A 55556-nucleotide genomic window follows, 5' to 3' on the forward strand; every position below is an offset into this window, starting at 1 on the left:
GCCGAGATCGGCGGGGCCTTCGGCGGCGAAAAGGAGACCGGCGGCGGGCGGGAATCCGGATCGGACTCGTGGAAGGCATACATGCGCCAGGCCACTAATACCGTCAACTACTCCGGACAGCTGCCGCTGGCCCAGGGCGTGGAGTTCCTCTAAAAGCTGTTGGTCTTACACCTACTACCCAGGCGGGTTACGCAGAAGGAGCAGCGCAAAAGTGGTCGATGATGTTTTCAATTTGATGGACGAGTGGGGACCGGAAAAGATCGTCGCGGTCAGCGACACCAAGACCGGAATGAAGGGCGTCCTGGTCATCGACAACACAGCCCGTGGGATAGGCAAGGGCGGCACCCGCATGCTGCCGACCGTATCCGTCCGGGAAATCGCCCGGCTCGCGCGGGTGATGACCTGGAAGTGGGCAGGTGTGGACCTGTTCTACGGCGGCGCAAAGGCAGGTATTCAGGCCGATCCGCAGTCCCCGTACAAAGAGGAAATCCTCCGCGCCTTCGTCCGCCGGCTGAGCAACGAGGTGCCCGCAGAGTACGTCTTCGGGCTGGATATGGGCCTAACGGAAGACGACGCGGCAATCATCAACGATGAGCTGGGAGACCGGGGCGCTGCGGTGGGAACCCCTTACGAGCTGGGCGGAATACCGTACGACAAGCTGGGCATCACCGGTTACGGGGTAGCCGAGGTAGTGGACCAGGCCGCCGTCCGGATCGGCTTGGAAGGGCGGCGCGTGGCGCTCCAGGGGTTCGGAGCGGTGGGCCACGCCGCCGCGGCCCGCCTGCATGCCTTGGGCTACAGTGTGGTCTCGATTTCCACGGCCGCGGGGGCGCTGCATGACCCCGCTGGACTGGATGTGCCGCTGCTGCTGCAGCTCCGGGAGGACCGGGGAGACACGCTGGTCGATGCTCTGCCGCAGCTTCGGATCGAACCCGGTTCAGAGCTGCTGGTGGACGCCGACATTGCGGTTCCGGCCGCGCTGCAGGACGTGATCACCGTCAACAACGCGGCGGACATCAAGGCACGCCTTCTAGTAGAGGGGGCCAACCTGCCGACTTCTCCTGACGCGCAGGCGCTGCTGCACCGGCGTGGAGTGACCGTCATCCCAGACTTTGTAGCCAACGCCGGAGGAGTGGTGAGTGCTGCCTTCGCCATGGATGCAAGGTACTCGGCGTTCAGACCGGAAACCGAGCAGATCTTCACCACAGTGTCGGCGAAACTGCGGACGAACGCCGACCAGGTCCTGGATGAGACGCTCCGGCGCGGCGGGACGAGTCACGAGGCGGCCCGGGCAATGGCACAGGAACGGGTCCTTGTGGCGATGGAGCTGCGGGGCAAACCGCGGCGAAACAGGACGGCTTTCCCCGCTCTTTCGGCCAGCCGCTAGCCGTGGTGACCGTGAGTGCAGAAACTGACCTGACTGCCCTGCTGGCCGAACTCCGCCAATCGTTGAAAGGCGAGGTGGACGGCGGCCCTGCGCGCCGTGCGCAGTACTCATCTGATGCGTCCAACTATCGGATCGCACCACTGGCGGTCGTTCTTCCCCGCGATGAGGACGATGTCCTTGCTGCTTTGAAGATTGCCGGCCGCCACCAGGTGCCTGTTACTGTCCGAGGCGGAGGGACCTCCTGCGCAGGCAACGCAGTAGGCCCGGGGCTGGTGCTGGACATGAGCAGGTCTATGAACAGGATCATTTCCATCGACCCGGAGACCCGGACGGCGGTGGTACAGCCGGGCGTCGTACTCTCAGATTTGCAGGCAGCAGCTGCCGCCTTTGGACTGCGTTTTGGGCCAGACCCGTCCACGGCCACGCGCTGCACGCTGGGCGGGATGATTGGGAACAACGCCTGCGGGCCGCACGGCCTGGCTTACGGCCGCACGGCAGACAGTGTGCTGGGCCTGCGGCTTCTGACCGGTGACGGCCGGGTGCTGGAACTTGGTGCAGGGCGGGAAAGCTTCGACCAGGTGCCGGGTTTGGAGCAGTTTGTGCTGGCTCGTCTGGAGACCATACGCACCGAATTTGGTCGGTTCAGCCGTCAGATTTCCGGCTACAGCCTGGAACACCTCCTGCCGGAGAATGGCAGGAACCTGGTCGCAGCCCTGACGGGAACGGAGGGGACCTGCGGCATCATTCTCGAGGCCCGACTGCAGCTGGTCCAGCGTTCGCCGGCGCCGGCACTTGCCGTGCTGGGGTACCCGGACATGGCTGCAGCAGCAGATGCTGTTCCGGGCCTGCTCCCGCACGGACCGCTGGCGCTCGAAGGGCTGGACAGTGCGCTGGTGGAAAGTGTCCGCCGATCCGGCGCCGATTTGCCGGATCTCCCGGCAGGCGGCGGCTGGCTGATGGCGGAAGTCGGCGGCGCCACCGAATCCGAAGCAGTTGCCTCAGCCCAGGCGATGGTTCGTGATGGCGGGGCGCTGGACGCTGTGGTCCTGCCATCAGGGCCAGAGGCGCGGAAACTGTGGCAGGTCCGGGCTGATGGTGCCGGACTCGCCGGAAGGACGGCCGGGGGCCTGCAGGCATGGCCGGGTTGGGAAGACTCTGCAGTTCCTCCGGAACATCTGGGCGATTATCTGCGCTCACTGACGGCGCTGATGGAAAAGCACCGGCTTTCCGGGCTCGCCTACGGCCACTTCGGTGACGGCTGTGTTCACCTGCGTATCGACTTTCCACTCGACGCGGATGGAAAAGCCATGCGGGCCTTCCTTTTCGCTGCGGCGGAGCTCGCGGCCTCCTACGGCGGTTCCCTCTCCGGCGAACATGGTGACGGACGGGCGCGCAGTGAACTCCTGGGCGCGATGTATTCCGCAGAAGCTATTGCCGCATTCGCCGCGTTCAAGGCGCTGTTCGATCCGCAGGGGATTCTTAATCCGGGGGTGGTAGTGGATCCGGACCCACTGGATGCCGCACTGAGACGGCCTCAGGCCGTTGAGGTGCGGGCGGGAGACGGATTCGCCTTCGCCCACGACGCCGGCAGCGTCACCGATGCGCTGCACCGCTGCGTGGGCGTAGGCAAATGCAGGGCGGATCTTCGCGCTGAAGGAGGGTTTATGTGTCCTTCCTACCAAGCCACGCGCGACGAGGCAGAATCGACCCGAGGCAGGGCGAGGGTACTGCAGGAGATGCTCAACGGCGGAATCATCGAGATCGGCTGGTCAGCACCGGAAGTCCATGAGGTCCTCGACCTGTGCCTAAGCTGCAAAGCCTGCGCCAACGATTGCCCCACCGGCATAGACATGGCGATGTACAAGTCCGAGGCCCTGCATCAGACCTTCAAGGGCCGGGTCCGGCCCTTGACTCACTACACCTTCGGAAGGCTCCCGGCCTGGCTGCGGCTGGCCGGACCCGTGGCACCACTGATCAACCTAGCTGGAAGAATCCCCGGCTTTGGGCGGCTTGCCATGCGTCTGGCTGGCGCTGACCCGCGCCGTGCCCTTCCCAAACTCCCTAACCGTCCGTTCCGAGCCCTGCACCAAGCCCGTAACCGGCCAACGGAGAACGGGCCCGAATCGGGGCACCCGGTGCTGCTCTGGGTAGACTCCTTCTCCGACACACTCAGCCCCGACGTCGCCAAAGCGGCTTTGAAACTCCTCACCGCGGCCGGCTGCGACGTCCAGCTGGCCGGGCCGGGAGCGTGCTGCGGCCTGACTCTCATCACCACCGGCCAGCTGACAGCGGCAAAAGCGAAACTCAGCCGGACCCTTGATCTGCTGTACCCCCATGTCCAGGCTGGTCGAGTCATCGTCGGGCTGGAACCATCCTGCACCGCGGTGCTCCGCTCGGACATTCTGGAGCTGTTGCCGCAGGACCCGCGTGCCCAGGCGGTGTCACGGGCGACCAAGACCGTAGCGGAACTCCTCGACTCCATGGGGTGGACACCGCCGCAGGTTGGGGAGGCACTGCTGGTGCAGCCGCACTGCCATCATCACGCCGTCATGGGCTACAGCGCGGACCTCGCCTTGCTGGAGAAGGCCGGATGCGACGTCGAAGTATCTTCCGGCTGCTGCGGTCTGGCAGGCAACTTCGGTATGGAAAAGGGACACTACGAAATCTCCGCGAAGATCGCCGGCGACGGGATCCTTAGCCTGGCTGCCGCAGACCCGGAACGGGCCGTGCTGGCTGACGGGTTCAGCTGCCGAACCCAGGTTGCTGACCTGGCGGGGCTCCCGGCACGCCACCTGGTGCAGGTCTTGGCTGACGCTTTGGATAAACCGGAGGACTCCCGCCTCTGAGCGGCCCGGGCACTGACACGGCACAGGCCCCGGTCCTAGACTGGCGCAGGGGACCACACCGCTACGAGCAGGGGCCAACGCAATGGACGCCGCACCGGTCATAACTATCCTCCCGGAAGCACCAGCGCATCTGGCTGATGCCGTGCGCGACGGCGGCGGGGTCACCGCACCGCTGTCCGACCAAACCACGGGGCTGATAGTGCTGGCCGGAGAATCCCTGGCTGACCTGACGGACATCCTGAAGAGCCACCCGGCCATCCGCTGGATCCAGGTCTACCTTGCCGGAGCGGACGCCTGGGTTCCGCTGATTCAGCAGTACCCGGAGATTCGGTGGACCAGTGCCAAGGGTGCGTACGGTCAGCCCGTAGGGGAGTATGCGCTGACCCTGACGCTGGCCATGCTCCGTGCGGTCCCCACCTTCGCGCGGGCCAGGAGCTGGGGCCCGCCGCAGGGGACGTCCCTGTATGGAAAACGGGTGGTGATCGTCGGGGCAGGCGGCGTGGGCCGGGAGATCCTGCGCCTCGTGGGCATCTTCACCCCGCACATCACGGTGGTCCGCCGCCATGACGAGCCGGTGCCGGGAGCCGAACGCACCGTCACCGACGCCGGGCTGGATGACGCGCTCGGAGGCAGCGACGTCGTAATCCTGGCCGCAGCGATGACAACCGCAACCCGGCACCTGATCGATGCGAGGCGGCTGGGGCAGATGTCACCGCATGCCGTGCTCATCAACATTGCCCGCGGCCCCCTGGTGGACACCGACGCCCTGGTCGCAGCACTTGCCGAGGGCCGCCTCGCCGGAGCGGCGCTGGACGTCACGGACCCGCAGCCGTTGCCGGACGGCCATCCGCTGTGGAGTGAGCCGCACGCCCTGATCAGTCCGCACACAGCCGAAACCGAGGCAATGATCCGCCCGCACCTGGCCGCGAGGGTCCGCGAGAATGTCCGGAGCTTCCGGAACGGCGATCCGCTGGCCGGCCTGGTGGACCCGGCGAAGGGCTATTAGGGCTGCCGCTCCACGAACGCCAGGACGCGGGCGGGGCTGGCTGTGCCTCCCACGATCTTGAGCGGGGACACCACCACCATGGCGCCGGTGGCGGGCAGCTGCGCAAGGTTCTGCAGCAGCGTGACGCCGTACTTGTTGTTGCCCAGCAGGTAGTAGTGCGCCGGGAAGGGCGGGTCGAAGGCACCCGCGTTGCCGGCGTCGATTCCCACCGTCTCCACGCCCAGGCCAGCGATTGGAGTCTCCTCCGCCAGCCACTTGGCGCAGGCGGCGGAGATGCCGGGGGTGTGCGAACCGGTCTCGTCGAAGTTCAGGAAGGCGTCGGCGTCGTCAACGAATTTGTCCCAGCCGGTGCGCAGCAGCAGCCAGGCACCCTTGGGCAGGGCACCTTGCTCGGCTTCCCAGGCCTGGATGTGTTCCGGTTCCACCAGGAAATCGGGGTCCGCGGCGGCTTCGGCACTGAAATCCAGCACGACGGCGGGGCCCACCAGCCGCTTCACGGGGATCTGGGAGACATCGTCACCGTCGCGCCCGGTGATCCAGTGCGACGGCGCGTCCACGTGGGTGCCAATGTGCTCGCCGGTGTGGATGTTGTTGTGCTTCCAGAACGGTCCCGGCTCATCGAAGGCACTGACCTGCTCCAGGCTGAAGTCGATCAGGTTCACGAAGGGATCGGGCAGCTTGAGGGTGGGGATGGTGCTGCTCAACGGTGCGGTGAGGTCAACAACTTCGAGCGCACCGCCGTCGAGCGCAGCGATGAGGTGTTGGAGCAACCCGGGTTCCGTGCGGGGGAGAGACATGGTTCGTATTCCTGTCCGAGGCCGAAAACGTTTGCCTGAGAATACCCGGCACAGGGACGGGACGGCGTTCATGGGTCGATACATGACGCGGCCCAAGTTGGGCGGGCCCCGCTGCCGGGCCATAGAGTTCTAGGAACTAAGCCGCACAGAGTTACAGGAGCTTCCCCTCGATGGACAACGTTGCCGAAGCCATTGGCCGCACCCTCGCCCAGCTCGGAGCCAGCCACGCCTTTGGTGTGGTCGGCAGCGGCAACTTCCACCTGACCAATGCCCTGCGAGCGAACGGCGTTCCGTTCACCGCCGCCCGGCATGAGGGCGGTGCCGCCACCATGGCTGATGCCTACTCCCGAATGTCCGGTCTGGTCTCCGTGCTGACCACCCACCAGGGCTGCGGGCTAACCAACGCCGCCACCGGCATCGGCGAAGCCGCGAAGTCGCGCACGCCCATGATCGTCCTGACCGCCGACGCCGCCGCGCCGGCAGTGCGTTCAAACTTCCGGATCGACCAGGACGGACTGGCACGCAGCCTGGGTGCTGTTCCGGAGCGGGTCCATTCGGCCGCCACTGCAGTAGCGGACACCATCCGGGCGTTCCGCACGGCCCAGAACGAACGCCGGACAGTGGTGCTGAGCGTGCCGCTGGATATCCAGTCCCAGCCGGTTCCCGCAGGCCTCCCGGACCGTGCGGCCGCGGTGCCGCCCACCGGGTTCGTTCGGCCCAATGCCACTCTTGTGCGGGGGCTGGCGGACATCCTCGGCACTGCTAAGCGTCCGGTCTTCGTTGCCGGCCGCGGTGCCCGGGACGCGGGTCCGGAGCTGAGGGCCCTCGCCGTCCAGTCGGGTGCGCTCCTTGCCACCAGCGCCGTCGCGAACGGACTCTTCAACGGCGAGGAATTCAACCTCGGCATCGCCGGAGGCTTCTCCGCGCCGGAGACTGCAGCGCTTATCAGCGAGGCGGACCTGATTATTGGCTGGGGCTGCACCCTGAATATGTGGACCATGCGGCACGGTTCGCTGATCAACCCCGACGCCGTTGTGGTCCAGGTGGACCTGGAGGACTCCGCACTCGGCGCCAACCGGGAGATCCACCTCGGCATTATCGGCGACTGCGCTGCAACCGCCGCCGATGTCCTGGCAGAGCTGCAGGCAACGGTTTCCGAACCGGCCGAAAAGTACCGGACCCCGGAGACGGCGGCGCGGATCGCCGCTGGTTCACGCTGGCAGGACGTTCCGGTAGAGGACCTCTCCACCGCAGACCGGATCGACCCGCGGGTCCTCACCCTTGAACTCGACAGCCTGCTGCCCGCCGAACGGCTGGTGTCCGTGGATTCCGGCAACTTCATGGGCTATCCCTCCACCCACCTCGCAGTGCCGGACGAGTTCGGTTTCTGCTTCACCCAGGCGTTCCAGTCCATTGGCCTGGGCCTGGGCACCGCGATCGGGGCGGCGCTGGCCCGCCCGGACCGGCTTCCGGTGCTTGGCACCGGCGACGGAGGCTTCCTGATGGCCATCTCCGAGCTCGAAACAGCTGTACGCCTGAACCTGCCGCTGGTGGCCATCGTCTACAACGACGCCGCCTACGGTGCCGAGGTCCACCACTTTGGGACAGGCGGCGCCGAAGCGGACATGGAGACGGTGACCTTCCCGGACACGGACATTGCCGCAATCGCCCGCGGCTACGGCGCTGAGGGCATCACCGTCCGCACGCGCGGTGACCTTGCCGCAGTCCGCCAGTGGCTGGAGGGTCCGCGGACCGTGCCGCTGGTTATCGATGCGAAGATCGCGTCCGACGGCGGCGCCTGGTGGCTGGCCGAGGCGTTCAAGGGGCACTAGTCCCGGCTTTCCTCCCGGGCCGGACGCAGCCTGGCCGGGGTACCGCCGGGCGCGAGCGGCGGAAACTCACAGGTGAACTCGCCGCGGTAGCCGAACAGGAAGCCGAAAACAGGGTTCCGCACCTGGAGCTGGATGGTGAAAACCTGGCGCTCGTCGTCGAAGGCCTCATACAGATCCGCGGTGCCGGTCAGGAACCGCGGCACCGTGAAACGCACCAGACCCTCATAGAAGCGGAGGTCCGTCGACCGCAGGTGCAGGGAGCCGTCCGAGCGCACTGAAAGATCCAGGTCGGTGGCCAGGTGCTGGTGTGTGCCGAGGTAATCCACCACGGTGCCCCTGCTGCCCAGGATCATGGTCGCATCAAAGCGGCGGGGTCTTCCCGCCCGTGTTTCAAGGGTCCGCGTGAATGTCACCGTCGTCCGGCCCAGACCGTCCACGTACGGGTAGTTCTCAATAGTGAAGGGAACGTTGTTCCCATGCTCGGGGAAAAGGATGTTCCGGAAGGCTCCGAGCTTCAGGAACGGCACGGTCCACCATGCTCCGCGGCGCAGCTCGGAGAACACGCCGCGGCCCACGCAGGCATAGCCGGCACCGGGATCTACTCCGAAACGAAGCTGCAGCATGGGGTGCAGCCGCTCAAAGTCCGCTCCCAGCGCGCGGGCAAAAATGGAGGGTCCGGTATTCATGCCGGTTCCTTCAAGGACGCGAGAGACGACGGCGCCACGCCGGTCTTGCCGTCCCGTGCCCGGCGCAGGCACCGGGCGGCCCGGGGGACTTCCCGGCGGGCGGGAGCCAGACATGCAGCGGCGACGGCGGACCCTGCCGCCAGACCAGCCGCCGGCCCGGGCCGGACGGCACAGAGGGTGACTGCCGCCGCAACCGCGGCGGCGCGTGCCCCGGCGTCGAGCAGCCAGGCGTTCCGGGTGCGCTCCGGCGCCAGGCCTTCTTCAGCCCACAGCCGCAGGCGGTCAAAGCTCCATGCCGTGGCCCAGCCAAGCGCTGGCCGGATCAGGGGCGCGTCCAGCCAGCGCCCCAGGCGGCCCCACCCGGGGGAGTAGTCGTATCCGGTGATGAACCGGGTCCTCTTTCCGTCAGGGACGTAGCGCCAGTAACCTGCGCCGGGGCCGATGGGTGAGAGCGGATCCGCGGTGGTGAACTTTAAGACCGAGGTGGCGTGGCCCTGGACTCCTGTCCGCGTGCCAAGGGACGTACCGGTTCCATGGATTGTGTGGAAGGGAAGGCGGAATTCGTACCGGAACGTCAGCGGTTCGGCGGCGTTCGTGGGAATGATGCGGCTGAACCGAAGGTCCCACCGGGAATGGCAGGACAAATCCTGCGTGAGATGCCACAGCCGGTCCATCGGCGCGCTCACGGGTATTTCAACGTAGATCCGTTTCCCCATCCCCGGAGACTACCGCCATGAGCGGACCCGACCGCGGGACGGCCGGTTACATTCCAGGCGTGTCCTGGGTGTCCGGGCCGTCCTTCCAGCCCAGGTTGGCGGCCATCCGCTGCATTACGGAAACCAGCGCCGTGTACTCTTCCTCCGAAACATCAACGGTCAGCTGCTCCCGGATGCGCTCGACGGCGCCGCGGAGGTTCTCCAGGCTGCGCGTCCCCAGGTCTGTCAGTGCGTACTCCTGCTCACGCAGTTCCACCCAGCCGCTTTCGGCGAGTTCTTCGATCATCTCAGCGGAGGTCCCGGCTTCCACCGTGGGAAAGAAGGGTTTGAGCTGATCGGAGAGCTCCTTCTCGCTGGCGGGCCCGTTGGTGAGCAGATTCATCATCTGCCACTGCCTGCGGGTGACGCCGTGTTCCTCAAAACTTGCGCCGAACTGCTCATCGACCAGCTGGTCCAGCAGTTTGAGCCAAAAGCCTATGGGACGTTCCTGGGTAGCCATCCACCCACTGTACAAACCGGGACCGGTGCTGGGAATGGCTCCCTAGAGGCGGGCCTGCATTCCGCAGGAAGGGCAGGGGCCGGAACGGGCCAGCTCCACGCACACCACGCAGACCGGCAGGTGGGCGTTGTCGCTGCGCAGCGGCCGGTTGGGCATGGTTTTGCCGCAGTACGGCTTGGGGCGCCTGGCATGCTGCATAGCCCGGCGCTTGCAGGGGGTGCAGAAGACGTGCACCAGCTCGTCGCTGTCTTCAGGGGGCGTTTCGGCGGGACGGACGTCCGCGTTCGGACGGATGGCTTCTTTGAGACTCAAGTCTGTCTTTTCCTTGCTGGTCTTCGGGTGCCGGCCCGGGTCCGGCAACATTCCCAAAATACCCATTTCTACAAGGGGTAGAAATTCTGGCGGAAGCCGCACAAGCGCGGAAATCCGCGGATGCCGGGTGAAACGCTGTGCAGGAATTCACTGCTGAATGTGGCGTGGGCGGAGTTCGGGCTGATCCGGCGGTTACTGCAGGAGTTCCCGGATGTCCTCAGCCGTCAGGGCGGAACTGAACACTGCGTCGTCGTCCAGTACGGATGAGAACAGTGCGGCCTTCTGCTCCTTGAGTGCCATGACTTTTTCCTCGATGGTTCCGCGGGCCACCATCCGGTAGACCATCACCGAACGGGTCTGTCCGATGCGGTGCGTGCGGTCCACGGCCTGCGCTTCCGTGGCCGGGTTCCACCAGGGGTCCAGGAGGAAGACGTAGTCGGCTTCAGTTAGGTTCAGCCCGAAACCGCCCGCTTTCAGGCTGATCAAAAAGACCGGGGCCTGGCCGTCCTTGAAGGCGGCGATGACCTCAGCGCGGTTCCGGGTGGAGCCGTCCAGGTAGGTGTAGGTGATTCCGGCGTCGTCCAGCCGCTGGGCAGCCAGTTTCAGGAAGGACGTGAATTGGCTGAACACCAGCGCCCGGTGCCCTTCAGCGGTGACGTCCTGGAGCTGTTCGAGCAGGGCATCGAGCTTGGCGGAGGGGACCCCTGCGTTTTCCGGGTCCACCAGCGAGGCGTCCAAGCTGAGCATCCGCAGCAGGGTCAGCGACCGGAACACGATCATCCGGTTCCGGTCCATGTCCTCAATCAGGCCCATCAGCTTCTGCCGCTCGCGCTGCAGATGCGTCTCATAGATCTTGCGGTGCTTCGGGGTGAGGTCCACCTCCAGCACCTGCTCCTGCTTGGCAGGCAGATCCGAAGCGACTGCTTCCTTGGTGCGGCGCAGCATCAGCGGCTTGATCCGGCGGCGCAGCTTTCCCAACTGGGCCATGTCCTGGGACTTCTCGATCCGGCGCTGGTACTCCTCGGCGAACCGCCGGGCGGACGGGAAGAGTCCCGGCGCCACGATTGCGAACATGGACCAGAGCTCCATCAGGTTGTTCTCCATTGGAGTTCCCGTAATGGCAAGTTTGAAGGGAGCCGGCAGGTCCCTGGCGCACTGGTTGGCCCGGGTGGTGCGGTTCTTCACGAACTGGGCTTCATCCAGGATCAGCCCATCCCACTCCTGGGTCCGGTAGGCAGCGAAGTCGAGCCGGAACACCGCATAGGACGTCACCACAATGTCCGCACCGTCGATCAGGTCGCCCAGCTTGCGGCGGGACTTGTTGCTTGTGTCCGGGATCGAGACGGCACGCAGGCCCGGGGTAAACCTGGCAGCTTCGGAAATCCAGTTCGGTACCACTGAGGTGGGGGCAACCACCAGGAACGGCCGGCGGGGCCCGTTCCCTGCTGGTCCGGCCAGCTGCACTTCCCGGGCGCGGGCAATGAGCGCCAGCGTCTGCAGGGTCTTGCCCAGTCCCATGTCATCAGCCAGGACACCCCCGAGCCCGTGCTCCCAGAGGAAGGACAGCCAGTTATAGCCCTGAACCTGATAGGGTCTCAGCTCTGCCCGCAGTCCCGCCGGCAGTGGGGCAGGTTCCACGGATTCGAGTTCCAGCAGCCCGCTGACCGCGGTGCGCCACGCTGCTGCCTGCTCGGTTTCCTCCGCCAGTTCCTCCAGCTCAGCCCAGAGTCCGGCCTGGTACCTGCTGATACCCAGCTCTCCGGTGTCCCACTCCTGCAGGGCCTGGGCTTCTTCGATCAGGGCATGCAGCCGTTCAAATTCGGGCCGGTCCAGGGACAGGTAGGTGTTGTCCACAAGTTTGATCTTGGTCTTGCCCTTGGCGATGGCCTTGAATACGTCGGCAAAGGCGACCTGCCGGCCTTCGACCGTGATCATCACCGCCAGGTCGAACCAGTCCCGGCGTTCGGTTTCAACGGTGGTGATCTTCAGCTGCGGAGCGGACGTCAGCTCCCGGTAGTCCGGCCGTTCACCCAGGATGTCCACGCGGATGCCGTCCGCTTTCTGCAGCTTCGGCAGGGTGTACTCACTGAACTCGGCGGTTTCGATCTCGTGCAGCACGGTGTTGCGCGGCGCAGACCCCAGCACCTGCCGTGCCGTTTCCAGAAGCTCGGTCTCCGCTCCCACGTCCCGCGCGGCCGGGTCTGACGGGGAGGGGCGCGTATCCAGGGCAATCCGGATGGAGGTGGTTCCCTGCCGGTATTCGTATTCCCAGCCCAGGGCCAGCTCGTCCTCCGGCTGGAAGGCGGCAGTCAGGACCAGGACCGGCGGCTCAACCTCCGGGAACTGGACCGATTCGTCGCTGCTGGTCACCGGGAGCACCTGGCGCAGCTTCGGATAGAACTTCTCCAGGAACAGGCCGGTGTCTGATTCCGGGATGGTCACCGGGGCGTTGCCGGCCAGCAGTGTCCGGTCCTGTTCCGTCAGGGTCCGCGGGCTCGGTGCCAGCAGGATCATGCCGCTGGCGGCCCGGACATACAGGCCGTGGCTTCCGATGATGCCGGCAGTATCCAGCGGGTAGGACTGTCCGTCGATTTCCAGGCTGGGCAGCAGCTGCAGCGGGCCGTGCTCCTGCGCCGCAGAGCGGACATCGAGGGCAAGTATGGCTTCGGAGCCGACGTGCACCGTGACGTCCTTTTTGGTGCCGACGAACTCCACGCCCAGCCGCCGGGCTTCGCTAAGCAGCTGCCACAACAGGGGGTTGGCGAAGTCGTCCAGGTAGAGCCATGAGTCGTTCTGGCCGAAATAGCTCACGCCGTTGGACCGGTGCAGGGCAGGGAACTGGGAAAACCAGCGGTGCTGCTCCGGATCCAGCTTCAGTCCGTAGGTCTGATAGGCCAGGTTCGTCCACGCCAGGTTGTTCTTGACCCAGGCGCCGCGGGCATTGCGGACCACCGGCCGGACTCCCAGCCGCCAAGCCGGTGCCCGGACAGTCCGTCGGGATGCTGGCGGCCCCCACACTCCGGAGGAACCGCCGTCTCGCCGCCGCAGTTCAAACTGCAGGCCCAGGGGAGTGATTCGGCTGGGTTCGCTGCTGGTGCTGCCCTCCAGCAGGCTTTGCAGGGACGCCTGCCAGGCGGGCACGGCAGGCTGGGCGGAGGCGCTGCGCAGTTCCTGCCGGCCGATGAGGTGCTCGGTGTTGCTCTGCAGGGCCGCGGCAGCCACATGCTTGCAGTCGTACCCCACCGGGCAACTGCAGTGGTTGTCCACCAACCGGTAATCGCCCTGGCGTTTGGCTTCGAGGACCAGCATGGTGCTGTAAGGGGTGCTGGCATGGCCGCGGACCCGGGCACGCAGGACATGGCCGGCGCCGTCCCAGTCCAGGGATTCGACGGACCCTCCCTTGGCATAACCCTGGCCCCGCTGGAACGCGGAACCACCCACCACTCGGATGATGTCGGTGACATCGATCAGGGGCATGGTGTCGGGCATGGTTTTATCGTCTCACGCAGTCCTGACACGCTAGGCCGTTCGTCATAACTGCAGGTCAGGGGAGGTGGTGACGTCGGTTTGGCCTTTTGGTTCCCTAAACAGGTAGCATCACCTGTAACGCAGATCACAAAGGCGTGATCTGCGTGCAACGCTTGGATCACCGCCGGAAAACCCCGGGATCACCCTCCGCCGGCACAGGCCGAGCGAACAAAACCGTACACCGCAGCCGTGAACTCTGCCGGCGGTTCAAGCCGCAGCTGCCCGTTCCGTGTGGCCGCGATTCCCACCTCCAGCGGAAACCTCGTTCCGGCCTTGTCCTCCGCCAGTCCATGCGCGTCGCAGCGGGCCGGTACCGTCTGCAGCTGAATCACCGATGGCTCATCGGCAGCGTCCACTTCGATTTCCCGGGGCCACGGCTGCCCCGGCGCCTCGCTGAGCAGTGTCGTCGAGCCGATCCTCACATTGACCATGCCCGAGCCGCCGCTGGGAGTTACCAGAATGCGGACGACGGCGGTGCGGCCGTCCGCTGCAACCTCCAGTTCCGGTGCCAGGGCAAAGGAGGCGACGGCGTCGACCTCCTGCTGCAGACAGTCCTGCCCGTGTGCCTGGGCGACGGTTCGGTAGGGGTCGGCTGCGGGAATAATGAGTTCCCCCGCAGCCCCCTCCACTTCGGTCTCCAAGTCCAGGCGGACGGCGGCGTCGAAGCCTGGTCCGTTATTGCTGCATGCCGCCTCCGGCAGTTCAACCGGCAGTGCCACACGGCCGCCGGGACGGAGCGTGGTGGCATCGCCGTCGGCGGGAGTCCATGGCGCGGGGCTGGAGTAGGCGGCGGTTTCCAGCTGGGCTGCGGTGATCACCATATCCGTCCCCGTGTTGTTCTCCACCAGCACATTCAGGCTCCGTTCCCCGAAGCTCAGCCTGCTCGCGGCGAGGCTGGCGCTGGCTGCAGGTGGGTCTTCCGGTGCCTCGGGAGCCTGTGCGGGCAGCAGCGCCGGTACGGTCTGGACGAGGACACCGAGGGCAACGGTGAAGATCACGGCCGCGAAAATACGGCTGACCACCGTCTGGTTGAGCCGGTGCGCCAGCCGCGCCGCCGCGAGTGAGGCGGCCATCGCCATGGCGGCGAAGCTCAGGGCCAGGGACCAGTCGATGGCCAGGCCATCCAGGTGCGCCGCGAATCCCGACGCTGAATTGACGGCGATGATCACCAGCGAGGTGCCGACGGCGCGGGCCATGGGCACGCCCAGCAGCAGGGTCAGCGCCGGAATGATCAGGAAACCGCCGCCTACCCCGAGCATCCCCGTGAGGAACCCGACCATCAGTCCCACCGGAATGCCGCGCAGCGCCAGTCCACCCCAGCTGCCGTTCTCCGCGGGCCGCACTGGGGAAGCAGGGTTCCGGGCGCTCGCCAGCATCCGTATCCCGGCGATGATCATGATCAGGGCAAAGCACAGCATCAGCCAGTCAGGGTTCAGCAGTTCTCCCACTGCAGCCCCGGCCCAGGATGCCGGGACGCCCGGCACAGCGATCATCAGCACCAGTGGCCAGCTCACCTCCCGGCGCAGCCGCGGCACTGCGCCGGCCAGCGATGCCAGTCCGACGACGATCAGCGAGGTGGGTACGGCATCTTCCGGGTCCAGTCCCACCACATAAACCAGGGCGGGCACGGCAATGATGGCGCCGCCCGCGCCGACCAGGCCCACGACGGCGCCAACCACCAGTCCCACTGCCAGGCCGAGCAGCACCGTCTCCATGGAGCAACATTCCCAGATTGCGGCGGCGGGGCATAGAGGTGGCCCCATATACCCCCGGGGGTGTTTTGCATACCCCCATGGGTATATGGGATTGTTGAAGTTCCCCCACCTCCTCCGAAAGGACCCCCATGACTGCGAACACCCCCGCGGCCGTAACCTCCGTTGATGCGCAGACCCTCCGCACCTGGATGAAGGACCCGGACGACCTGATCGTCATCGACGTCCGTTTCGCCGCAGAGTTCGAAGCCATGCACATCCGCGGTTCCTACAACGTGCCGCTTCCGCTGCTGTCCGAGCACACCGATGAACTCGCCGAGCGCCTGGGCAAGCGCGTTGTGCTCGTCTGCCAGTCCGGCACCCGTGCCGAGCAGGCCCGCACCCGCCTTGGCAGTGCCGGCATCGGTTCGGCGCACGTCCTGACCGGCGGCGTCCCCGCCTTCGCAGCGGCCGGCGGCGACGTCGTCCGCGGCCAGAAGCGCTGGGACCTCGAACGCCAGGTGCGCATGGTGGCCGGCTCCGCCGTCGTTCTGGGCCTGGCCGGCGGACGTTTTGTCTCGCCGAAACTCCGCGTGCTCGCCGGCGGCATCGGCGCCGGCCTGACCTTCTCCGCTGCAACCAACTCCTGCGCCATGGGCGCGGCGCTGGCCAGGATGCCGTGGAACAAGACTGCTTCCGAGCCGACGCGTGAGTCGGCCATCCAGTCGCTGCCCAAGCAGGGCGGACCCGCAGCCTCATGACCCCCACCCTGGTGCTGGTGCTCAGCCTGTCCCTGCTGATCGGACTGTCGCTTGGCCTGCTGGGCGGCGGCGGTTCGATCCTGACTGTGCCGATCCTGGTTTACGTCGCCGGGTTCGGCGCCAAGGAAGCAATCGCATCCTCATTGTTCGTGGTGGGCGTGACCTCTGCGGTCAGCGTGATCGGCCATGCCCGCAACGGCCGTGTGCGCTGGCGGACCGGACTGATCTTCGGTGCCGCCGGCATGGCCGGAGCGTTCGTGGGGGGCCTGCTGGGCAGCCGCATTCCTTCCGTGGTGCTGATGATCGCGTTCTCGCTCATGATGATCGCGACGTCGATCGCCATGCTCCGCGGCCGGCGCAAGGCCGACCCGGACAAGGCTTACTCCGACTTGCCGATCCTTCGCATCCTTGCCGACGGTGCCGTTGTTGGCCTGGTGACCGGCCTGGTTGGCGCCGGCGGCGGGTTCCTGGTGGTGCCCGCCCTGGCCCTGCTCGGCGGCATGCCGATGGCGATCGCTGTGGGTACCTCGCTGGTGGTGATTGCCATGAAATCCTTCGCTGGCCTGGCCGGATACCTGACCACCGTGCAGATCGACTGGAGCGTGACCCTGGCTGTCACGGCCATGGCGATTGTCGGCTCCCTCATCGGTGCCAAACTGGTCGGCCGGATTCCCGAGGCCGCCCTGCGGAAGGCCTTCGGCTGGTTTGTGCTGGCGATGGGTGGGTTCGTCCTGGCCCAGGAAATCCTGGGCATGTAACAACGCGGCGTCGAGGACAAAAACACCCGGCTGGGTTTACCAGCCGGGTGTTTTTGTGTGCTTGCTTCCGGTGCCGGTGCCGGTGCCGGTGCCGGGGCGTGGGTGCGGTACATGGAGAACCCCGGCCCGCGAGAAGCGGACCGGGGTTCTTTCGCTGGTGCTACGAAGCGTGCGCGGCAGCCCAGGCGGGGTAGGCACCTTCGAGCTCGACGACGTCGTACCCGGCGTTGCGCAGGGCGTGGCCGACGATCGAGCTGCGCATGCCGCTGGCGCAGTACGCCACGATCTTGCCTTCGGAAGGCAGTTCGTCCAGGTTCCACAGGGCGCGTCCGCCGTGCAGCTGGTGCGAGCCCGGGATGTTGCCGGCCGCGTGCTCGGTGCGGGCGCGGACGTCGAGCACCATCGCTGCGTCGAACGAATCAAGGTCCGTGGCGGAGATGGTGGCCGGTGCGGCCTGCGGGAGTCCCTCCAGGCTGGTGACGAACCCGGCGACGTCGTCAATGCCGACGCGTGCCAGCGAATCGCGGACGGCGTGGGCCTGGTCCTGGTCTGCGGTGAGCAGGATCAGCGGACGCGTGCGTTCGGACTCGGGGTCCACGGCCCAGGCGCCGAAGCTGGCGGTCTTGCCGCCGGCGGGGATGTGCAGGGCGCCGGGGACCGTGCCCTCGTGCAGTTCGGGAACGCTGCGGGTGTCCACAAAGGTGGCTACGCGGGTCTCGAGCCTGGTCACGACGTCGGCGGCCGGGATTTCAGCCAGCGGTTCGCGCGGGCCCATCACTGCCGGACCCTGCTTGTTCTGCTTCTTCATCCGGGCGAAGTAGGCGTGGGCCTCGGGCTGGCCGTCGAGGAGTTCGTTGATGAAGCCCTGCTCATCATTGGCCGCGAGGTAGGGGCCCCACCAGGCGTAGAGGCGCTCGTAGCCCACGGTGGAGGAGGGGATGGCGCCCAGCGCCTTGCCGCAGGCGCTGCCCGCGCCGTGGCCGGGGTGGACCTGAACGTAGTCGGGCAGGGTGAGGAACTTGTCCCGCAGACTGGCGAACATCTGCCGGGCGCCTTCGAAACGGGTATCGACGCCGCCGGCTGCTTCATCGAGCAGGTCGGGACGGCCGAGGTCACCGGCGAACACGAAGTCGCCGGAAAGCAGGTAGCCGGCCTGATCGGTGAACGCACCGTCGGTGACCAGGTAGGAGAGATGCTCGGGGGTGTGGCCCGGGGTGTGGAGGGCCTTGATGGTGAGGTTGCCGATCGTGATGGCATCGCCGTCGTACATCCGGGTGCCGTCGAAACCGTACTGCCAGTCAGCTCCGCCTTCGCCGGAGATGTAGATCTGTGCGCCGGTGGCGGCGGCCAGTTCGCGCGTGCCGGAGAGGTAGTCGGCGTGGATGTGGGTCTCGGTCACCGCGGTGATCTTCATGCCGTTCGCAGCAGCGAGTTCAAGGTAGGGGGCGACGTCGCGGCGGGCGTCGACGACGATCGCCTCGCCCAGGCGCTGGCAGCCGATGAAGTAGCTGGCCTGTGCCAGGTCCTCGTCGTAGATGCGTTCGATAAGCATGGGTACTCCTTTGGGGGATCGGGGTACCTCCACGGTAATACCCCCTAGGGTATAAATCCAAATACCCAAGGGGGTATATCCGCTGACGTGATCGGGTGCGCCTAGCGCAGGGGATCGAACGGCCGGATTTCCTCCGGAACTGCGCCGGTGGTGATTTGCTCGGCGAGGAGCTTTCCGGTGGCTGGGCCCAGGACGATTCCCCACATTCCGTGGCCGCCGGCTACATAGACTCCCGGAGCCCTGGTGGCGCCCACCAGTGGAAGGCCGTCCGGCGTGACCGGCCGCGGGCCAACCCAGATGTCCTCCAGGTCATCCAGGTCCATGTTGGTGAACAGCGGACGCACCGAGGCGAGGATCGCGTCAATGCGCCCCGTCTGCAGCGGCTCATCCGGCCCGCGGAACTCCATGGTTCCGGCGATCCGCAGCCTGCCCTGGTAGGGGGTGCAGGCCACCCGGCGTGCCGGGAAGTAGATGGGGAATTCGGCAGGCTGGTCAGTTGCCACGCTGAAGGAGTAGCCGCGGCCGGCCTGTACCAGCGTCTTCACGCCCAATGGCCGCGCCAGGCGGGGGAGCCAGGCGCCTGTGGCGAGGACAACGACGTCGGCCGTCACCGGTTCCTGCGCGTACGTTTCCACCGCGATGCCATGGGGGCCGTGCCGCAGTGACTGCACTTCGGCACCCGTAAGGATTCGGCCGCCCCGGGACTGGACGGCTTCCGCGAGGGCCTGCACGAACGGGCCGGGCTCAATAAAGCGCTGGCCTTCCATGGCGAACACTGATTCAACGTTGCCGGAGAGCTGGGGGACCTTCAGCTGGGCGTCCTGGAGCCGGTTTAGCGGAACGGACTGCCCGGCCTTCTCCACGTGGTGGATCTCCTGGATGAACGGCGCACTCTGGGCATCCTTCTCAAACCCGATGATGAACGGGCCCTTGTGTGTGGAGGCCTGGACCCCGGCGGCCGTCAGTTCGTCAAAGGCTTCAAGTGCCATCCTGTCGATCGGTGTCAGTGCGGACATGGTGCGGGCCCAGGCGCGCGGGGTGGCATGGGCGGCGAAACGCAGCAGGAAGGAGAACAGCTGTGGGTCCAGCCGGGCCGGAATGTGCAGGGGTGCCGAGGGGTCCAGCAGTGCCTTGGCGCCGTAGCTCCAGAGCGACGGGTCCGAAAGCGGCATGGCCATGCCCGGCGTCAGCCAGCCCGCATTTCCCCAGGATGCTCCGGCGCCGATCCCGGAGCGGTCCAGGACGGTGACCTCTACTCCGCGTTCCTGCAGGTGCCAGGCGGTGGAGAGGCCCACCATTCCTGCTCCAACAACGACGGCGGTGCGGGGTGCTTCGGCGCGGGGGTACATGGCGGCTCCTTAACGTGGTCAGTCTTGCGGCCATCGTCGAATAATCCACGTCGTGAGAGCAATGGTTTTGCAGGAGATTCTGTATAGGCTCCGCGTTATGAGTGAAGATTCGATAATCGGAGTTTCCGTAGGGGCTGGACCGAAGGAACGGCGGGTGCTGGATCCGGTTGACCGGAGGATCTTGGAGCTGCTCCGCTCCGATGCGCGGATGCCCAACAATGCGGTTGCGGCCGCCGTCGGCATTGCTCCTTCCACCTGCCATGGCCGAATCCGGGCGCTGCAGGAGCAAGGCGTGATCCGGGGTTTCCATGCAGACGTGGATCCCGCGGCTACCGGACGTGGCCTGCAGGCAATGATCGCCATCCGGCTGCACGCCCACGCACGTTCAAACCTGGCCACCTTCAAGGACTATCTCGCGCAGCTGCCGGGTGTGGAGAGCATCTTTTTCGTCACCGGGGACCGGGACTTCCTCATCCATGTGGCGCTCGCTGACTCCGGGGCGCTCCGGGACCTGGTAGCAAACAACATCAGCGTTCATCCCGAGGTTGCGGGTACCAACACCAGCGTGATCTTCGAGTATGTATCCGTGCAACAGTCTGTCCGCTAGTGTGCTGCACTCGGTACCCGTCCGGGGCCGTGGATGATGTGCTACTTTTGACCTGATAAATCTGATTTATTAGTGGTCCATGCCATAGCAAATCAGATGTAATGGAGCGTCTGAGGAGTTTGGCCATGCCATTGGCGAACAATCTTTATCCCCCGCTGGTCGTTATGGGCGTCCAGGGATCGGGCAAATCCACCGCGGGCCAGGCGATTGCCGCCGAACTCGGAATGCCGTTCCTTGACGGAGACGACCTGCACCCCGCCAGCAACAAAGCCAAGATGGCATCAGGCCATCCGCTGACTGACGAGGACCGCGAACCCTGGCTGCGTGCCATCGGCCGCGAGCTCGAAGCAGGACTGCAGAACGGCACCGCCACCGTGGTTGCCTGTTCGGCACTGAAACGGAAGTACCGGGACCTCATCCGGTCCTACGCTCCGACCGTCGAGTTCGTCCACCTTGAGGGATCCCGCGAGCTGATCGCTGAGCGGCTTTCCCGGCGCGACCACGAGTACATGCCGCCGAGTCTCCTCGACTCCCAGTTCGAAACCCTTGAACCACTCGGCGAGGACGAGGCCGGAATCCGGCTGAGCATCACGCTGAGCCTCGACGAAATTGCCGCTGGTGCGGCAGCCGCAGTCGGACCCGCCGGGCGTTAGCCCGGACTTTCCCCACTGAGTTACTTACCCCACCAAGTCACTCTCACCATCCTGATAGGACAACGATGACCGATCTTGAGCTCAACTGGACGCTGGGTACTCCCGGCCTCCTGCTGATCGCCGTCGCAGCAATTGCCCTGCTGCTCGTGATGATCATGAAATTCCGTATCCACGCCTTCCTGGCGCTGATCCTGGTCAGCCTCCTGACCGCGGTTGCGACAGGCGTGCAGGCCGGGGACATTGTCCCCACCATGCTCAGCGGCTTCAGTTCCACGCTCGGAACCGTGGCGCTTTTGGTGGGCCTCGGCGCCATGCTGGGCCGCATGCTGGAGGTTTCCGGCGGCGCTGAAGTGCTGACCAATGCGCTGATCAACAAGTTCGGCCAGAAGCGCGCCTCGCTGGCACTCTCGGTGGCCTCGCTGCTGTTCGGTTTCCCGATCTTCTTCGACGCCGGCCTTGTGGTCATGCTGCCGATCATCTTCACCGTTGCCCGCCGCATGGGCGGATCGCTGCTGACCTATGCCTTCCCTGCAGCCGCGGCTTTCTCCGCCATGCACATCTTCGTTCCGCCGCATCCCGGCCCCGTGGCCGCCACCGGCCTGCTGGGCGCCGACGTCGGACTGGTCCTGATCTTCGGCCTGATCGTCGCAATTCCCACCTGGTACCTCGCCGGTTACCTGTTCGGCCACTTCCTGGGCCGCAAGTTCAACATCCCGGTGCCGTCCATCCTCGATGCGCCCAAGGGTTCGGTCGAGTCCGAGTTCCGCTCCTCGCCCAGCCTGGGCACCATCATTACGCTGCTGCTGCTCCCGTTCGTCCTGATCTTCCTGAACACCGGCCTGAACATGGCTGCCGCCGCCGACCTCGTTTCCCTTGACGACACCTGGGTGCAGATCCTGCGCATGCTCGGTGAAACTCCGGTTGCCCTGCTGATCACCGTCTTCCTTGCCATGTGGCTGCTCGGCCGCCGCCAGGGCAAGAAGGGCACCCTGATCGAAACCGTGGTTGACTCCGCGCTCGGCCCGGTCTGCTCCATCATCCTCATCACCGGTGCCGGTGGCATGTTCGGCGGCGTCCTGCGCGCCAGCGGCATCGGCAACGCGATTGCGGATTCGCTGGACGCTGTCGGTCTGCCGGTTATCGTCGCCGGCTTCGTGATCGCTGCGATCGTCCGTGTTGCGCAGGGTTCGGCCACCGTTGCCCTGACGACCGCCGCTGCCCTGGTGCAGCCCGTGGTCCTGGACAACCCCGACTTCAACGCGGTACAGACCGTGGCGATCGTGCTGGCACTCGCTGCCGGTTCCGTCTTCGCCGGCCACGTCAACGACTCCGGCTTCTGGCTGGTCAGCCGGTTCTTCCAGATGGACACCAAGACCACGCTGAAGACCTGGACCGTTGGCCAGGCGCTGATCGGCGTCGTCGGGTTCGTCCTGGCGCTGGCGATTTACCTGGTCGCGTCCGGGTTCTAGTACATCCATCCGGCCGGGAGCAGCTCTGTTCCCGGCCGTTTTGGTACCCGGATTCACCGGGTGCCGGAGAGGAGCCGCAGTTTTGGCTGCCAACATGTTTGATATTTCCGGGCGGATTGCCCTGGTCACCGGATCCAGCCGGGGCATTGGCAACGCGATTGCCCGCGGGCTCGCAGGTGCGGGCGCCGTCGTCGTGCTCAATGGCCTGGATGCCGACCGGCTGGAAGGAGCGCGGGCTGCGCTGGCCGCGGAGTTTGGAGAGGACCGCGTCTTCGCGCGCCGGTTCGACGTCACCGACGCTGTTGCGGCGGCCGACGGCGTGGCCTGGGTAGAGCGCGAAATCGGTCCGCTGGACATCCTGGTCAACAACGCCGGTGTGCAGCACCGTGTGCCGATGCTGGAGCTCGACGTCGAGGACTGGGAACGCGTGATGCGTACCAACCTGACCAGCGCGTTCCTGGTGGGGCGTGAAGCTGCCCGGCACATGATTCCGCGCGGGCGGGGCAAGATCATCAACATCGCCTCGGTGCAGGCGGATCTGGCACGGCCTACCATCGCTCCGTACACGGCATCCAAGGGCGGTATCCGGAACCTGACCCGTGCGATGACGGCGGAATGGGCTGCCGAAGGGCTGCAGGTCAACGCGATCGCCCCGGGGTACATCCACACCGAGATGACCCAGAACCTGGTCGACGACGAGGCCTTCAACTCCTGGATCCTCGGCCGTACTCCGGCCCGACGGTGGGGGAGCGTGGAGGACATCGTCGGTCCGGCGATCTGGCTGGCATCGGATGCGTCGAACTTCGTCAACGGTCAGGTCGTCTTCATTGACGGCGGCATGACCACAGTGGTGTGAAAGGCAGGACCATGGAGATTCTTGGAGTAGTAGCGCACGGTGCGGGTGACCTGCGGGTTGAACCCGTTGAGCTGGATGCCCCGGCCGCCGATGAGGCCGTTGTGGAGATCGCGTACGGCGGAGTGTGCGGGTCCGACCTGCACTACTGGCAGCACGGCGCTGCCGGTGAGTCGGTTCTGAAGGCTCCGATGCTTCTGGGCCACGAGGTTGTGGGGCGGGTTGTCCGCGCTGCCGCTGACGGATCCGGGCCTGCTGAGGGTGCCGCTGTGGCGGTTCATCCGGCGACTCCCGGTCCCGGTGACGGGTCCCGGTATCCCGAGGACCGGCCGAACCTTTCTCCCGGTTGCACTTATCTGGGCAGCGCAGCCCGGTTCCCTCACACCGAGGGTGCTTTTGCCCGCTTCGTGAACCTTCCGACCAGGATGCTGCGGGTGCTGCCGGAGACGCTTCCGATGCGCCGTGCCGCGCTGATCGAGCCTGCGGCGGTGGCCTGGCATGCGGTTTCGCGTGCCGGCGATGTGCGGGGGAAACGGGTATTGGTCACCGGGTCCGGTCCGATTGGTGCGCTCATCACTGCGGTGCTGAAGACCCGGGGCGCTGCAGAGATCATTACGACGGATATGCACGAGTTCCCGCTGCAGACCGCTCGCGCGGTTGGAGCGTCGCGGAGCCTGCTCGCAACCGACGCGGAAGCGATTGCGGCTGTGGATGCCGACATCTGCTTTGAGTCGTCGGGAAGCTACCGGGGCCTGATGTCTGCCGTTCAGGGTGCGACGCGTGGCGGACGCGTGGTCATGGTGGGTCTGCTGCCGTCGGGCGAACAGCCTGCGCTGATTTCCCTGGCAATTACACGGGAACTCGAGCTGGTTGGTTCCTTCCGGTTCAACGACGAGATCGACGAGGTGATCGCTGCCCTGGCCGACGGCAGCCTGCAGATCGATCCGGTTATCACCCACGAGTTCGCTGTAGAGGATGCACTGGAGGCCTTTGCGGTCGCGAAGGATGCTTCGGTGAGCAGCAAGGTGCTGCTGCGCTTCGGCGAGTGACGGCGGCGGCAGCGGCATAATCTCAGCCGCTTTCCCCGGTGGTGGTGCTCGCGCAAGTGGCGATGTCCCCGCTGCCGGGGAGAGCCGGCGAGGCGGATATGTAAGCGTGCCCGGTGGGCGTGGTGATGCGGACCTTGTGCCGTGGCTGGGGTGGCTGGGGTACTGCTTCTGGCGGCCGAGGCGGCCGTTGCGGTTGTTCTGCCTGTCGCGGCTGGAGGGTGGTGGAGTTCCAGCCGGGTGCTTGCTTGGCGTGGTTGCAGGCTTCGCAGAGTCCCTGCCCGTTGGTGTAGGTGGTGGGGCCGCCCTGTGCGTGGGGCTGGATGTGGTCGATGTGGCGGATCGGTGCATCGCACCAGGGTGTGCGGCAGGTTTGGTCCCGGGTACGGATGAGTCTGGCCAGCCCGGGCGGAAACGCCCGTGCCCGGGATTCCATCGCCGCCAGCTCGCCCGAGACCGGGTCCAGGTACAGCCGCCGCAGCGTCACCACATCCGCCGGTTCCGGACCACCCGGCCTGCCTGTCTGGGGACTGTTGCCGGGCCCGGGTGCGGTCTGGTGCGAACTGTTGCTGTTTCCTGGTGCGGTCTGGTGGTGACTGTGGTTAGTTCCGAGTGCGGTCTGGGAACTGTTGCCATTTCTGGGTGGGCTCTGGGGACTGTTGCTGCTTCCTGGCGGGGCCTGGGGACTGCCGCGTCCTAGCGGGCTGCGAGGACTGCTGCTGTTTCTCTGGGTACTGCTGCCGCTTCCGAGCGGGCTGCGAGGGATGTTGTTGTGTCCTGGCGGGTTGGTCAGGGCTTTGCTGATCAGTTCCCTGGCCCAGTACCCCGGAACGGTCCCGTAGCCGGGGAAGTATGCCGGCTCGTCCGGCCCTGACCGCCGGAACAAGGACCGGTCCGTGATAACCAGCTGCACCTCTACCGGTACCCGGTCTGCACTGCCCTGCCCGGTGACGCGTTCAACCAGGGTGTCGGCCATGATCTGACCGCGCCCGCGCTCATCCCCTGAGGCCCGCAACCCATCCGCTGCCCGGGACAACGCGGCATACACGGCCACACCCTGCGCGACGGGCAGCAGAGCGCTCAGATAGGACATGGTGTCCGGGGCCGGGCGGCAGGACACGTACCGGTCTGCCACGGCCTTGGCATTGCGCTTCACCTGGGAAGCCTGATCCAGGGCCTGGGTAACCGTCCGGATCCGGGCGATCAACCTGCGGTCACCCAGCCCTTCGAGCTTGTCCGGGTCCTTGCAGATCAGCTCATCAACCCGGGCACGGTCTTCCAGGTCCAGACACGCGGTTTCCCGGACCAGCAGGGTGGCACGCCATTCACTGAGCACCCCGGCCGACAAGGCCGCCAGGGTATAAGGCATCTCGTGGACCAGCGCCTTGCCAAAGCCCAGATGCCGGGCGCCCCGGTGCGGTGAGTCCCTGCGGGCCAGAGCGACCTGCGCTCCGATCCCACGGCCCAGCTGATCGGCCGGCACCCCGGCACGGGACTGCGCGCGTCTCTGCGAAGCATCAAACGCTGCCGCGGCTCGTGCCTGCACACCCGCAGCAGCTGACTTCAACTCCTCCAACACCCGCATCAAATCAACAAGGTCGGAGTCGGCGATCTCAGTGGCGATGTCCGCTTCGTGCACGGGATCCTGCAGGTAATGCAGCCAAGCAGTGACGTTCTCACGGAGCGAGTTCGTTGCGGGAGACGAAACAGGGAGGGGGTGGTCACGGCGACCAGGAGTGAGAGGTTGCCCGGCATCGCTCAGCGACGGCCCGGTCTGGTCGGGCATAGCCGTGGATCGGCCTTTGACGGGCAGCCGCGGATCGAAGCTGCAGTTCTCGGTGCCCTCTAGGCTCTGGGAGCGCCGGTGCAGACTCGGCGAGGCGCCTGTTGATGTCGGTGCCGCAATCGGAGGCACTGCTTCCATTTCCAACATGCCCACACGCTATAAATGCACGGCTCCCGCGTGGCCAGTAGTTCCAGCGCATGTGGATAAGGATTTCTGCGCGCCGAGAGATGCCATGGCTGTCGAGGAATAGAGGGCTGGGCTGACGGGCTCGAGTTGCTGCCGCTGCTGCTGCCGCTGCCGCATCGCGCCCGCATCGCCGCTGCCGCTGCCGCTGCCGCATCGCGCCCGCATCGCCGCTGCCGCCGGGCTACCGTGCCGCAGACAGCAACCCCCGTCAGCCCGCTCCCGCGGCGTTCCCGGCGTTCCCGACGTCCCCGACGTTCCCGACGTTCCCGACGTCCGCCGTCGAACTACCCCTCCACAGCCCCCGGCTGCCGCTCTGGCTGCGTGAAGATCCTCGGCTCATCCCGCCAGACACCCTCGACCTCAGACTTTGTCCGGCGCATGATCTGGTCCATGGCTTCGCGTGCGGCGTCGGGGTTGCCGGCCTGGATGGCGTTCGCGACGTCGACGTGCCACTGCAGCGCCTCCTCGTGCGGACGGGACGGCATCAAACCGTAGTCGGTGCGGCCCCGCAGCACCTCGGCGATCATGGACTGCATCTGTGCGAACATCTCGTTCCCCGAGGCGGCCAGAACCAGGGCGTGATAGTGAATGTCGAGCTCCAGGAACTGCTGCAGATCACCGGCCCGCCCCACCGCACGCATCTTTGCGGCAACGGCCATCAGCTCTGCAGCCATGTCCTCGGGTGCGTGTTCGGCGGCCAGTTCGGCTGCGGCAGGCTCGACGGCGGAACGGAGCTCGGTCAGCGAGCGCAGCTGCGCACCCTTGCCGGGGACTGAGGCAAGCCGCCAGCGCACGATGTACGGGTCAAAAACGTTCCAGGATGTCTCCGGCAGCACGCGGATCCCGACCCGTTTGACCGTCTCCACCAACCCCAGGGACTGCAGCACCCGGACAGCTTCACGGGCAACGGAGCGGGATACGTTCAGCTCGGTCTCGAGCTGTTCCGAGAGCATGGTGTCTCCGGGCTTCAGCTCCCCGGAAACGACCCGCCGCCCCAAAGACTCGATAACCAGGCTGTGCAGGCGCGAACTCATGCGGGTCTCGGGGTTGAAGTCACCGTTTCATCATAGGCAGTTCCGGGCTCAGGGCTGGGGTTTGACTACCGGAAACAGTCCGTCGGGTTCCTCGCCTTCCTCGTAGTGGCTGGCGGCCGGACCAACAATCAGCGGGTCCGGAGCATGCGCGACCCGGCGGTCCTTGTTGGGGTAATCCACACTGTCGAGGACAAATCGCATGGCTTCGAGGCGGGCCCGTTTCTTGTCGTTGGACTTCACCACTGTCCATGGCGCATCTCCGGTGTCCGTGTAGAAGAACATGGCTTCCTTGGCCTGGGTGTAGTCATCCCACTTATCCAGGCTGGCAAGGTCGGTGGGGGAGAGCTTCCACTGCTTGACCGGATCTGTTTCCCTCGCGGCAAACCGGGCCAGCTGCTCGGCGCGGCCAACGGAGAACCAGAGCTTGCGCAGCAGTACCCCTGAATTCACGAGCATGCGTTCCAGTTCGGGAACCTCCCGCATGAATTCCAGGTACTGGGCCGGCGTGCAGTAGTTCATCACGCGTTCGACGCCGGCACGGTTGTACCAGGACCGGTCCATCATCACGATCTCCCCGCCGCTGGGCAGCCGGGCGATGTAGCGCTGGAAGTACCACTGCGTGCGTTCCTGGTCGCTGGGCTTTTCGAGCGCCACCACCCGAGATCCGCGGGGATTCAGATGCTCATTGAACCGCTTGATGGCACCGCCCTTGCCGGCAGCGTCACGGCCTTCGAAGATGATGAGCATCTTCTGCCCGGTGTCCTTGACCCACAGCTGCATCTTCAGCAGCTCGATCTGCAGTTGCCGTTTCTGCCGTTCGTAGCTTCGGCGGCTGAGTTTCTTGGTGTATGGATAGTTGTGCCGCCAGGCAGCGTCGTCGCCCTTGTCCCGAACCTTGGCGGTCTTTGAATCAAGTTCCCCGAGCTCATCAAGCTCTGCCGCGTAGTCCTCCGCGACCGAGACCCGGCTTTTCCCGCCGTCGGATGAGGCTTGGCGTTCGGTGAGTTCTTCCGCAAGCTCATCCTCTGCCTTCCCAATGCGGGCAGAGGTTTTAGTGCCTGACTGTGAGCCGTTCTTACCCGTGGCCATGTGCATCTCCTTGCGACGGCTTTGACCCGAATCTACGCGGCCCAAGGCGCCCAGCGGAAGGGTGGCGCTTGGAAGGGCCAGGCTCGGGACCCCGCGAGCCTGCACGGGAACGGCATTCGGGGCACGGATAATTAGGGGCGATGAAACACCTGCGCTCCGCCCTGCTGTCCCTTGCCGTCCTCCCCGTAAGTCTCTTCGGAACTGCCTGCGTCCCCCAGGAGACGGATTCGGCAGCACAGCTGCCGGCCTCACCGGCCGCTTCTTCCTCAATAACAGAGCCACAGGCCGGAACGGCGCTGGAACAGCTGAGCGGGATTCCCATCAAGGGCCGCGCTCCAAAGACCGGTTACAGCCGCGAAGAGTTCGGGCCCGCCTGGGCGGACGTGGACCATAACGGCTGCGACACCCGGAACGATATTCTTGCCCGCGACCTGACAAATGAGACCTTCAAACCCGGCACCAAGGACTGCGTTGTCGCATCAGGAACCTTCGTTGATCCCTACACCGGGAGCACCATCAGCTTCGTGCGTGGAAACACTACGAGCACGGCCGTGCAGATCGACCACGTTGTAGCGCTCTCGGACGCGTGGCAAAAGGGCGCCCAGCAGCTCTCGGCGGAGGAACGCCGCCAGCTGGCCAACGATCCGCTGAACCTCTTTGCCGCTGACGGCCCGGCGAACGGCGCCAAATCGGATTCCGACGCCGCCACCTGGCTGCCGCCGAACAAGGCCTTCCGCTGCGAGTATGTCGCGCGCCAGACTGCGGTCAAGGCGGAGTACCGGCTGTGGATGACGCAGGCAGAACACGATGCCATCGCCTCTGTCCTTGCCTCCTGCCCGGACGAACCCGTTCCGGTCCGCGAGGGAACAGCTTCCCGGGCTGTCGGTCCGGCACCGGAGGCTGCCGTATCCAGTACGACGCCGGTGTACGCCAACTGTGCGGCCGTCAAGGCTGCCGGGGCAGCACCAATCCGTCCGGGAGATCCCGGCTGGGATCCGAAGTTCGACGGCGACGGCGACGGAATCGGCTGCACGTCCTGACCGGATTTCGGGTCATGGAAACCAACAGGTGAACCTGCGGACAAAACCTGTCCGCGATGCGTTTCAATCCGGACTCAAGCTGTCCTGATAAGCGTCGTTTCGCCCCTTGACCGCTTCTAGCGTTGAGGCAGTTCTGCAACAGCGGGAGCGGCCACGTATCCACGGAAGCTCCCGTTCGCGGAAGGAAGCGGACGAGCGGAAACGGTCCTGCGGAAGCGGACCTGCGGATGCTGCCCGGCGGAAGCGTCAGAAGTGCTGAGGGATGATGAACATGAGCTTGATGGAGATAGAGCTGGCGAAGCTGGATTACCGGCAACGCATGGATGAAGCAGAGCAGTACAGGCAGGAACGGCAGAGACTCGACCGCCTCCGCGGGACCGGCCGCCTGACCCGAAGGGCGAAGATGGACATCCCGGTCTTCGGATTCAGGATTGGCGGTTTCCGGTACCGGCTCTGGTTCACCCGGACTGTCGCGCTGTAGCTCCAAGGATCCGCCGCCCTCGCCCCGGGACAGCAAGAACGCGCCGGCCAGTCCCGAACGCGCCGGCGGCCACACCCCAAACGCGGGGCCACACCGCAGGCACTACGCTGTGGCCATGGATTCCCCCTACGTCATCCGTGACGCAGGGCCCGGCGACGCCCCGGCCTGCGCAGCCCTGTACGCCCCGTATGTCTTGGAGACGGCAACGACCTTTGAGGCTGAACCTCCGGAACCGGATGAAATGCGCCGGAGGATCGCTGCGGCACAGGAACAGCACGCCTGGCTGGTGGCAGCGCACGACGGCGGCGTGGCCGGGTACGCCTATGCCGGTACCTGGCGCAGCCGGGCCGCCTATAGCCGCACTGCGGAGACCAGTATTTACCTGGACGAATCCGTGAGGGGAACCGGTCTGGGCAAGCGGCTGTACGCAGCCCTCGTGCAGCGGCTGGGGGAGCAGGGCTACCGCACCCTGGTGGCGGGCATGACGCTGCCCAACCCGGCCAGCGAAGCGCTGCACGGCTCACTGGGGTTCACTCCGGTGGGAGTCTTCCGCCGGGTCGGGTTCAAGCACGGCGCCTGGCACCACGTGGGCTGGATGCAGCTGGACCTGCTGCCCGGATCGCCGCCTGACAGCGAGGGCTAGTCCATCCGCTCCAGTACAAAGAGCGGAATCTCCCGGTCGGTCCTGGCCTGGTAATCGGCATAGGGCGGGTATGCCGCAACGGCACGCTCCCACCACACTGCCTTCTCGTCCCCGGTCACTTCACGGGCCTGCATGTCCCACTTCTGCGGTCCGTCCTGCAGCTCCACGTGCGGGTTCGCCACGATGTTGAAGTACCAGACGGGATGCTTCGGAGCGCCGCCCATGGACGCGACCACCGCGTAATCGCCGTCGTGCTCCACCCGCATGAGCGGAGTCTTGCGCAGCTTGCCGCTCTTGGCACCCTTGGTGGTCAGCAGTACCACCGGGCGGCCGCCTAAGGTGGTGCCGCGGGTGCCGCCGGAAGACTCGATTTCCTCGGCCTGCTCGCGGGAGCGCTTGGATGTACTGGGGGCATATTCACCGGTAAGAGGCATGCGCCCCAGTTAACACCCAATCCCAATGAGCTGGCCAGCACCCGCTCAGTGGGGTGGCTATGCCGCCGGCGGCGAAAAGATCCAGGGCTGGCGGGGCAGTGTGGCCGGGTCGAAGGCCTGAAGCGCGTCGGGAAGAGTGCCGGGCAGGCCCAGTGAACCCAGGATCATGCCGGTTGCGTCCTGGGCTGAGATCCCGAGGTCTGCCAGTGCGGCGAGGGTTACGGCGCCGTCGCGCTTTGCCAGCCGCTTGCCGCTGGGGGAGAGCACCAGGGGAACGTGGACGTATTCCACCGGCGGCAGGCCGAGCAGCGAGGCGAGGTAGGCCTGGCGGGGTGTGGAGGAGAGCAGATCGTCCCCGCGGACCACCTGGTCAATGCCCTGGGCTGCATCATCGACCACGACGGCGAGGTTGTACGGCGGAACCCCGTCGTTGCGCAGGAGCACCAGGTCATCCACCACACCGGTGTAGTCCCCGTACAGGGCGTCATGAACCGTGTACTCACTGACATCGGCACGCAGGCGCAGGGCCGGAGGACGTTCGAGGCGGCGCCGGGCGCGTTCAGCTTCGGAGAGGTTGCGGCAGGTGCCGGGGTATGCGCCGGGCGGGGAGTGCGGGGCGCGCGGCGCGTCGGAGATTTCCGCGCGGGTGCAGAAGCATTCGTAGACGCGGCCGTCGGCACGCAGCTTCTCGACGGCATCCAGATACACCGGGGTGCGGTCGGACTGCCGGATCACCTCTCCGTCCCAGTCGAGCCCGACGGCGGCAAGATCACGCAGCTGCACAGCTTCCGCCCCGGCGCGGGCGCGGTCCAGGTCCTCCACGCGCAGGATGAAGTCCCTGCCGGTGCTGCGGGCGAACAGCCATGCCAGCAGGGCAGTGCGGAGGTTGCCCACGTGCAGTTCGCCGGACGGGCTGGGGGCGAAGCGGCCCGCTCCGGTCACGGCAGAGGACGGGGAAAGATGAGGGAGCACGCCTTCCAGCCTACAAAGCCCGGACGGCTTCCGCGCACGCCGGCAGCCGTTAGACTGTCCGGCACCATCACCGGAGCAAGGAGACAGTTATGCCCGACTACGGCCGCGACCTGCTCTTTGGCGCCTTCATCACACCGGTGGCATCGCCTCCGCTGCGGGCAGTCGAGCTGGCTGTAACAGCGGAAGAGGCCGGACTGGACCTGGCCGCTTTCCAGGACCATCCCTATCAGCCGCGGTTCCTGGATACATGGACACTGATGTCCTACGCAGCCGCGCGGACCTCGCGGATCCGGCTGGTGCCGGACGTGCTGAACCTGCCGCTGCGGCAGCCGGTCATTATTGCCCGCAGCGCTGCCAGCCTGGACCTGCTCAGCGGCGGACGGCTCGAGCTCGGACTGGGGACTGGGGCCTTCTGGGACGCCATTGCCGCAGCAGGCGGCGAGCGGCTTGCCCCGGGGGATGCCGTCACCGGACTCGAGGACGCGATCAGCATCATCCGCGGCATTTGGGACACCGGGGCCACCGCACCTCTCCGGGTCGACGGAAAAATCCACCAGGTTCACGGAGCCAAGCGGGGTCCGGCACCGGCACACGACGTCGGAATCTGGCTCGGTGCCTACAAGCCGCGCATGCTGCGCCTCACCGGAGCGGCAGCGGACGGCTGGCTGCCGTCGCTGGGATACCTGCGCGGAGGCCCGCCGGACCTCGCTGCGCTGAATGCGGTGATCGACGACGGCGCAGCCTCCGCCGGGAGGGACCCCGGCTCGGTGCGGCGGCTGCTGAACATCAGCGGGTCCTTTGGCTCCACCAACCGGGGACTGCTGCAGGGACCGCCGGGCCAGTGGGCCGACGAACTAACGGACATGGCACTGCAGTACGGGATCTCAGGCTTCATCCTGGCCTCTGATGACGCTGCGGAGATCACCCGGTTCGGTACCGGGGTGGCCCCGGAGGTACGGGAACGAGTGGAAAGGGCCCGGACGCACAGTCAGGGCTGAGCGGAGCCGCGCCCTTCCGCGCGCAGGACACAGGGCCCTAGTGTGGGGCCATGACATCGGAGCTGCTGCTGCCCGCCCTGAACGCCGCACGCAAGGGCAAGGAAGAAGGGGGAATACCCATCGGCGCCGCCCTCTTCGTGGACGGCACCATAGTCTCCACCGGACGGAACAGGCGACAGCAGCTCGGCAGCGTCATCCGGCACGCCGAAATGGACTGCCTGGAACACGCCGGACGCCTTCCTGCAGGTTCCTACACCAGGGCCACCATGGTCACCACGCTCTCTCCGTGCGACATGTGCACCGGGGCCATCCTGCTGTACCGGATTCCACGCGTCATCATCGGTGAAAACCGCAGTTTCCGCGGACCCGAAGACCTGCTGAGGCAGCGGGGTGTGCAGGTTGAAGTCCTCGACGATCCGGCCTGCGCCATGCTCATGGAGGAATTCATGACGGATTACCCGACGCTCTGGAACGAAGACGTCGGGATGCTCTAGTTTTCCTTGCCGGTTGCTCCGGCGTCGTGAAGGATGACCCCAGCGGGGGGAACCATCTGCAACGGCGCAGGAAGGATCGGAACAACGCATGAGAAGACTGACTACCTTGGGAATTGCCGTGTCACTGGCACTGGTCGCAGCACCGGCCACCGCCACTGCCACATCCACAGCGGCACCGCCGGTGACCGAACTGGGCGGCACACTGGCCAACGGAGCAACGTGGGCAGCGGAAGTACCCGCCGGCTGGAACGGGAAACTGGTGCTGTACAGCCACGGGTTCCGTCCCGGGCCGGATAACCCGGCCTGGGACCCTGGCTTTGACTCCACCGCTCAGGCCCTGACGGACCGTGGATTCGCCGTGGCGGCGTCGTCGTATGCCAGCGCCGGATGGGCGCTGGGAACAGCCGCCCAGGACCAGCTGGACACGCTGGCGGCATTCTCCGCGGCAGCAGGGGAACCGGACCGCACCATCGCTTTCGGTACCTCCATGGGAGGGCTGGTCAGCAGCCTGATCGCCGAAACCCCGGACAGCGGAGTGGACGGGGCAGTGAGCACCTGCGGGCTGCTCGGCGGCGGCATCAACCTGAACAACTACCAGCTGGACGGCATCCACGCGCTCGCCGAACTGCTGCTGCCGGGCCAGGACCTGCAGCTGACCGGCTTCCGCACGTCCGCGGAAGCCGGAGCCACCATCACCGCCCTGATGCAGGCGGTGCAGCAGGCGCAGGCCACTCCGGAGGGACGGGCCAAGGTTGCGCTCGCCGCGGCACTGATGAATACGCCCACCTGGTTCAGCGGCGAAAGCGCTCCGGACCGCAGGGACTTCGCGGCCCAGCAGGAAGCGCAGTACAACTGGCTGCTGCAGACCATTCCGTTCGTAGTCGGTTCCCGCGTTTCGATTGTCACTGCGGCCGACGGCGACAGCGGCTGGAACCAGGGCGTGGACTACCGTGCCCTGCTGCAGCAATCCGCACAGAGGCAGCAGGTGGACGCTCTCTACCGCACCGCCGGACTGGACCTGAAGCGGGACCTGCGCACGCTCACCGCTGCTGCGGACATTGAGCCGGATGAGGAAGCCCTCGACTGGATGGACCGCACCTCCATACCCCAGGGAGACCTGCAGATCCCGGTCCTGACCATGCACACCCTGGCGGACATCCTGGCGCCGGTGGAATACATGGAGGAATATGCCGAAACCGTGCGGGAGGCACGGGCGACGCCGCTGCTGCGGCAGTCGTTCGTCGAACGGACAGGGCACTGCACCTTCACGGACGCTGAGCGGGTGGCGGCCGTGCTGGCAATGGATGAGCGGCTGGATACCGGCCGGTGGGCCAACCTCGCCGATCCCCGGCAGCTGGACCGGCGGGCCGAGTCCCTGGGGCTCGGGGAAGCTGACTTCATTCAGTACAAGCCGGCCGAGTTCATCAATGACCGCGTCTGGAACCCGGGCACGGGACACGGTCACGGACCGGGCAAGGGACACGGGCCAGGCAAAGGCCACGCTCCCGGGAAAGGCCACGACCCCGGGAAAGGGAGCGGACACGGCCCGGGGAAGGGCAACGGACCGGGCCATGGCCGCTAGCCCCTCCATCAGACCGGTTTAGCTTTCCCGCGTTTACGCCCTGGAGCGGACCTCGTTGGCAAGAGTGCTGACGTTCCCGTTCCAGGGCGTGCCGTGGCCGGGCAGCACCCAGCCGACGTCTGAGAGCTGGGTGAGCCTATCCAGCACGTCCAGAGCCTGCGCCGGATCGTCGGTGAACGGCGACGGCTGCAGGCCGGCCTTGCCGGAGAGTACATTGCGGGTGGTGAGCGCGTCACCCACAAACAGCGCCTTGGCCTCCGGGACGTGGATGGCCACACTGCCGGGCGAGTGCCCGGGAAGGCCAATGATCCGCGGTGATCCCGGAAGGTCGAGTACATCTCCGTCTGCAACCGGCACGACGTCGGTGAGGTAGGTGGTGCGCCAGCCCTGTTTCCGGACGGAGTAGGCCAGGAACCGGGCGGTAGGGCCCGGCCGCATGCTCCCGGCGGAGCCCGGAGCAGGCTTGTAGCGCTTCGTTCCACGCGCCCGGGCCTCATCCGCGGCATGGACATAGACGGGTACGCCGGTTTCCCGGCGCAGCCGCTCGGCAAAACCAATGTGGTCCGTGTCCCCGTGGGTCAGCACGACGCCGCGGATATCGGCCAGTGGACGGCCCAGGGCTGCCAGTTCCTGCTGCAGGTCCCGCCAATGGCCGGCGAGCCCGGCGTCGATCACCGTGATGCCGTCGTCGGTCTCCACCAGGTAGGCGGCAACTATGTCGTTGCCGATCCGGTGCAGGTTTGGTCCGAGCTTCATGGCTTCTCCTTCTGGCAGACCGGCGTGTCCGGCCACATGGCTAACCTAATTAGCTATGATGGCTAATGTCAATAGCCAACGATTGTCAGGAGAAGCCATGCCGGCACCCCAGCGCACGTCGCTTGAAGCCATTGTGGAAGCGGGCAGGGCTGCCCTGGAAGGCGGCGGTCCTGAATACGTCACCATGAACGCGGTCGCGGAGCGGGTGGGTGTCCGGGCGCCCTCCCTTTATAAGCGGGTGAAAGACCGGGAGGCACTGCTTGCCCTGATCGCCCGGGCAACGCTGGAGGAGCTTCGTGAACTTATGCAGGCTGAGGACTCGCTGGCCGGACTTGCCCGTGCGTACCGGTCCTTCGCCCATCAGCGGCCGGAAGCGTTTCGGCTGATCCAGACGCGGGCGGCCTCGCCCGATGACCTGGCCCGTGCCAGCGAACCGGTCCTCGCCGCAGCCCGTTCCGCCGTCGGGGAAGCAGATGCCCTGGAAGCGGCGCGGTTTATGACGGCGTGGCTGACCGGCTTCATCACCATGGAGCTGGCCGGTGCCTTCCGCCTGGGCGGTGACCTGGACCGGGCCTTCGAGTACGGCGTCGAGCGGGTCGCCGCAGCCCTGGGGGACTGAGGCGGCCCGCCCGCCGTCGTACTGTTTGGTTACGCGCCTAGATCCCTTCGCCCGGCTGCGGGCGGGCGCTGTAGGGGATCAGCGGATTCGCCGCGCGGAGGCCCTTCAGTGAACCGGGTTCCATCTGCTCCTCGCCGGGAAGGGAACCGATGACGATTGAGCAGCCCGAACCGGGCGGTGTGAGCTGGGCGAAGGCCATGTGCTCGTTGACGGTGTGGTGGTCCAGGTCGAATCCGATCTGGTCGGAATAAAAGGCGATGCTGCGGTCAAGGTCGCTGACCGGGACGCGGATTACTTCCAGGGTCCAGTCCATGGCTCCTCCAAGAGTGGTCGTGTGGACTCAGGCCGTGGCGAATGCCAGCAGCTGCTCGAGCTTGTCGTACCCCTCGGCCATGCCGGATTCCATACCCGAGGACACGAAGTTATCCCGCGTCTCCACTGAGGGATAGACCGAATGTCCCACCAGGCGGGACCGGCCGTCGGGAAGGTCCTCGAACCGCAGGTAATCCAGGCTCGCCTGGTCCGGGTAACCCTCAAACTCGAAGGTCTGCAGGATGAACTCGTCTGCCCGGATGTTGTGGAACACGCCGCGGAAGGCGTACTCCTCCCCGCCCTCGCTCTGGACGAACCGGTATGAGCCGCCGGGGGTCGCCTCGAAGGCATCGATCCGGGTGTCCAGGCCCTCCGGCCCGACCCACTGGACGTAGGAATCCGGGCTGACGTGGGCGCGGAACACCTCCCGTGCCGGGTAGTCGAACTCCCGGACGTAGTCGATGTATGGGACGCCGTCGGGAACGGTGACTTCCAGTGCGTTGGTCATGATGCCTCCTGGGGGCTCCTGGCGCCGGCAAGGGACGCGAGCAGTTCTTCGAGGCGGTCATATCCCTGGCCCAGACCGTCTTCCATGCCTGAGGATGCCATGCCGTCGCGGGCCTCCATGGTGGGATACACGCCGTGTGAAGTGAGACGGGTCCTGCCGTTTCCCAGATCCTCGAATGTCAGGGATTCAATGCTGACGACGTCCGGGTAGCCGGAGAATTCGAAGGTCTGGATCGCGAATTCGTTTTCCCGGACCGTGTGGAAGATTCCGCTGAAATCGTAGGGAACGCCGTCCGGGCCGGTATGGGTGTACTTGTAGGTGCCGCCGGTAACGAAGTCGTAGTGGTCCATTTCCATCTTCATTCCACGCGGACCAAGCCACTGGCTGATCAGTTCAGGATCCCGGTGGGCGTTGAAGACGTCTGCTACGGGGAAGTCCACCTCCCGTGAGTAGTCAATATAAGGGACGCCGTCCGGTACGGACAGCTGTAGTGCGTTCGTCATGTCTGGGTGTCCTTTGCCTGCTGGCCGTGCTGCACGGCCTCGGATTTAAGCACGGCATCCAGGCTGCGGAACTGCCCCTCGAGGACCAGCCGGTACCGGTCGATCCAGGCGGTAAGCGCCTCCAGCCGTGCAGGGTTCAGGTGGACGGGCCGGCGCTGTGCATCCCGTGACCGGGTGACCAGCTGCGCCTGCTCAAGAACCTGAATGTGCTTCGAAACCGCCTGCTTGCTGATTTCGAAGGGTTCCGCCAGTTCGTTGACCGTTGCCGGGCCCCGGGAGAGCCTGGCGATGATCCGCCGCCGTGCCGGATCGGCCAGGGCCAGAAACGCCCGGTCGAGCAGCACGTCCTCTGAGGCTTTGTTCATGGGTAGCCAACGTTCGCGTCGCTTCAAACTGCTGTAATCAATCTCTGCTTTGATCAACCTTTCGGTTGATTACGGACGAAGCTACGCCCGCCAGCTGTCCGGCGCAAGAGGATTTGGGAAGAAAAAATGGCAATCGTTGCCAGCAACTTCACAGGGGGCTCCCGGCGACGCAGCGGGGCAGCAGGCGTACCGTGTTTTCTTCTGGTCGGGCGCACCAGGGGTCCGCTGCAGCGGGAAGGGACAGACCATGAGCTCAATGGACCACAGCCAGGCAGTTCATCGGCACCACAACGAGACCGGCTTCCACTGGCCGAGTTTCGCACTGGGTCTAGTCCTGCTGCTGTTTGTGCTGGCACAGGGCGAGGACAACGGAGCTCCCGGCTACGTCGGGATGGCCGGGCTCATCTTCCTGATCACGGGGCTCTACTCCGTGGTGTCCCGCAGGCGATCATGGATGCGGCTGACCACCCGGACAGCGGCCTGGATAGTTGCGGCCGGGGGAGCCGTCCTAATGCTGCTGGCGCTGGTTCTGCGGCTTGCAGGAATGTGACGGCGGTTCGTTTCCTTGGTGTCCGGCGGCATGGCTAGGCTGGGCGGATGCTCACCGACAACCGCATTGACCCGCCCGACGCTGCGGGCGAAAGAGAAACCCTCAACGGCTTCCTGGACTACCTGCGCGCCAGCGCCGTATACAAGGCACAGGGGCTGAGCGACGCCGACGCCGCCCGCCGCGTCCTTCCGTCCCTCACCACCGTGTCTGGCCTGCTCCGCCACCTCGCCGATGTCGAACGGAGCTGGTTCCGCGAACGTATGGACGGCCAGGACGGCGTTCCCTCCCGCTGGAGCGACGAAGACCCCGACGGCGAATTCCGCGTCTCCGAGTCCGACAGCCTTGCCGGGATCATCGCGGACTACGAGGCAGCCTGTGCCGAGTCCCGCGAGGTGGCTGCCCGGTACGCCCTGGACGATGTGGCCCGGGCAGAGACGTGCCCGCACAACCTGCGCTGGATCCTGGTCCATATGGTCGAGGAAACCGGAAGGCACTGCGGCCACCTCGACGTCGTGCGGGAACTGCTCGACGGCGTGACCGGGGAGTAAACGAAGGCGCGTTTGTCCTCGGGCAGCTCCGCTCACGGAAGCAATGTCAGAGGCGGCTCCTAGTGTTGGCCGCAGCAGAGACAAAGTGTCCTGCGGCGGCCCCACGGCCGTCCTGCTTTTGCATCCTATGGGGGATCCGCAATGGAAAACGCAACCTATTCACCCGCGCCGGCACCGCTGCCGGCCCCACCGGCCAAGCCCGGCAAGGGCCTGGCTGTCACCGCCTTGGTCCTGGGCATCGTGGCCTTCGCCCTGTGCTGGGTTCCGGTGCTGAACAACCTCTTCCTGTTCGTTGGCATCGCGGGCCTCGGCTTCGCCGTCGCCGCCCTTGTTGTCGCCTCCAAGCGGAGGGCGCCGAAGGGTATGCCGATTGCCGGCCTCATCCTCAGCGTCCTTTCGATCATCGGCGTGTTCGCGACCCAGGCTCTGTACTCAGCTGCCATCGATTCAGTAGTCGAGAGCATTGAGGACGGATCCGACGGCGTTGTCGCAGCAACGGAAGAGGAGCAGGAAGAAGCCGGCACCCAGTCCCTGGCGATTGGCAATTCTGCGGAAATCGGCGAGTACACGGTCACCGTCACCGGCGTGAACCTGAACGCGAACGAACAGGTCCTGGCTGAAAACCAGTTCAACGAGCCTCCGGCCGGGCAGTACGTCCTGGTGGACATGGCCGTGGTCTACAACGGCGCTGAGGAAGGCGATCCGTGGATTGACCTCAGCACGGAGTTCGCCGGTTCCGACGCTCGCCAGTACTCCACCACTACATGCAGCGCGGTGTCGCCCAACCCTGCGCACGAGGTTCCGACCCTCACCAACGGCGGCGCCGGCGACTATTCCGTCTGCTTCGATGTGCCGGCCGAGGCAGTGAACGATGCGAAGGTCCTGGTGAAGACCTCATTCTCGTTCAAGGATGACCGGGTGTACTGGGCCGCTCAGTAGCCCGCCGGCAAAAGGCGCCTTAAACTGAACGGCTCCCCGGCTGTCGCCAGGGAGTCGTTCCAAGGTCCGGCCGATGAACCTACTGGTCCCGGCCAAGTGGACCTGTTCTGGTCCCGCCTTAAGGAACCATTTCCAGTTAAGCACCGGCACATAAAAAGGGAACCCCCGTGCTTCAACTTTTTTCTGGCCGATGACCGTCGACCAGCATTTGCGCAGGTCAGCGTTGCAGATGTCAGAACAGAACGTGATAAACACAAGCTATGGCAACCACAGCATTTAAGCAGTCCCCTGTCCGCACCGCCGGCGAGCTCCCCGCCACCGGCAGCTCCGCTCCGGCCTTCGACCTGGTTGGTACCGATCTCGCCCCCGTCACCGCCGGTGACTTCGCCGGCCGCCGCGTAGTCCTCAACATCTTCCCGAGCGTGGACACAGGCGTCTGCGCTGCCAGCGTCCGCCGGTTCAACGAAATTGCTGCCGGACTGGAGAACACCACGGTGATCTGCGTTTCAAAGGACCTGCCGTTCGCCCTCGGCCGCTTCTGCGGATCGGAAGGCATCGAGAACGTAGTGGCAGCATCCGCATTCCGCAGCAGCTTTGGCGAGGACTTCGGCCTGACCCAGACCGAAGGTCCGCTGGCCGGCCTGCTGGCCCGCGCCGTCGTCGTAATTGATGCAGACGGCACCGTTGTGCACTCCCAGCTGGTTCCGGAAATCACCACCGAACCGGATTACGACGCCGCCGTGGCGGCTCTCGCGTAGCCTCCGCCTTCAACATTCGGGCCCGTTCCACATACCGTGGTGCGGGCCCTCTTTTTGTGTTTCCGCAGGTCAGCGAGCCGCCTCGGGTCCCTTAGGATGGTTCGGGGTGGCCGCTGGAGCTGCCGTGAACCTAAATACCGGACCACATTGGGGGGAACGATGGACAGGGAACAAGGACAGCCTGAATCGGCGGACGGCTGGCCGGGAACAAATCAGCGGGCAGACGGCGCAGAGCCGGCCTCAGTGGAAGGTCCGGCGGAGACAGCTGCGGAGTCTGTACCTGAAGGCCGTTCGGCGGAGGTGTCCGGGTTTGCATCGCCCGGCCCTGCTGCACCTTATCCGTCTTACGCCGGCGCCCAGACCCCGCCCCAACCCAACCCTTACGCCGGCATTCCGGGTGGACCCCAGGGCCCCGCGTACCCTCCGGCGCCTTCACACGGTCCTGCATCAGGTCAGGGGTACGGTTCCGGGTATCCCGGATACCAGGGCCAGCCCGGGTACCCCGGTCAGTTTGGGCAGCCGGGTCAGTTTGCTCAGCCAGGTCAATCTGGCTATCCGGGCCAGCCGGGCTATCCCGGCTACGGCAGCTACACTCCGCCGCCGCCCACGCCCGGCAAGGGACTGGCAATCGCAGCGTTGGTCCTGGCCATTCTGGCACTGCTGATCTGCTGGATTCCCCTGGTGAATTTCGCATCCTTCCCGCTGGCAGCCGTCGCTGTGGGGCTCGGCATCCCGGCACTGGTCAAGGGACTTAAGGGCCGAAACATCGCCAAACCGCTTTCCATCGCAGCCTTGTCCATTGCCGCGCTGTCCATGGTCGCGGCCATTGTCGTAAACACCGTCGTCGTCGATTCCCTCCGGGACGCCGGCCTCTGGGAGGACAACGGGCCAGGCACCGAGACCAGCGCGGAGTCCTTCGCTGAGTTCCTCGAAGAGTCCGAAGAGCTGTCGGAATCGGCGCAAAACGATTACGCCTACGAGTATTCAGCCGGTTATATCGCCGAAAAGGTTGCCCAGCCTGCCAACGCTGCCGGGGACGAAGTGACCGTCGGCGATTACACCGTGACGCTGGTCGAGCTTGACCGGGACGCCGAGGCTGAAGTCCTGGACCGCGACCCGTCTGCGGGCGCACCGGATCACAATTACGTCATCGCCCGGTTCAGCGCCGTCTACAACGGTGAGGGGGATGGGCGGCCCTGGCTGGACCTGCCGGCGGAACTGGTAGGGACGGACAACAAGATCTACTCCGTGATGGGCTGTTCCATGAGCCTGGGCATGCGGACTGTTGACCAGGAGCTGCTCAGCAAGGGGGACACCGTGACGCAGGAAGCGTGCTTTGACGTCCCGGACAGTGCCCTGGGCGAAGACAGCCGGTTGAGCATGCGCATGATCCTCGCCGAACAGAACAACGACGAAGTGTTCTGGCGCCTGCCGTAGCCGTGGGAGTCCTGCCAGTCGTTCCCGGTTAGGGCGTACCACCTGGTCAGGGCGCTTAGGATAGTGCGGTGGTGCCCGGGATGCCGGGCCACGGCCGCATCTTTTGATAATCGCATCATTGCTTGGGGGAGCTATGGATAAGGAACAGGGACAGCCGGATCTGACGGAGGCTCAGGACGGCAAATTGTCCGTGTCCGAAGGAGCCGGGACTGCGGTGGAGGGGGTCGGCGACGCAGAAATGAGTTCCGGCGACGCGGACAAGACACACGGCGACGCAGACACCAGACCCGGCGACGCAGAAACAGTGCACAGTCCAGCAGAATCCGCCGCTGAGCCTGCCGGATTGCCCGAGGACCGCGGTTACCCCGTCCCGCCTCCTTGGGCGGAGCGGCCGTTCGCTCCTCCGAGCGGTCCCGTGTCTGTGCCGCCCATCCCCCCAATCCCCCCGGCCCCGGGGATGCAGGCCCCGGGGATCCCGGTCCCGGGTATGGCGGCCCCGGGGATGCCGGCACCGGGGCCGCCCGGCTCAGGGATGCCAGGCGGATGGCCGGGGAACGGCACACCCGGCTACGGCGGTCCTCCCAGCACCGGTCCAGGCGGATACGGAGGCGCTGCCTACGGCGGCTTTCCAGGCCGGGTGCCCATCTATCCGCCGAAATCCCCGGGCAAAGGGCTGGCCATCGCAGCACTCAGCGTTGCCGGCGTCGGCCTCTTGTTCTGCTGGATCTGGTTCCTGAACTTCATCACCTTCCTGCTCGGCTTCGTGGCGCTGGGGCTGGGCATCCCGGCACTGGTCAAGGGCGTAAAAGCCCGCAACGTGGCACGTCCGCTCGCCATAGCTGCACTGTCCGTTGCCGTCTTCTCGATGATCGCCGCCAGTTTTGTCAACGTGACAATCCAATACGGTTTGCTTCCTGCGGCCGGCGAACCTGGCCTCTCGGAGAGCGAACCCGAGGCGGCTGCACCGGCACCCGCTCCGTCCCGAACACCTTCTCCGTCCCTGACCCCCGCTCCTGTGGCTCCGTCCGAAACGCCAGCTGCGGCCACGCCGCCGGTGGTTGCTGATAAGGACTATTCCGTGGACGTTTCGGGCCCGTTCTTTCGGCATGTGATCGCGCAGCCGGCAAATTCCGCCGGGGAGAGCGTGCAGGTGGGGGACTACTCAGTGACGCTCGTGGAAGTGAATCTCAAGGCAAACGAAGATGTCCTCCGGCGTGACCCGGATGCAGGAGCTCCGGACCACAACTACGTCTTGTTTGAGTTCAATGCGCTTTACAACGGAGACGCCACCGGACGGACCTCGCTGGATCTTGGGCCGCAGTTCATCGGGGCGGACAGCCGTATGTACAGCGTCCTGAATTGCTCCATGAACCTCGGTGTGAGTTACGCGGATGAACCAACTCTGTCCAAAGGCGAGTCTGCCACGCGGCGAGTCTGCTTCGACCTGCCCGCGGAAGCGCTGGGTGAGGACAGCCGTGTTGCCCTGCGGATGACCCTCGCCGAGGACAACAACGAGTCCGTTTACTGGCGGCTGCCGTAACGCGGCCTGACGGGCTGGCCTGCGCCGAAGCAAAGAAGCAGGTCGAGGGGGAGCAATGAACAGAAATCAGTTTCTGCAGCCCGGCAGTGCCTACGCGCCCTCGGGCTCTGAGCCCCGGCCGGGCAGGGCCCTGGCCGTCGGCGCCCTTTCCGTGGCCCTGGCGGGTCTGGTCAGCTGCTGGATTCCATTCCTAAACGTATTTGCTTTCGCCACCGCGTTGGTCGCCGTCGGACTTGCGGTCGCGGCGCTGGTAAAGGGCGGGACCCATCCACGCGCGCCCCGGGTGCTCTCGGTAGTCTCCATCGCCCTTGCCGTGCTGTCCGTCGTCCTGGCCTGGGCAGTGAATTCGTGGGTGATAAACGCCTGGAATAACGCGGACGGTTCGCCGAAATCCCTGCAGGAATCGGCGCCCTGGGCGCCGGATGCCAACGGAAGACCGGGCGATTATTCGTATGACCTGCCGGAAACGATGCTCGAGGATATCTACGCGCAGCCAGTAGCAGCGGCCGGTGAGACGGCCCGGGTCGGGATATACGCCGTGACGCTCACGGAGGTAGAACGCGATGCGACGGCCAGGGTCCAGCAGCACGATCCGTCCGCCGGAACTCCCCGGCATCAGTACGTCCTGCTTGAGTTTGGCGTCCATCATGACGGCGAGGGCGCCACTGAACTTTCCGCTGACATGCTTCCCGAGTTCATTGGCGCCGACGGGCGCTGGTACAGCCACCTGAACTGCTCTGCTAACCTTGCCGGTCCGGGCCGGCCCCTGCTGGCGCCGGGGGAGACCGGCACCTACCAAACCTGCTTCGACGTTCCTCCGGAGGCGTTCGGGGCGGACAGCCGGGTAAGCCTGCGTACGCGGAGCACCCTGGAGACGGTTTACTGGCAGCTTCCCTGAGCAACAACCTGACTGGATGCCACGCCGCACGGGTGCCTGGCGCCGTGTTCCACGCCCGGCGGTTGACGGCGCTCTGTCACGTCGGACGAAGGGCAAACGGACCGCTCAGGCTTGCTGGGCAGCCCATTCCGCAACCCGGCGTGCGCTTTCCTCCTCGGACAGGTCTTCTACCCGGGTCATGATGGACCAGCGGATGCCGAACGGGTCCCGGATGCTGGCGAACCTGTCCCCGGAGACGAACGTCGTGAGCGGCTCCCGAATCACTGCTCCTGCGGCTTCCGCACGCGCCACCACCTGGTCGGCGTCGGAGCAGTAGAAGCCCAGCGAGTAGCACGCAGTGTCCGGTTCCGGTGGCGGAACCAGTCCGAAGGCCTCGCTGGGCTCACCCAGCTGCAGGTGGCCGGTGCCGAAATCCAGATCGGCATGGGCTGTTACGCCGTTCATCTCGGTAACGTCTATCACCCTGGCTCCGAACACGTCCTGGTAGAAACGAATTGCCTCCGCCGCTCGCGGGACGGAAACGAATGGTGTGAGACTGGTCAGGCCGTGAGGCACGCCGTCGGTGGTGTAGCGGCCGGAGGTACCTTGAAATCGGCTCGCGGTGGGGGTTGGCTGGGTTGGTTGTTTCTGGGTTGTAGTCATGGAATCAGGTTAGGAAGACGGCGGGTCTCCTGGCTTGGAGATTCGCGACAGCTCTAGGGACGGCGTGAAGGGAGATCCTGTGGAGGAACACTGGCGCGGCCCGCTGTATCCGGCCCGGCTGCCCTCGTTCCACCGGGTACCCGCGCCGGCACTGCTGGCGGACCGCTTCCGCTGGTTCTGGATCCCCGAGTGGGACCTGGCAGCCGGACGGACCTCCCGGCAGGAAGTCCTGCCCTTCCCGGCGCTGAACCTCGTGATCGAGCAGGACGGTGTGCGGCTGCATGGACCGGCAACGCGCCGTTCCGTCCGTGATCTGCAAGGCACCGGCTGGGCCTTCGGACTGCTGCTGCGCCCGGCGGCGGTTCCGTTCCTGTGTCCGGATCCCGCAGCGCTGAAGGATGCCAGCACCGCACTGGAGCTGCCGGGGCTGCGGATGCCCGTCACCGCCGCGATGGAGTCAAAGGCGAACGACGACGGCGGCGCCCGCCGAGCAGCGGCTGTTGCGGCGGCGTCGGCCTGGGCGGAAACCGCCTTGCCCACATCTCCACCGGAGAGCCTGCTGGCCAACCGCTTTGAGGACTTGATCGAGGCGGATCCATCCCTCACGCGCGTGGACCAGGCCGCTGACCTGCTGGGAGTTTCGGTACGCAGCCTGCAGCGGATTGCCCGGAAGCATGTGGGCCTGCCGCCGCTGGCGATGATCCGCCGCTACCGGCTGCAGGAGGCGGCCGATCGGCTGCGCACCGATCCGGACTTGGGGATTGCCGACGTCGCTGCCGAGCTGGGCTACGCCGACCACGCCCATCTAACGGATGTGTTCCGCGAGGTGCTGGGGTTTACGCCCAGCGGATACCGGCGGGAAGCGGCGTCGGACGGGGATTAGGGCCCGTCCGATACAGCCCGGCACAGCGTCAGCCCTTCATCGCCCCGCTGATCGCGAAGCTGCCGCCCATGGCACGGGTGGCGATGTACAGGACGATGACCGGCAGCGAGTAGAGGATGGAGAACGCCGCCAGCTCGCCGTAGGCCACCCCGCCGTACTGGTCGAAGAACCGGAAGATGCTCACGGAGGCCGGCTGCTTGCTTTCGGCAAAGAGCAGGATGAACGGAACGAAGAAGTTGCCCCAGCCTTCCAAGAACACGAAGATGAACACCACGGCCAGTCCGGGACGCATCAGCGGCAGCACCACGTAGAACAGTGCCTTCATGGATGAGGCACCGTCGATCCAGGCCGCTTCCTCCAGACTCACCGGGACCGAGTCCATGAAGTTCTTCGTCATCCAGATGGCGATCGGCAGGAACGTGGCACCCATAAAGAAGATGGTGCCGCCGAGCGAATCGAGCAGGTTCAGCTGCACGAACAGGCTGTACACCGGAACCATGATGGCTGTGATCGGCAGGCAGGTGCCGAACAGCACCGTGTACATAAAGGGGCGCTTGAAGCGCAGCTGGTAGCGGGACAGGGGATAGGCCGCCAGCACCGCCGCCGTCACGGTGACCAGCGCGGAACCGGTTGCCAGCAGGAAACTGTTCAGCAGCGGAAGAAAGGTCTGCTGCGCATTCAGAATCGCGCCGAAGTTATCCAGCGTCAGGGTCGACGGTGCGGTGAGTTCGTAGGTCGCATCGGCGTTTAGCGACGCGGATACCAGCCAGGCCAGCGGCAGCACGAAACACGCAGCGAAGAGCAGCAGCACCACGTTGGACACCCGTCCTGCCTTCCGGCGGTGCGCGGGTGTGCGGTGGCTGTGCGCGGTCCGGCCGGTGGACGGCAGGGAGGGGGCAGCGACGTCGGCCATTGCCTAGTCCTTCCTTTCCCGCAGCATGCGGATGTAGGCAATGGAGAAGACCGCGCCAATGAGCAGCATGACGACGGCGATGGCCGTTCCGTAGCCAATGTCGCCGAACTGGAAGGCCTGCTCGTACGCCATGATCGGCAGGGTGGTGCTCGCGTTCAGCGGCCCGCCGCGGGTAACGACGAAGATCAGCGTGAACGTGCCCAGGGTCAGGAGCGTGATCAGCATCAGGTTGGTGGCGATGCTGCGCCTGATCATCGGCAGCGTGATGAAGCGCAGGCGCGCAAAACCCCCGGCGCCGTCGATGGTGGCGGACTCGGTGACTTCCGGCGGAACGTCGTTCAGGGCTGCCTGGTAGTTCATCATCGAGAAGGCCGTGCCGCGCCAGATGTTCGCCAGGATGAGGGCGAACATGGGGTGTTCGTACAGCCAGTCCACCGCAGGCAGCCCGGCCAGCCCGGTGAGCTGGTTGAGCATCCCGTCGCGGAAGAAGAACGCGTAGGTGATGAAGGCGGCAACGATTTCCGGCAGCACCCACGCTGCCACCACGCAGGTTCCGACGACGGCGGCCACTGCGCGGTTGGCACGCTGCATGAGCAGGGCCAGCCCAAGCCCCAGGCAGTTCTGCCCGATCACAGCCGAGCAGAACACAAAAAGAAACGTCAGCCACAGGGACTGCGGGAAGAGTGGATCGGCGAGCAGGCTGCGGTAGTTCTCCAGGCCGATCCATTCCGGGTTGCGGGCGCTGGCGCCGGTGAGCCCGGTGTCGGTGAAGGAACCGTAGAAGGCCCACAGGATCGGCCCGCCCAGGAACACCAGCAGAAGTACGACGGCGGGGGCCAGCGGGAGGAGCCGGCCCGCCTTGCGGACCCGGTTGCGCGGGACCCGGGGGCCGGCTGGAGCTGCCCGGTCCTCCGTGGGGGAGGACCGGGGCCCGGCAGAGGTGGACACCACCGGGCTACTTCTCGACGACGTTCTCTTCGCCGACGATCTTCAGCAGGGTTTCGTCGTAGGTTTTGGCGGCTTCCTCGGGAGACTTGCCGCCAGCCACGACTTCCTGGGTTGCGGTGAGGACGGCGGTGTCGATCTCGGCGAAGTCTGCCGTGGCCGGACGGTAGTTGCTGACGTCCAGGACCTCGGTGACCTCGGCGGCGAACGGGTTCATCTCCTGGTATTCGGCTGCCTCGGCCACATCGGTGCGGACGGCGATCTTGGATGCGTCAACGGTGTACGCGAGGGAGTTCTCGTAGTCCATGGCGGTCTTGACGAAGTCCACGGCCAGCTCCGGGTTCTCCGTGCCGGCACCGACGGCCAGGGTCCAGCCGCCGGACATGCTCACGGCGCCGGGTTCCTGTCCGTCCTGGGTGGGGAACGGCGTCGTTGCCATGACCTCGCTGTACTCGGGCCATTCGTAGTCGGCTCCTTCCTGCCAGAACTGCGGTGCGTAGGAACCTTCAACCGTGGCGCCCATCTGGTCCTGCGGCAGCATTTCGCCCACGATCTTCTGCCAGACGTTCGGGTCCAGCGCCTCGGCCGGTGTGACGGCTAGTTCTTCGTCGTAGATGGTCTTGAGGAAGGCCAGCGAGTCGGTGAAGCCCTGCGACCCGGTCACCCACTTCTGCTCGTCCTCGTCATAGAGGGTGCCGTCCTCGGTGCCGTAGAGAAGTTCGTAGAAGCTCTGCATGGTTCCGGCGTACATGCTGAACGGGACCACCTCGGGATTGGCGGCCTTGACCGTGCGGGCCATCGTGAGCAGGTCATCCCACGTTTCGGGCTGCCAGGGCAGCTCGATGCCTGCTTCGCCCAGCACGTTCTGGTTGTACCAAATGACCCGGGTGTCCGTTTCAAGCGGCACTGCGTAGGTCCCGCCGTCGTCGCCCAACCCTGCCTGCTTGGCTGTCTCATTGAAGGTGTCCCAGTCCTCCCAGTCCGCCAGGTAATCGTCGAGCTGCAGGACGTAGCCGGCGTCGACGTCGGCGCGGAGCTTGAAGGAATCCTCCACGAACACGTCCGGAGCCGTGTCAGGGGAACGCTGGGAGAGTGCGAGTTTGGTGGCGTAGTCCTCGTCATTGCCCTCGATCGGAGCGAGCTCCACCGTGACGCCGTCGTTCGCCGCCTCGAACTGCTCCTTGGTGTTCTGCATCAGCTGCTCGAGTACCGGGTCGGCCTTTTTGTAGGCGATGCGCAGGGTCTGTGTGTCCCCGTCACCGCCCGAGCTGTCTCCCGCACAGCCGCTGAGCACAAGCCCGATGGCCGCGGCCCCCATGAGTGTTTTGGCTATCGAGCGCATGGTTCTCCTTTGATCCACGACTTTCCCGGCGGGCGCCAGCGGCCCGAAGTGACCTGAGGTTAGTCCTGCGGCGCCAGTAACTCAACGGTGCTGGTGATACAGAAGGGGTCTTTGGGGAGAAATAACATTTCTTGCGGAAATAGATGATTAACCTGAAAACGGCCCGCTCCGTTGGGGCGGAGCGGGCCATTCCTGCAGGTCAGAGGCTTGTTTGGAGATGCGCGAACTAGCGGTCGAGGTTGGCCTGGATCTCTTCCCACGACGGCTCGGAAGCGCCCTGGTTCCAGGGCAGGTACGCCAGCGCCTTGCCCATGGCGCACGTGTTGGAAAGGGCTGAGAAGACCAGTCCGCCGCTGATGCCGCCGGCCAGGACCCGGAACTTCGGCGAGGCGATGCGTCCGGCGAGCAGGCCGAGTCCCACCAGGCTTCCTGCGGCGAAGCGCACCTGGCGCTCCATGTCCCAGACCTGCCGGCCGCGGACCACGGAACCGCCGGCCTTCTCGACGTCGTCCACACTTTCGGTGAGCACCTGCCCGCCCTGCAGGCCCGCTGCAGCGAGGCGTTCGTGCGCCTGCTTTGCCCGGACGCCGGACTGGCAGAGAAGCACGACGCCGTCATCCAGCCGGGCGGCCAGCTCAACGGTGTGCGCGGAGAGCAGAGGCAGGGGAATGTTGTGGGAGCCCGCGATGTGCACGGACTCGAACTCGGCCGGGTTGCGGACGTCGATGACGGTGAGGTTCGGATTCTCCTCAAGCAGGGACTTCAGGGTGACGGCGTCGATGGTCTTGGTGGTCTCTGCGGTGGCAGCGGGTGACATTCGGTTCCTTCGGTTGGAGTGGCCGGAGCGAAGCACCAACCCTATGGCCCGAATCTGGGAGAAGTCAGGGGATGTTACGGCGTGTGGCCGGTGCGTCATGCCGCGGCCGCAGTCCACGCTCTTTTCGGATCCTGTCCGAGCGCCGAATGCTTGGAAGGAGGGCCAGTGCCATGACCAGCGGCACGGCGACCATGATCAGCCTCAGCGGGATGATGACCGGATCCAGGGCATAAAGCAGGGAGGCAGTGGGACTGACCACCTCGTCGATGACCACCCAGACCAGCACCTCGACGTGGAGCACACCTGGGAACACGGCCGCTGCGGTCAACGCCGCACCCCAGCGCCGGGATCGTTTGGACGGTTCAACCACCGCGGTTTGGGTTGCCGCGAAGAGCGCACCGCCTAACAGCAGGGGCGCGAGGCCCCATACGAGGGCGAATCCCAAGCCGAGCAGCACCGTCCCGACGTCGTAGATCGGGTCCCGGGAATCATTGAACAGGTAGATGACCAGGCCAGCGGCGATCAGCCCCAGAGGAACGTAGATTGCCAACAAAACCAGAAAGGTGGTCCGGGAGTTCCGCTTGTGGAGTTTCTTGAATTCCGCCTCCGCCATATTCCAGCGGCGGTCATCGACCGGTGTCCGGTGCGGTCCCATCCCGCTTCCACCCAGTAGCGCCATCTGCCCAAACCCCCCGTCGTCCCGTCGGCAGCAACGATACCTGGGGTGCTGTGGTTCGCTTCTAGCCAGGGTCGGCCAAGACCGCGTAGACCACGTAGTTGTCCTGCCAGAGTCCGGTGGTGCTGTCGAACCCGTCGCAGGTGATCAGGCGGAGTTCAGGACCCGGTGTGTTTCCGTAAACCTCATCAGTAGGGAACATGTCCTTGGCGTATTGCTCGCCCCGAACGACGACGAATACAGATTCTGTCCCGTCTTCGCGCTCTACTGCTATGTGGTCTCCCGGTACCAGGCTGCGAAGCCGGGCGAAGACTCCCGGGCCGCCGTCGTTGGCATTGACGTGGCCCAGCAGGATGGCCGGACCGGGTTTACCAGGAGCGGGTGAACCCGTGTACCAACCGGCGGGGGATCCGGGAGATGCCGGAGGCACTTCAAGGGTTCCATCCGGCAGTAGCCCGAGCTCCATCAGCTCCGACCTGGTCTGGATTGTGGGCAGGGAGACGATGCTCGGCGATGCCGGAGCGGCTTCGGCGCCGGGCTGAGCATCTTGCGGAAGTGCGGGGAGCGGACGAAGGGCATCATCAGCCGGTCCCTGGGCCGGGATCTGGGGTAGGGCAAAGTAGCGGGGTCCGGCGTCATCGGGTGTGCTCGTATCACCGGCGCCGCCAAGGAGGAACGCCGCGGCGGCGGCCACCAGAACCATTCGGCTCCGGCGGCCGCTGCCGCGGGATTCTACGTGTCGTCCCAACGCAGGCTAGGCGTGGTTTCCGGACTTGCGCCGCAGCCCGGCAGCGATGCCTGCGACGGCGACTACGCCACCAGCGGCGAGGAGAACGCCGGTGGCGTCGGTGCCCTTGTCCGCGGGCGCACCTGTGTTGGCTCCGCCCTTGGGGGTGTTCCCGATCTGATTGTTGACGGGGGGCACCGTCGTCGTGGTGGGTGATGGAGACGGGGGAACGGGTGACGACGTGGGGCCTTCGCAAGCGACGCCGTCTCCATCTCGGTCCAGGCTCGGCTCATAGCCCGGCTGGCCTTCGGCAATGTTGTAAACGCCTTCAGCAGCAGCGGCGTCGCAGTTGGCATACGGCGGAGCCGCGGCAGCCGGCGAAGCTGCCAGTGCAGTGAAGCCAAATGCGGCCGCAATGGTGAGTCCAGTCAGGGTCTTTTTCACGATCGAACCTCCGGTTCATCGAGTAATTAGGACCCGCGACAGAGTACGAAACAGGTATTTTCCCGAGAACCGAAATCGGAGGAATTGACCTGGGCTGACTGCGATTCGTTGGCAGCGCCGATTCTGCCCGCCAGTACTGAGGGCACCTATTGACAGGAGCCCGAACGAGACCCCCGCATTGCGTTTGGATAACGTTCCGGAAACCCCTTGCCGTGATCCACATCACGGGGATATGTTGTGCTCGCCTACAAATTGTCGGTAGGGGTATCGACAGGGGCGCTACAGCGTTGTATCCGCTCGATCCAGCCGTCCGGGTCACAAGGATGTTTCCCGTAGTCTCGCCGTGCAGTGCCTTGCCGGCGGCAGGATCCTTTTCAAAGGTTCGACCATGAGCAAAAGAAAGAATGTTTCGGCCCTTTTCCTGGCGTTCGGCCTGACAGCAGGTATGGCGGCCTGCGCCCCCGCCGGCACCACGAACAGCGACAGTGAAGGCGGCGACGGCGTCGAATGCAACGTGGGAATCTCCATGCCCACCCGCAGCCTGGAACGCTGGATCAATGACGGCGAAGGGCTGAAGGAAAACCTCGAAGCCCGGGACTGCACCGTCGACCTGCAGTACGCCGATGACAAAACCGACCAGCAGATCAGCCAGATCCAGAACCAGGTGGCCGGCGGCGCCAAGATCCTGGTAGTCGCAGCGATCGACGGCGAAACGCTGGCTCCGGTCCTGGAAGACGCCAAGTCCCAGGACGTCACCGTGATCGCCTATGACCGGCTGATCAACGGCACAGACGCCGTGGACTACTACGCCACATTCGACAACTACCAGGTGGGCCAGCTTCAGGGCCAGTTCATCGAGGAGGAGCTTGGCTTGGCCGACGGCGAGGGTCCGTACAACCTTGAGCCGTTCGCCGGCAGTCCGGATGACAACAACGCCAAGTTCTTCTTCTCCGGTGCCTGGGACGTGCTGCTTCCCTACGTGGAGAGCGGCCAGCTGGTGGTTCCCTCCGGCAAGTCCCCGGCGTCCAATGACGACTGGACCTCCATCGGCATCCTCGGCTGGGGATCCGCGGACGCGCAGGCGGAAATGGATAACCGCCTGCAGTCCTTCTACACCGGCGGCGACAAGGTCGACGTCGTGCTTTCTCCCAATGACAGCCTGGCGCTGGGCATCGAACAGTCCCTCGCCAGTGCCGGATACACGCCGGGCACGGACTGGCCGGTGATCACCGGCCAGGACGGCGACGTCGCGAACATCAAGGCAATCCTGGGTGACCAGCAGTCCATGACGGTCTGGAAGGACACCCGTGAACTGGGCGCCCAGGTGGACACCATGATCGAGCAGATAGTCAACGGCGACGAGGTGGAGGTCACTGACACCGAGACCTATGACAACGGGGTGAAGGTGGTTCCCACCTACATCCTTGAGCCGCAGGTCGTGGTTAAGGACGAGGTCCAGTCGAAGCTGGTGGACTCCGGCTTCGTGGAGGCCGGCGACGTCGGTCTCTAGGGCAGCCCCGCCCCGCGGGGCACGACGACGACGGCGCCCGCCACCGCCGTCGTGCCCCGCACCCTCCGGAAAGAACAGGCAAGAAATGATCGATCAGGACGTCATCCTTTCCATGGACGGCATCGTGAAGGAGTTCAACGGCGTCCGCGCGCTCGACGGCGTGTCCGTCGCCGTTCGGCGCGGTGAAGTGCACGGAATCTGCGGCGAGAACGGCGCTGGGAAATCCACGCTGATGAACGTGCTCAGCGGCGTGTACCCGCACGGCAGCTACTCCGGCACCATCTCCCTGGACGGGGAGGAGGTCCGCTACGGCTCCATCAATGACAGCGAGCGGGACGGGGTGGTGATCATCCACCAGGAGCTGGCGCTCAGTCCGTTCCTGTCCATCGCGGAGAACATCTTCCTGGGCAACGAGGTGCAGCGCGGCGGGGTGATCGACTGGAACCAGACCAACCTGCAGGCCGCCGCCCTGCTCAAACGCGTTGGGCTGGATGAGAACCCGGCCACGAAGATCCTGGAACTCGGCGTCGGCAAGCAGCAGCTGGTGGAAATCGCCAAGGCGCTGTCCAAGGAAGTGAAGCTGCTGATCCTGGATGAGCCGACGGCGGCACTGAACGACGGCGACTCGGCGCACCTTTTGGGGCTGATCGACCAGCTGCGCGAGGGCGGGATCACCTCCATTGTCATCTCCCACAAGCTCAAGGAAATCCGGGCCATTGCCGACACCGTCACCGTGATCCGGGACGGGAAAACGATCGACTCCTTCCCTGTGGAGGACAACGGTGAAATTGAAACCCGGATCATCCGTGCCATGGTCGGCCGGCCGCTGGACAGCCAGTTCCCGGACCGGGACCCGCAGGTTGGGGAGGAGAAGTTCCGGGTGGAGGACTGGACCGTCCACCACCCGATCGACGTCGACCGCGTGGTGGTCAACGATGTGTCCTTTAACGTGCGCGCCGGGGAGATCGTCGGGTTTGCCGGGCTGATGGGCGCCGGGCGCACCGAGCTGGCGATGAGTATCTTCGGCCGGTCCTGGGGGACCGGGGTGTCCGGGCGGGTCTATAAGGACGGCGTCGAAATCCAGACCCGCTCGGTGGGGGAAGCCATCCGGCACGGACTGGCGTACGTCAGCGAGGACCGCAAGCGGTACGGGCTGAACCTGATCGGGTCCGTGGTGGTGAACGTGTCCGCTGCGGCGCTGGGGAAACTGGCCCGGCTGGGCGTGATCGACAAGCACCGCGAATACGCCGTGGCGGATGACTACCGGCAGAAAATGAACATCCGCACACCGTCCGTGGCGTCCGTGGTGGCGAACCTGTCCGGCGGAAACCAGCAGAAGGTGGTGCTGAGCAAATGGATCTATTCCGGACCGGACGTGCTGATCCTGGACGAACCCACCCGGGGCATCGACGTCGGCGCCAAGTTCGAGATTTACGGAATCATCAACGAGATGGCCGCGCAGGGCAAAGCCGTGATCGTCATTTCAAGCGAGCTGCCGGAGCTGATCGGGCTCTGCGACCGCATCTACACCATCGCCGAAGGCCGGCTCACCGCCGAAGTTCCCCGCGAAGACGCCACGCAGGAAGAACTGATGCGGCACATGACCGCCGCCAGGACCGGATCAGGGACGGCTGCCCGTCCTGAATCCGCCCAAACTGAATCCGCCCGAATTGAAGGAGCACAGGGCCAGTGACCACAACTACTCCTGAACAGGCCAAGACACCGGCCCCGCCGCCTGCCGGAGGCCACGGCCGGAAACGGATGCGGATCGACCTGAGCCAGTACGGCATCCTCGCCGCACTGGTGGTGATCGTGCTGCTGTTCCAGGTCCTCACCG

57 protein-coding genes (2 of these 57 only partly in view) are annotated in these 55556 nt (G+C 65.7%); 30 read left to right on the forward strand and 27 right to left on the reverse strand.

All coding sequences use genetic code 11. The features are described 5' to 3' along the window. The 4 genes from AO716_RS05595 to AO716_RS05610 all read left to right on the forward strand — a co-directional run. Positions 1-153, forward strand: the 3' portion of a protein-coding gene (locus AO716_RS05595; RefSeq protein ID WP_055239977.1) for an aldehyde dehydrogenase family protein. Its footprint begins 1374 nt before the window's first position; 153 of the gene's 1527 nt are visible here — the last part of the coding sequence; its start codon lies beyond the left edge, outside the window; it ends in the stop codon at positions 151-153. Positions 154-211: 58 nt separating this feature from the next. Beyond that, complete coding sequence (locus tag AO716_RS05600) at positions 212-1387, forward strand: Glu/Leu/Phe/Val family dehydrogenase (RefSeq protein ID WP_235472010.1); 1176 nt, start codon at positions 212-214, stop codon at positions 1385-1387. Positions 1388-1398: 11 nt separating this feature from the next. Beyond that, positions 1399-4233, forward strand: coding sequence for an FAD-binding and (Fe-S)-binding domain-containing protein (locus tag AO716_RS05605; protein WP_082413374.1), 2835 nt, complete (start codon positions 1399-1401; stop codon positions 4231-4233). 82 nt (positions 4234-4315) lie between these two features. After that, positions 4316-5239 carry a D-isomer specific 2-hydroxyacid dehydrogenase family protein gene (locus AO716_RS05610; protein ID WP_055239978.1) on the forward strand — a complete coding sequence of 308 codons (924 nt, stop codon included), beginning with the start codon at positions 4316-4318 and terminating at the stop codon, positions 5237-5239. Here AO716_RS05610 and AO716_RS05615 read toward each other — a convergent pair. After that, the gene (locus tag AO716_RS05615) at positions 5236-6036 is read right to left on the reverse strand and encodes a cyclase family protein (protein WP_055239979.1); all 801 of its coding nucleotides are present in this window, start codon (positions 6034-6036) and stop codon (positions 5236-5238) included. The genes AO716_RS05610 and AO716_RS05615 overlap by 4 nt on opposite strands. A 170-nt stretch (positions 6037-6206) precedes the next feature. Here AO716_RS05615 and AO716_RS05620 point away from each other — a divergent pair, with 170 nt between their 5' ends. Next, positions 6207-7868 (forward strand): thiamine pyrophosphate-binding protein, encoded by a 1662-nt coding sequence (locus AO716_RS05620; protein WP_055239980.1) that lies wholly within the window; start codon positions 6207-6209, stop codon positions 7866-7868. Here AO716_RS05620 and AO716_RS05625 read toward each other — a convergent pair. The 6 genes from AO716_RS05625 to AO716_RS16940 form a co-directional block, all read right to left on the reverse strand. Continuing rightward, complete coding sequence (locus tag AO716_RS05625; protein WP_055239981.1) at positions 7865-8554, reverse strand: DUF4166 domain-containing protein; 690 nt, start codon at positions 8552-8554, stop codon at positions 7865-7867. The two genes, AO716_RS05620 and AO716_RS05625, sit on opposite strands and share 4 nt — an antisense overlap. Then, positions 8551-9270, reverse strand: coding sequence for a hypothetical protein (locus tag AO716_RS05630; protein ID WP_055239982.1), 720 nt, complete (start codon positions 9268-9270; stop codon positions 8551-8553). Before AO716_RS05630 ends, AO716_RS05625 begins: the two co-directional genes overlap by 4 nt. Positions 9271-9316: 46 nt before the next feature. After that, on the reverse strand, positions 9317-9769 hold the full coding sequence (locus AO716_RS05635) for a MarR family winged helix-turn-helix transcriptional regulator (RefSeq protein WP_055239983.1): 453 nt from the start codon (positions 9767-9769) through the stop codon (positions 9317-9319). A gap of 42 nt (positions 9770-9811) precedes the next feature. Further along, a complete protein-coding gene (locus tag AO716_RS05640) occupies positions 9812-10081 on the reverse strand; it encodes a hypothetical protein (protein WP_152969873.1) in 270 nt (89 codons plus the stop codon). A gap of 192 nt (positions 10082-10273) precedes the next feature. After that, positions 10274-13570 carry a DEAD/DEAH box helicase gene (locus tag AO716_RS05645; protein ID WP_055239985.1) on the reverse strand — a complete coding sequence of 1099 codons (3297 nt, stop codon included), beginning with the start codon at positions 13568-13570 and terminating at the stop codon, positions 10274-10276. Between the two features lie 179 nt (positions 13571-13749). Further along, positions 13750-15324 carry a sulfite exporter TauE/SafE family protein gene (locus AO716_RS16940; RefSeq protein WP_200907594.1) on the reverse strand — a complete coding sequence of 525 codons (1575 nt, stop codon included), beginning with the start codon at positions 15322-15324 and terminating at the stop codon, positions 13750-13752. A gap of 128 nt (positions 15325-15452) precedes the next feature. Between AO716_RS16940 and AO716_RS05655 the strand changes: the two genes are divergently transcribed. Both AO716_RS05655 and AO716_RS05660 read left to right on the forward strand, forming a co-directional pair. Continuing rightward, a complete protein-coding gene (locus AO716_RS05655; protein WP_055239986.1) occupies positions 15453-16061 on the forward strand; it encodes a rhodanese-like domain-containing protein in 609 nt (202 codons plus the stop codon). Next, positions 16058-16819: a sulfite exporter TauE/SafE family protein gene (locus tag AO716_RS05660; RefSeq protein WP_082413349.1), complete on the forward strand. Its 762-nt coding sequence runs from the start codon at positions 16058-16060 to the stop codon at positions 16817-16819. Before AO716_RS05655 ends, AO716_RS05660 begins: the two co-directional genes overlap by 4 nt. A gap of 160 nt (positions 16820-16979) precedes the next feature. Here the strand turns inward: AO716_RS05660 and AO716_RS05665 are convergent, their stop codons facing one another. Then, a complete protein-coding gene (locus AO716_RS05665) occupies positions 16980-18371 on the reverse strand; it encodes an MBL fold metallo-hydrolase (RefSeq protein ID WP_055239987.1) in 1392 nt (463 codons plus the stop codon). Positions 18372-18472: 101 nt separating this feature from the next. Next, entirely contained in the window at positions 18473-19720 is a 1248-nt protein-coding gene (locus AO716_RS05670) for an NAD(P)/FAD-dependent oxidoreductase (RefSeq protein WP_055239988.1), read from the reverse strand. A 97-nt stretch (positions 19721-19817) separates the two neighbouring features. Here AO716_RS05670 and AO716_RS05675 point away from each other — a divergent pair, with 97 nt between their 5' ends. From AO716_RS05675 to AO716_RS05695, 5 genes are all read left to right on the forward strand, one after another. Next, entirely contained in the window at positions 19818-20327 is a 510-nt protein-coding gene (locus AO716_RS05675; RefSeq protein ID WP_055239989.1) for an Lrp/AsnC family transcriptional regulator, read from the forward strand. 125 nt (positions 20328-20452) lie between these two features. Continuing rightward, the gene (locus AO716_RS05680) at positions 20453-20980 is read left to right on the forward strand and encodes a gluconokinase (protein WP_055239990.1); all 528 of its coding nucleotides are present in this window, start codon (positions 20453-20455) and stop codon (positions 20978-20980) included. 65 nt (positions 20981-21045) lie between these two features. Then, complete coding sequence (locus AO716_RS05685; RefSeq protein WP_055239991.1) at positions 21046-22449, forward strand: GntP family permease; 1404 nt, start codon at positions 21046-21048, stop codon at positions 22447-22449. Between the two features lie 94 nt (positions 22450-22543). Then, positions 22544-23305, forward strand: coding sequence for an SDR family oxidoreductase (locus AO716_RS05690; protein WP_055240108.1), 762 nt, complete (start codon positions 22544-22546; stop codon positions 23303-23305). A gap of 11 nt (positions 23306-23316) precedes the next feature. Continuing rightward, positions 23317-24351, forward strand: a complete 1035-nt coding sequence (locus AO716_RS05695; protein WP_055239992.1) for an L-idonate 5-dehydrogenase — start codon at positions 23317-23319, stop codon at positions 24349-24351. 22 nt (positions 24352-24373) lie between these two features. On the opposite strand, the gene AO716_RS17680 is transcribed toward AO716_RS05695, so the two are convergent. The 3 genes from AO716_RS17680 to ppk2 form a co-directional block, all read right to left on the reverse strand. Continuing rightward, a complete protein-coding gene (locus tag AO716_RS17680; protein WP_235472011.1) occupies positions 24374-26134 on the reverse strand; it encodes an HNH endonuclease signature motif containing protein in 1761 nt (586 codons plus the stop codon). A 470-nt stretch (positions 26135-26604) separates the two neighbouring features. Further along, positions 26605-27354, reverse strand: coding sequence for a FadR/GntR family transcriptional regulator (locus tag AO716_RS05705; protein WP_055239994.1), 750 nt, complete (start codon positions 27352-27354; stop codon positions 26605-26607). A 48-nt stretch (positions 27355-27402) separates the two neighbouring features. Continuing rightward, on the reverse strand, positions 27403-28443 hold the full coding sequence (gene ppk2 / locus AO716_RS05710; RefSeq protein WP_055239995.1) for a polyphosphate kinase 2: 1041 nt from the start codon (positions 28441-28443) through the stop codon (positions 27403-27405). 140 nt (positions 28444-28583) lie between these two features. Between ppk2 and AO716_RS05715 the strand changes: the two genes are divergently transcribed. From AO716_RS05715 to AO716_RS05725, 3 genes are all read left to right on the forward strand, one after another. Continuing rightward, positions 28584-29483: a GmrSD restriction endonuclease domain-containing protein gene (locus AO716_RS05715; RefSeq protein ID WP_055239996.1), complete on the forward strand. Its 900-nt coding sequence runs from the start codon at positions 28584-28586 to the stop codon at positions 29481-29483. A gap of 271 nt (positions 29484-29754) precedes the next feature. After that, on the forward strand, positions 29755-29964 hold the full coding sequence (locus tag AO716_RS05720; protein ID WP_152969874.1) for a hypothetical protein: 210 nt from the start codon (positions 29755-29757) through the stop codon (positions 29962-29964). Positions 29965-30079: 115 nt separating this feature from the next. Continuing rightward, entirely contained in the window at positions 30080-30607 is a 528-nt protein-coding gene (locus AO716_RS05725; RefSeq protein ID WP_055240109.1) for a GNAT family N-acetyltransferase, read from the forward strand. On the opposite strand, the gene AO716_RS05730 is transcribed toward AO716_RS05725, so the two are convergent. Beyond that, the gene (locus AO716_RS05730) at positions 30604-31041 is read right to left on the reverse strand and encodes a nitroreductase family deazaflavin-dependent oxidoreductase (protein WP_055239998.1); all 438 of its coding nucleotides are present in this window, start codon (positions 31039-31041) and stop codon (positions 30604-30606) included. The genes AO716_RS05725 and AO716_RS05730 overlap by 4 nt on opposite strands. Positions 31042-31098: 57 nt before the next feature. Next, the gene (gene gluQRS / locus AO716_RS05735; RefSeq protein WP_055239999.1) at positions 31099-31983 is read right to left on the reverse strand and encodes a tRNA glutamyl-Q(34) synthetase GluQRS; all 885 of its coding nucleotides are present in this window, start codon (positions 31981-31983) and stop codon (positions 31099-31101) included. 119 nt (positions 31984-32102) lie between these two features. Between gluQRS and AO716_RS05740 the strand changes: the two genes are divergently transcribed. From AO716_RS05740 to AO716_RS05750, 3 genes are all read left to right on the forward strand, one after another. Then, positions 32103-33011 (forward strand): LLM class flavin-dependent oxidoreductase, encoded by a 909-nt coding sequence (locus AO716_RS05740; RefSeq protein ID WP_055240000.1) that lies wholly within the window; start codon positions 32103-32105, stop codon positions 33009-33011. A 50-nt stretch (positions 33012-33061) separates the two neighbouring features. Further along, entirely contained in the window at positions 33062-33505 is a 444-nt protein-coding gene (locus tag AO716_RS05745) for a nucleoside deaminase (protein WP_055240001.1), read from the forward strand. A gap of 88 nt (positions 33506-33593) precedes the next feature. Continuing rightward, positions 33594-35087: an alpha/beta hydrolase family protein gene (locus tag AO716_RS05750; protein WP_200907595.1), complete on the forward strand. Its 1494-nt coding sequence runs from the start codon at positions 33594-33596 to the stop codon at positions 35085-35087. Between the two features lie 33 nt (positions 35088-35120). Here AO716_RS05750 and AO716_RS05755 read toward each other — a convergent pair whose 3' ends face one another. After that, positions 35121-35843: an MBL fold metallo-hydrolase gene (locus AO716_RS05755; RefSeq protein ID WP_055240002.1), complete on the reverse strand. Its 723-nt coding sequence runs from the start codon at positions 35841-35843 to the stop codon at positions 35121-35123. Positions 35844-35940: 97 nt separating this feature from the next. Between AO716_RS05755 and AO716_RS05760 the strand changes: the two genes are divergently transcribed. Beyond that, complete coding sequence (locus AO716_RS05760; protein WP_055240003.1) at positions 35941-36462, forward strand: TetR/AcrR family transcriptional regulator; 522 nt, start codon at positions 35941-35943, stop codon at positions 36460-36462. Between the two features lie 37 nt (positions 36463-36499). Here AO716_RS05760 and AO716_RS05765 read toward each other — a convergent pair whose 3' ends face one another. The 4 genes from AO716_RS05765 to AO716_RS05780 are packed head-to-tail and all read right to left on the reverse strand — an operon-like array spanning position 36500 to position 38150. After that, positions 36500-36775, reverse strand: a complete 276-nt coding sequence (locus AO716_RS05765) for a VOC family protein (protein ID WP_082413350.1) — start codon at positions 36773-36775, stop codon at positions 36500-36502. A 27-nt stretch (positions 36776-36802) separates the two neighbouring features. Further along, positions 36803-37282: an SRPBCC family protein gene (locus AO716_RS05770; RefSeq protein ID WP_055240004.1), complete on the reverse strand. Its 480-nt coding sequence runs from the start codon at positions 37280-37282 to the stop codon at positions 36803-36805. Further along, positions 37279-37785: an SRPBCC family protein gene (locus tag AO716_RS05775; RefSeq protein WP_055240005.1), complete on the reverse strand. Its 507-nt coding sequence runs from the start codon at positions 37783-37785 to the stop codon at positions 37279-37281. Before AO716_RS05775 ends, AO716_RS05770 begins: the two co-directional genes overlap by 4 nt. Further along, complete coding sequence (locus tag AO716_RS05780) at positions 37782-38150, reverse strand: ArsR/SmtB family transcription factor (RefSeq protein ID WP_055240006.1); 369 nt, start codon at positions 38148-38150, stop codon at positions 37782-37784. The genes AO716_RS05775 and AO716_RS05780 overlap by 4 nt, the downstream gene beginning before the upstream one ends. 247 nt (positions 38151-38397) lie before the next feature. Here AO716_RS05780 and AO716_RS05785 point away from each other — a divergent pair, with 247 nt between their 5' ends. The 7 genes from AO716_RS05785 to AO716_RS05815 all read left to right on the forward strand — a co-directional run bounded on the left by AO716_RS05785 (position 38398) and on the right by AO716_RS05815 (position 44820). After that, a complete protein-coding gene (locus AO716_RS05785; RefSeq protein ID WP_055240007.1) occupies positions 38398-38700 on the forward strand; it encodes a hypothetical protein in 303 nt (100 codons plus the stop codon). A 47-nt stretch (positions 38701-38747) separates the two neighbouring features. After that, entirely contained in the window at positions 38748-39248 is a 501-nt protein-coding gene (locus tag AO716_RS05790) for a DinB family protein (RefSeq protein WP_055240008.1), read from the forward strand. A 141-nt stretch (positions 39249-39389) separates the two neighbouring features. Further along, entirely contained in the window at positions 39390-40187 is a 798-nt protein-coding gene (locus AO716_RS05795; RefSeq protein WP_055240009.1) for a DUF4190 domain-containing protein, read from the forward strand. Between the two features lie 260 nt (positions 40188-40447). Next, a complete protein-coding gene (gene tpx, locus AO716_RS05800; protein WP_055240010.1) occupies positions 40448-40945 on the forward strand; it encodes a thiol peroxidase in 498 nt (165 codons plus the stop codon). Positions 40946-41581: 636 nt separating this feature from the next. Further along, positions 41582-42382, forward strand: coding sequence for a hypothetical protein (locus AO716_RS05805; protein WP_055240011.1), 801 nt, complete (start codon positions 41582-41584; stop codon positions 42380-42382). A gap of 637 nt (positions 42383-43019) precedes the next feature. Continuing rightward, the gene (locus AO716_RS17210) at positions 43020-43922 is read left to right on the forward strand and encodes a hypothetical protein (RefSeq protein ID WP_152969876.1); all 903 of its coding nucleotides are present in this window, start codon (positions 43020-43022) and stop codon (positions 43920-43922) included. A gap of 55 nt (positions 43923-43977) precedes the next feature. Continuing rightward, positions 43978-44820, forward strand: a complete 843-nt coding sequence (locus AO716_RS05815; protein ID WP_055240013.1) for a hypothetical protein — start codon at positions 43978-43980, stop codon at positions 44818-44820. 105 nt (positions 44821-44925) lie between these two features. Here the strand turns inward: AO716_RS05815 and AO716_RS05820 are convergent, their stop codons facing one another. Then, a complete protein-coding gene (locus AO716_RS05820; RefSeq protein WP_055240014.1) occupies positions 44926-45462 on the reverse strand; it encodes a VOC family protein in 537 nt (178 codons plus the stop codon). A 79-nt stretch (positions 45463-45541) separates the two neighbouring features. Here AO716_RS05820 and AO716_RS05825 point away from each other — a divergent pair, with 79 nt between their 5' ends. Then, complete coding sequence (locus AO716_RS05825; protein ID WP_200907596.1) at positions 45542-46345, forward strand: AraC family transcriptional regulator; 804 nt, start codon at positions 45542-45544, stop codon at positions 46343-46345. A gap of 28 nt (positions 46346-46373) precedes the next feature. Here AO716_RS05825 and AO716_RS05830 read toward each other — a convergent pair whose 3' ends face one another. The 7 genes from AO716_RS05830 to AO716_RS16950 form a co-directional block, all read right to left on the reverse strand. Beyond that, positions 46374-47258, reverse strand: a complete 885-nt coding sequence (locus AO716_RS05830) for a carbohydrate ABC transporter permease (protein ID WP_082413351.1) — start codon at positions 47256-47258, stop codon at positions 46374-46376. A gap of 3 nt (positions 47259-47261) precedes the next feature. After that, positions 47262-48206 (reverse strand): carbohydrate ABC transporter permease, encoded by a 945-nt coding sequence (locus AO716_RS05835; RefSeq protein ID WP_082413378.1) that lies wholly within the window; start codon positions 48204-48206, stop codon positions 47262-47264. A 7-nt stretch (positions 48207-48213) separates the two neighbouring features. Continuing rightward, on the reverse strand, positions 48214-49545 hold the full coding sequence (locus tag AO716_RS05840; protein ID WP_055240016.1) for an extracellular solute-binding protein: 1332 nt from the start codon (positions 49543-49545) through the stop codon (positions 48214-48216). 226 nt (positions 49546-49771) lie between these two features. Further along, positions 49772-50362, reverse strand: a complete 591-nt coding sequence (locus AO716_RS05845) for a rhodanese-like domain-containing protein (protein WP_055240017.1) — start codon at positions 50360-50362, stop codon at positions 49772-49774. Positions 50363-50426: 64 nt separating this feature from the next. Next, positions 50427-51017, reverse strand: a complete 591-nt coding sequence (locus tag AO716_RS05850; RefSeq protein WP_055240018.1) for a hypothetical protein — start codon at positions 51015-51017, stop codon at positions 50427-50429. An 85-nt stretch (positions 51018-51102) separates the two neighbouring features. Further along, on the reverse strand, positions 51103-51786 hold the full coding sequence (locus AO716_RS16945) for a sortase domain-bontaining protein (protein WP_235472012.1): 684 nt from the start codon (positions 51784-51786) through the stop codon (positions 51103-51105). 6 nt (positions 51787-51792) lie between these two features. Then, positions 51793-52209 carry an excalibur calcium-binding domain-containing protein gene (locus tag AO716_RS16950; RefSeq protein ID WP_235472013.1) on the reverse strand — a complete coding sequence of 139 codons (417 nt, stop codon included), beginning with the start codon at positions 52207-52209 and terminating at the stop codon, positions 51793-51795. Between the two features lie 388 nt (positions 52210-52597). On the opposite strand from AO716_RS16950, the gene chvE reads away from it, so the two are divergent. From chvE to mmsB, 3 genes are all read left to right on the forward strand, one after another. Continuing rightward, positions 52598-53719 (forward strand): multiple monosaccharide ABC transporter substrate-binding protein, encoded by a 1122-nt coding sequence (gene chvE, locus AO716_RS05865; protein WP_055240113.1) that lies wholly within the window; start codon positions 52598-52600, stop codon positions 53717-53719. Positions 53720-53804: 85 nt separating this feature from the next. Then, positions 53805-55412: a multiple monosaccharide ABC transporter ATP-binding protein gene (mmsA, locus tag AO716_RS05870; RefSeq protein WP_082413354.1), complete on the forward strand. Its 1608-nt coding sequence runs from the start codon at positions 53805-53807 to the stop codon at positions 55410-55412. Then, positions 55409-55556 carry the beginning of a multiple monosaccharide ABC transporter permease gene (gene mmsB / locus AO716_RS05875; protein ID WP_055240019.1) on the forward strand. It continues 1061 nt past the right edge of the window, so only the first 148 of its 1209 coding nucleotides appear in the window; its start codon is at positions 55409-55411; the stop codon falls past the right edge of the window. The genes mmsA and mmsB overlap by 4 nt, the downstream gene beginning before the upstream one ends.

It is taken from the genome of Arthrobacter sp. Edens01, from assembly GCF_001307035.1.
GTDB lineage: Bacteria > Actinomycetota > Actinomycetes > Actinomycetales > Micrococcaceae > Arthrobacter_B.

Excerpts from the sequence above, each read along its gene's own strand:
- AO716_RS05610 (WP_055239978.1), top strand. The coding sequence starts at position 4,316 with ATGGACGCCGCACCGGTCATAACTATCCTCCCGGAAGCACCAGCGCAT.
- AO716_RS05615 (WP_055239979.1), bottom strand. The coding sequence starts at position 6,036 with ATGTCTCTCCCCCGCACGGAACCCGGGTTGCTCCAACACCTCATCGCT.
- AO716_RS05620 (WP_055239980.1), top strand. The coding sequence starts at position 6,207 with ATGGACAACGTTGCCGAAGCCATTGGCCGCACCCTCGCCCAGCTCGGA.
- AO716_RS05625 (WP_055239981.1), bottom strand. The coding sequence starts at position 8,554 with ATGAATACCGGACCCTCCATTTTTGCCCGCGCGCTGGGAGCGGACTTT.
- AO716_RS05630 (WP_055239982.1), bottom strand. The coding sequence starts at position 9,270 with ATGGGGAAACGGATCTACGTTGAAATACCCGTGAGCGCGCCGATGGAC.
- AO716_RS05635 (WP_055239983.1), bottom strand. The coding sequence starts at position 9,769 with ATGGCTACCCAGGAACGTCCCATAGGCTTTTGGCTCAAACTGCTGGAC.
- AO716_RS05645 (WP_055239985.1), bottom strand. The coding sequence starts at position 13,570 with ATGCCCGACACCATGCCCCTGATCGATGTCACCGACATCATCCGAGTG.
- AO716_RS16940 (WP_200907594.1), bottom strand. The coding sequence starts at position 15,324 with ATGGAGACGGTGCTGCTCGGCCTGGCAGTGGGACTGGTGGTTGGCGCC.
- AO716_RS05655 (WP_055239986.1), top strand. The coding sequence starts at position 15,453 with ATGACTGCGAACACCCCCGCGGCCGTAACCTCCGTTGATGCGCAGACC.
- AO716_RS05660 (WP_082413349.1), top strand. The coding sequence starts at position 16,058 with ATGACCCCCACCCTGGTGCTGGTGCTCAGCCTGTCCCTGCTGATCGGA.
- AO716_RS05665 (WP_055239987.1), bottom strand. The coding sequence starts at position 18,371 with ATGCTTATCGAACGCATCTACGACGAGGACCTGGCACAGGCCAGCTAC.
- AO716_RS05670 (WP_055239988.1), bottom strand. The coding sequence starts at position 19,720 with ATGTACCCCCGCGCCGAAGCACCCCGCACCGCCGTCGTTGTTGGAGCA.
- AO716_RS05675 (WP_055239989.1), top strand. The coding sequence starts at position 19,818 with ATGAGTGAAGATTCGATAATCGGAGTTTCCGTAGGGGCTGGACCGAAG.
- AO716_RS05680 (WP_055239990.1), top strand. The coding sequence starts at position 20,453 with ATGCCATTGGCGAACAATCTTTATCCCCCGCTGGTCGTTATGGGCGTC.
- AO716_RS05685 (WP_055239991.1), top strand. The coding sequence starts at position 21,046 with ATGACCGATCTTGAGCTCAACTGGACGCTGGGTACTCCCGGCCTCCTG.
- AO716_RS05690 (WP_055240108.1), top strand. The coding sequence starts at position 22,544 with ATGTTTGATATTTCCGGGCGGATTGCCCTGGTCACCGGATCCAGCCGG.
- AO716_RS05695 (WP_055239992.1), top strand. The coding sequence starts at position 23,317 with ATGGAGATTCTTGGAGTAGTAGCGCACGGTGCGGGTGACCTGCGGGTT.
- AO716_RS17680 (WP_235472011.1), bottom strand. The coding sequence starts at position 26,134 with ATGCCCGACCAGACCGGGCCGTCGCTGAGCGATGCCGGGCAACCTCTC.
- AO716_RS05705 (WP_055239994.1), bottom strand. The coding sequence starts at position 27,354 with ATGAGTTCGCGCCTGCACAGCCTGGTTATCGAGTCTTTGGGGCGGCGG.
- ppk2 (WP_055239995.1), bottom strand. The coding sequence starts at position 28,443 with ATGGCCACGGGTAAGAACGGCTCACAGTCAGGCACTAAAACCTCTGCC.
- AO716_RS05715 (WP_055239996.1), top strand. The coding sequence starts at position 28,584 with ATGAAACACCTGCGCTCCGCCCTGCTGTCCCTTGCCGTCCTCCCCGTA.
- AO716_RS05720 (WP_152969874.1), top strand. The coding sequence starts at position 29,755 with ATGAGCTTGATGGAGATAGAGCTGGCGAAGCTGGATTACCGGCAACGC.
- AO716_RS05725 (WP_055240109.1), top strand. The coding sequence starts at position 30,080 with ATGGATTCCCCCTACGTCATCCGTGACGCAGGGCCCGGCGACGCCCCG.
- AO716_RS05730 (WP_055239998.1), bottom strand. The coding sequence starts at position 31,041 with ATGCCTCTTACCGGTGAATATGCCCCCAGTACATCCAAGCGCTCCCGC.
- AO716_RS05740 (WP_055240000.1), top strand. The coding sequence starts at position 32,103 with ATGCCCGACTACGGCCGCGACCTGCTCTTTGGCGCCTTCATCACACCG.
- AO716_RS05745 (WP_055240001.1), top strand. The coding sequence starts at position 33,062 with ATGACATCGGAGCTGCTGCTGCCCGCCCTGAACGCCGCACGCAAGGGC.
- AO716_RS05750 (WP_200907595.1), top strand. The coding sequence starts at position 33,594 with ATGAGAAGACTGACTACCTTGGGAATTGCCGTGTCACTGGCACTGGTC.
- AO716_RS05755 (WP_055240002.1), bottom strand. The coding sequence starts at position 35,843 with ATGAAGCTCGGACCAAACCTGCACCGGATCGGCAACGACATAGTTGCC.
- AO716_RS05760 (WP_055240003.1), top strand. The coding sequence starts at position 35,941 with ATGCCGGCACCCCAGCGCACGTCGCTTGAAGCCATTGTGGAAGCGGGC.
- AO716_RS05765 (WP_082413350.1), bottom strand. The coding sequence starts at position 36,775 with ATGGACTGGACCCTGGAAGTAATCCGCGTCCCGGTCAGCGACCTTGAC.
- AO716_RS05770 (WP_055240004.1), bottom strand. The coding sequence starts at position 37,282 with ATGACCAACGCACTGGAAGTCACCGTTCCCGACGGCGTCCCATACATC.
- AO716_RS05775 (WP_055240005.1), bottom strand. The coding sequence starts at position 37,785 with ATGACGAACGCACTACAGCTGTCCGTACCGGACGGCGTCCCTTATATT.
- AO716_RS05780 (WP_055240006.1), bottom strand. The coding sequence starts at position 38,150 with ATGAACAAAGCCTCAGAGGACGTGCTGCTCGACCGGGCGTTTCTGGCC.
- AO716_RS05785 (WP_055240007.1), top strand. The coding sequence starts at position 38,398 with ATGAGCTCAATGGACCACAGCCAGGCAGTTCATCGGCACCACAACGAG.
- AO716_RS05790 (WP_055240008.1), top strand. The coding sequence starts at position 38,748 with ATGCTCACCGACAACCGCATTGACCCGCCCGACGCTGCGGGCGAAAGA.
- AO716_RS05795 (WP_055240009.1), top strand. The coding sequence starts at position 39,390 with ATGGAAAACGCAACCTATTCACCCGCGCCGGCACCGCTGCCGGCCCCA.
- tpx (WP_055240010.1), top strand. The coding sequence starts at position 40,448 with ATGGCAACCACAGCATTTAAGCAGTCCCCTGTCCGCACCGCCGGCGAG.
- AO716_RS05815 (WP_055240013.1), top strand. The coding sequence starts at position 43,978 with ATGAACAGAAATCAGTTTCTGCAGCCCGGCAGTGCCTACGCGCCCTCG.
- AO716_RS05820 (WP_055240014.1), bottom strand. The coding sequence starts at position 45,462 with ATGACTACAACCCAGAAACAACCAACCCAGCCAACCCCCACCGCGAGC.
- AO716_RS05830 (WP_082413351.1), bottom strand. The coding sequence starts at position 47,258 with ATGGCCGACGTCGCTGCCCCCTCCCTGCCGTCCACCGGCCGGACCGCG.
- AO716_RS05840 (WP_055240016.1), bottom strand. The coding sequence starts at position 49,545 with ATGCGCTCGATAGCCAAAACACTCATGGGGGCCGCGGCCATCGGGCTT.
- AO716_RS05845 (WP_055240017.1), bottom strand. The coding sequence starts at position 50,362 with ATGTCACCCGCTGCCACCGCAGAGACCACCAAGACCATCGACGCCGTC.
- AO716_RS05850 (WP_055240018.1), bottom strand. The coding sequence starts at position 51,017 with ATGGGACCGCACCGGACACCGGTCGATGACCGCCGCTGGAATATGGCG.
- chvE (WP_055240113.1), top strand. The coding sequence starts at position 52,598 with ATGAGCAAAAGAAAGAATGTTTCGGCCCTTTTCCTGGCGTTCGGCCTG.
- mmsA (WP_082413354.1), top strand. The coding sequence starts at position 53,805 with ATGATCGATCAGGACGTCATCCTTTCCATGGACGGCATCGTGAAGGAG.